Source organism: Bradyrhizobium sp. CCBAU 25360 (genome assembly GCF_028128695.1).
In the GTDB taxonomy this organism is placed as follows: domain Bacteria; phylum Pseudomonadota; class Alphaproteobacteria; order Rhizobiales; family Xanthobacteraceae; genus Bradyrhizobium; species Bradyrhizobium ottawaense.
In genome coordinates this window covers 1-55,710 of record NZ_LBJA01000033.1, presented here as the reverse complement: position 1 = coordinate 55,710, position 55,710 = coordinate 1, and the positions used below count along the sequence as shown (strand labels likewise).

56 protein-coding genes, 2 tRNA genes and 1 pseudogene (1 of these 59 only partly in view) are annotated in these 55,710 nt (G+C 59.1%); 33 read left to right on the top strand and 26 right to left on the bottom strand.

All coding sequences use genetic code 11. From position 1 onward, the window contains the following. Both XH81_RS10115 and XH81_RS10110 read right to left on the bottom strand, forming a co-directional pair. Positions 1-558: the start of an amidase family protein gene (locus XH81_RS10115; RefSeq protein ID WP_028141930.1), read on the bottom strand. It extends 1,014 nt beyond the left edge of the window; only the first 558 of its 1,572 coding nucleotides appear in the window; its start codon is at positions 556-558; its stop codon lies off the left edge, out of view. A 120-nt stretch (positions 559-678) separates the two neighbouring features. Further along, positions 679-1,860: an MFS transporter gene (locus XH81_RS10110; protein ID WP_028141931.1), complete on the bottom strand. Its 1,182-nt coding sequence runs from the start codon at positions 1,858-1,860 to the stop codon at positions 679-681. Positions 1,861-1,957: 97 nt separating this feature from the next. Here XH81_RS10110 and XH81_RS10105 point away from each other — a divergent pair, with 97 nt between their 5' ends. The 10 genes from XH81_RS10105 (at position 1,958) to XH81_RS10060 (ending at position 12,007) form a co-directional block, all read left to right on the top strand. Beyond that, positions 1,958-2,911 (top strand): LysR family transcriptional regulator, encoded by a 954-nt coding sequence (locus XH81_RS10105; protein ID WP_028141932.1) that lies wholly within the window; start codon positions 1,958-1,960, stop codon positions 2,909-2,911. A gap of 155 nt (positions 2,912-3,066) precedes the next feature. Continuing rightward, entirely contained in the window at positions 3,067-3,744 is a 678-nt protein-coding gene (locus XH81_RS10100) for a nitroreductase (protein ID WP_028141933.1), read from the top strand. Between the two features lie 33 nt (positions 3,745-3,777). After that, positions 3,778-4,893, top strand: coding sequence for a L,D-transpeptidase family protein (locus XH81_RS10095; RefSeq protein ID WP_028141934.1), 1,116 nt, complete (start codon positions 3,778-3,780; stop codon positions 4,891-4,893). Positions 4,894-5,244: 351 nt separating this feature from the next. Further along, positions 5,245-6,435, top strand: a complete 1,191-nt coding sequence (locus XH81_RS10090) for a tyrosine-type recombinase/integrase (protein ID WP_271596161.1) — start codon at positions 5,245-5,247, stop codon at positions 6,433-6,435. Beyond that, the gene (locus XH81_RS10085; protein WP_271596160.1) at positions 6,432-7,196 is read left to right on the top strand and encodes a hypothetical protein; all 765 of its coding nucleotides are present in this window, start codon (positions 6,432-6,434) and stop codon (positions 7,194-7,196) included. Before XH81_RS10090 ends, XH81_RS10085 begins: the two co-directional genes overlap by 4 nt. A gap of 141 nt (positions 7,197-7,337) precedes the next feature. Further along, complete coding sequence (locus tag XH81_RS10080) at positions 7,338-7,574, top strand: helix-turn-helix transcriptional regulator (protein WP_271596159.1); 237 nt, start codon at positions 7,338-7,340, stop codon at positions 7,572-7,574. After that, positions 7,571-8,596, top strand: a complete 1,026-nt coding sequence (locus tag XH81_RS10075; protein ID WP_271596158.1) for a hypothetical protein — start codon at positions 7,571-7,573, stop codon at positions 8,594-8,596. The genes XH81_RS10080 and XH81_RS10075 overlap by 4 nt, the downstream gene beginning before the upstream one ends. Then, a complete protein-coding gene (dcm, locus tag XH81_RS10070; RefSeq protein WP_271596157.1) occupies positions 8,593-10,668 on the top strand; it encodes a DNA (cytosine-5-)-methyltransferase in 2,076 nt (691 codons plus the stop codon). Before XH81_RS10075 ends, dcm begins: the two co-directional genes overlap by 4 nt. Continuing rightward, the gene (locus tag XH81_RS10065) at positions 10,665-11,357 is read left to right on the top strand and encodes a methyltransferase domain-containing protein (RefSeq protein WP_271596156.1); all 693 of its coding nucleotides are present in this window, start codon (positions 10,665-10,667) and stop codon (positions 11,355-11,357) included. Before dcm ends, XH81_RS10065 begins: the two co-directional genes overlap by 4 nt. Positions 11,358-11,605: 248 nt before the next feature. Next, positions 11,606-12,007 carry a hypothetical protein gene (locus XH81_RS10060; protein WP_271596155.1) on the top strand — a complete coding sequence of 134 codons (402 nt, stop codon included), beginning with the start codon at positions 11,606-11,608 and terminating at the stop codon, positions 12,005-12,007. A gap of 96 nt (positions 12,008-12,103) precedes the next feature. Here XH81_RS10060 and XH81_RS10055 read toward each other — a convergent pair whose 3' ends face one another. After that, the gene (locus XH81_RS10055; RefSeq protein WP_271596154.1) at positions 12,104-12,802 is read right to left on the bottom strand and encodes a hypothetical protein; all 699 of its coding nucleotides are present in this window, start codon (positions 12,800-12,802) and stop codon (positions 12,104-12,106) included. A 431-nt stretch (positions 12,803-13,233) separates the two neighbouring features. Between XH81_RS10055 and XH81_RS10050 the strand changes: the two genes are divergently transcribed. Then, a complete protein-coding gene (locus XH81_RS10050; RefSeq protein WP_271596153.1) occupies positions 13,234-14,916 on the top strand; it encodes a hypothetical protein in 1,683 nt (560 codons plus the stop codon). Between the two features lie 52 nt (positions 14,917-14,968). On the opposite strand, the gene XH81_RS10045 is transcribed toward XH81_RS10050, so the two are convergent. Both XH81_RS10045 and ku read right to left on the bottom strand, forming a co-directional pair. Continuing rightward, entirely contained in the window at positions 14,969-15,553 is a 585-nt protein-coding gene (locus tag XH81_RS10045; protein ID WP_271596152.1) for a tyrosine-type recombinase/integrase, read from the bottom strand. 191 nt (positions 15,554-15,744) lie between these two features. Next, on the bottom strand, positions 15,745-16,665 hold the full coding sequence (gene ku, locus XH81_RS10040) for a non-homologous end joining protein Ku (RefSeq protein ID WP_271596151.1): 921 nt from the start codon (positions 16,663-16,665) through the stop codon (positions 15,745-15,747). 166 nt (positions 16,666-16,831) lie between these two features. On the opposite strand from ku, the gene XH81_RS10035 reads away from it, so the two are divergent. The 4 genes from XH81_RS10035 (at position 16,832) to XH81_RS10020 (ending at position 18,780) form a co-directional block, all read left to right on the top strand. Next, positions 16,832-17,197: a hypothetical protein gene (locus XH81_RS10035; protein ID WP_271596150.1), complete on the top strand. Its 366-nt coding sequence runs from the start codon at positions 16,832-16,834 to the stop codon at positions 17,195-17,197. An 8-nt stretch (positions 17,198-17,205) separates the two neighbouring features. Beyond that, the gene (locus XH81_RS10030) at positions 17,206-17,655 is read left to right on the top strand and encodes a hypothetical protein (RefSeq protein ID WP_271596149.1); all 450 of its coding nucleotides are present in this window, start codon (positions 17,206-17,208) and stop codon (positions 17,653-17,655) included. Between the two features lie 2 nt (positions 17,656-17,657). After that, the gene (locus tag XH81_RS10025) at positions 17,658-18,386 is read left to right on the top strand and encodes an SOS response-associated peptidase (RefSeq protein WP_271596148.1); all 729 of its coding nucleotides are present in this window, start codon (positions 17,658-17,660) and stop codon (positions 18,384-18,386) included. 121 nt (positions 18,387-18,507) lie between these two features. Then, positions 18,508-18,780, top strand: a complete 273-nt coding sequence (locus tag XH81_RS10020; RefSeq protein WP_271596147.1) for a hypothetical protein — start codon at positions 18,508-18,510, stop codon at positions 18,778-18,780. 17 nt (positions 18,781-18,797) lie between these two features. Here the strand turns inward: XH81_RS10020 and XH81_RS10015 are convergent, their stop codons facing one another. Beyond that, positions 18,798-19,028, bottom strand: coding sequence for a hypothetical protein (locus tag XH81_RS10015; RefSeq protein ID WP_271596146.1), 231 nt, complete (start codon positions 19,026-19,028; stop codon positions 18,798-18,800). A 564-nt stretch (positions 19,029-19,592) separates the two neighbouring features. Between XH81_RS10015 and XH81_RS10010 the strand changes: the two genes are divergently transcribed. The 3 genes from XH81_RS10010 (at position 19,593) to XH81_RS10000 (ending at position 22,707) form a co-directional block, all read left to right on the top strand. Further along, on the top strand, positions 19,593-20,759 hold the full coding sequence (locus XH81_RS10010) for a hypothetical protein (protein ID WP_271596145.1): 1,167 nt from the start codon (positions 19,593-19,595) through the stop codon (positions 20,757-20,759). A 535-nt stretch (positions 20,760-21,294) separates the two neighbouring features. Then, entirely contained in the window at positions 21,295-21,522 is a 228-nt protein-coding gene (locus XH81_RS10005; RefSeq protein WP_271596144.1) for a hypothetical protein, read from the top strand. Positions 21,523-21,732: 210 nt separating this feature from the next. Continuing rightward, complete coding sequence (locus XH81_RS10000) at positions 21,733-22,707, top strand: ABC transporter substrate-binding protein (protein ID WP_271596143.1); 975 nt, start codon at positions 21,733-21,735, stop codon at positions 22,705-22,707. An 89-nt stretch (positions 22,708-22,796) separates the two neighbouring features. On the opposite strand, the gene XH81_RS09995 is transcribed toward XH81_RS10000, so the two are convergent. After that, positions 22,797-23,429: a tyrosine-type recombinase/integrase gene (locus XH81_RS09995; protein WP_271596142.1), complete on the bottom strand. Its 633-nt coding sequence runs from the start codon at positions 23,427-23,429 to the stop codon at positions 22,797-22,799. 152 nt (positions 23,430-23,581) lie between these two features. Between XH81_RS09995 and XH81_RS09990 the strand changes: the two are divergent. Next, positions 23,582-24,935, top strand: a pseudogene (locus tag XH81_RS09990) (transposase). 153 nt (positions 24,936-25,088) lie between these two features. On the opposite strand, the gene sigJ reads toward XH81_RS09990, so the two are convergent. Then, a complete protein-coding gene (gene sigJ, locus XH81_RS09985; RefSeq protein WP_271596178.1) occupies positions 25,089-25,991 on the bottom strand; it encodes an RNA polymerase sigma factor SigJ in 903 nt (300 codons plus the stop codon). Positions 25,992-26,200: 209 nt separating this feature from the next. Between sigJ and XH81_RS09980 the strand changes: the two genes are divergently transcribed. Together XH81_RS09980 and XH81_RS09975 are read left to right on the top strand one after the other, a co-directional pair. Further along, positions 26,201-26,656: a carboxymuconolactone decarboxylase family protein gene (locus tag XH81_RS09980; RefSeq protein WP_271596141.1), complete on the top strand. Its 456-nt coding sequence runs from the start codon at positions 26,201-26,203 to the stop codon at positions 26,654-26,656. A 379-nt stretch (positions 26,657-27,035) separates the two neighbouring features. Next, complete coding sequence (locus XH81_RS09975) at positions 27,036-27,776, top strand: SDR family oxidoreductase (RefSeq protein WP_271596140.1); 741 nt, start codon at positions 27,036-27,038, stop codon at positions 27,774-27,776. A gap of 51 nt (positions 27,777-27,827) precedes the next feature. Here XH81_RS09975 and XH81_RS09970 read toward each other — a convergent pair whose 3' ends face one another. Beyond that, the gene (locus XH81_RS09970; RefSeq protein ID WP_271596139.1) at positions 27,828-28,721 is read right to left on the bottom strand and encodes a LysR family transcriptional regulator; all 894 of its coding nucleotides are present in this window, start codon (positions 28,719-28,721) and stop codon (positions 27,828-27,830) included. Between the two features lie 75 nt (positions 28,722-28,796). Here XH81_RS09970 and XH81_RS09965 point away from each other — a divergent pair, with 75 nt between their 5' ends. From XH81_RS09965 to XH81_RS09955, 3 genes are all read left to right on the top strand, one after another. Beyond that, complete coding sequence (locus XH81_RS09965) at positions 28,797-29,570, top strand: MBL fold metallo-hydrolase (protein WP_442868200.1); 774 nt, start codon at positions 28,797-28,799, stop codon at positions 29,568-29,570. Between the two features lie 587 nt (positions 29,571-30,157). After that, a complete protein-coding gene (locus XH81_RS09960) occupies positions 30,158-30,409 on the top strand; it encodes a hypothetical protein (protein ID WP_271596137.1) in 252 nt (83 codons plus the stop codon). Between the two features lie 382 nt (positions 30,410-30,791). Beyond that, positions 30,792-32,762 carry a hybrid sensor histidine kinase/response regulator gene (locus tag XH81_RS09955; protein WP_271596136.1) on the top strand — a complete coding sequence of 657 codons (1,971 nt, stop codon included), beginning with the start codon at positions 30,792-30,794 and terminating at the stop codon, positions 32,760-32,762. Positions 32,763-33,157: 395 nt separating this feature from the next. Here XH81_RS09955 and XH81_RS09950 read toward each other — a convergent pair whose 3' ends face one another. Beyond that, complete coding sequence (locus XH81_RS09950; RefSeq protein ID WP_271596135.1) at positions 33,158-33,340, bottom strand: hypothetical protein; 183 nt, start codon at positions 33,338-33,340, stop codon at positions 33,158-33,160. 75 nt (positions 33,341-33,415) lie between these two features. Further along, complete coding sequence (locus tag XH81_RS09945; RefSeq protein WP_271596134.1) at positions 33,416-33,574, bottom strand: hypothetical protein; 159 nt, start codon at positions 33,572-33,574, stop codon at positions 33,416-33,418. A gap of 318 nt (positions 33,575-33,892) precedes the next feature. Between XH81_RS09945 and XH81_RS09940 the strand changes: the two genes are divergently transcribed. Together XH81_RS09940 and XH81_RS09935 are read left to right on the top strand one after the other, a co-directional pair. Further along, entirely contained in the window at positions 33,893-36,076 is a 2,184-nt protein-coding gene (locus XH81_RS09940; protein WP_271596133.1) for a PAS domain-containing sensor histidine kinase, read from the top strand. Further along, entirely contained in the window at positions 36,069-36,434 is a 366-nt protein-coding gene (locus XH81_RS09935; RefSeq protein ID WP_271596132.1) for a response regulator, read from the top strand. The genes XH81_RS09940 and XH81_RS09935 overlap by 8 nt, the downstream gene beginning before the upstream one ends. Positions 36,435-36,482: 48 nt before the next feature. On the opposite strand, the gene XH81_RS09930 is transcribed toward XH81_RS09935, so the two are convergent. From XH81_RS09930 to XH81_RS09905, 6 genes are all read right to left on the bottom strand, one after another. Continuing rightward, on the bottom strand, positions 36,483-36,713 hold the full coding sequence (locus XH81_RS09930) for a DUF6894 family protein (RefSeq protein WP_271596177.1): 231 nt from the start codon (positions 36,711-36,713) through the stop codon (positions 36,483-36,485). 61 nt (positions 36,714-36,774) lie between these two features. Next, entirely contained in the window at positions 36,775-37,125 is a 351-nt protein-coding gene (locus XH81_RS09925) for a response regulator (protein ID WP_271596131.1), read from the bottom strand. 19 nt (positions 37,126-37,144) lie between these two features. Further along, entirely contained in the window at positions 37,145-37,354 is a 210-nt protein-coding gene (locus tag XH81_RS09920; RefSeq protein WP_271596130.1) for a hypothetical protein, read from the bottom strand. A 661-nt stretch (positions 37,355-38,015) separates the two neighbouring features. Next, entirely contained in the window at positions 38,016-38,945 is a 930-nt protein-coding gene (locus XH81_RS09915) for a hypothetical protein (RefSeq protein WP_333913282.1), read from the bottom strand. 1,324 nt (positions 38,946-40,269) lie between these two features. Then, positions 40,270-40,968: a hypothetical protein gene (locus XH81_RS09910; protein WP_271596129.1), complete on the bottom strand. Its 699-nt coding sequence runs from the start codon at positions 40,966-40,968 to the stop codon at positions 40,270-40,272. A gap of 74 nt (positions 40,969-41,042) precedes the next feature. Next, positions 41,043-42,599, bottom strand: a complete 1,557-nt coding sequence (locus XH81_RS09905; RefSeq protein WP_271596128.1) for a hypothetical protein — start codon at positions 42,597-42,599, stop codon at positions 41,043-41,045. Positions 42,600-42,942: 343 nt separating this feature from the next. On the opposite strand from XH81_RS09905, the gene XH81_RS09900 reads away from it, so the two are divergent. From XH81_RS09900 to XH81_RS09890, 3 genes are all read left to right on the top strand, one after another. Then, the gene (locus XH81_RS09900) at positions 42,943-43,209 is read left to right on the top strand and encodes a hypothetical protein (protein WP_271596127.1); all 267 of its coding nucleotides are present in this window, start codon (positions 42,943-42,945) and stop codon (positions 43,207-43,209) included. 34 nt (positions 43,210-43,243) lie between these two features. Continuing rightward, the gene (locus XH81_RS09895) at positions 43,244-43,570 is read left to right on the top strand and encodes a hypothetical protein (RefSeq protein WP_271596126.1); all 327 of its coding nucleotides are present in this window, start codon (positions 43,244-43,246) and stop codon (positions 43,568-43,570) included. Positions 43,571-43,741: 171 nt separating this feature from the next. After that, positions 43,742-44,797 carry a DUF3883 domain-containing protein gene (locus XH81_RS09890; RefSeq protein WP_271596125.1) on the top strand — a complete coding sequence of 352 codons (1,056 nt, stop codon included), beginning with the start codon at positions 43,742-43,744 and terminating at the stop codon, positions 44,795-44,797. A gap of 637 nt (positions 44,798-45,434) precedes the next feature. Here XH81_RS09890 and XH81_RS38575 read toward each other — a convergent pair. From XH81_RS38575 to XH81_RS09875, 3 genes are all read right to left on the bottom strand, one after another. Further along, entirely contained in the window at positions 45,435-45,860 is a 426-nt protein-coding gene (locus tag XH81_RS38575) for a toll/interleukin-1 receptor domain-containing protein (protein ID WP_333913279.1), read from the bottom strand. A gap of 329 nt (positions 45,861-46,189) precedes the next feature. Then, entirely contained in the window at positions 46,190-46,696 is a 507-nt protein-coding gene (locus tag XH81_RS09880; protein WP_271596123.1) for a hypothetical protein, read from the bottom strand. After that, entirely contained in the window at positions 46,693-47,589 is an 897-nt protein-coding gene (locus tag XH81_RS09875) for an SMODS domain-containing nucleotidyltransferase (protein ID WP_271596122.1), read from the bottom strand. Before XH81_RS09875 ends, XH81_RS09880 begins: the two co-directional genes overlap by 4 nt. 250 nt (positions 47,590-47,839) lie before the next feature. Between XH81_RS09875 and XH81_RS09870 the strand changes: the two genes are divergently transcribed. Continuing rightward, positions 47,840-48,322, top strand: a complete 483-nt coding sequence (locus XH81_RS09870; protein ID WP_271596121.1) for a hypothetical protein — start codon at positions 47,840-47,842, stop codon at positions 48,320-48,322. Positions 48,323-48,399: 77 nt separating this feature from the next. On the opposite strand, the gene XH81_RS09865 is transcribed toward XH81_RS09870, so the two are convergent. Next, a tRNA-Arg gene (locus XH81_RS09865) sits at positions 48,400-48,496 on the bottom strand. Positions 48,497-48,723: 227 nt separating this feature from the next. On the opposite strand from XH81_RS09865, the gene XH81_RS09860 reads away from it, so the two are divergent. After that, positions 48,724-49,152 carry a DUF6641 family protein gene (locus XH81_RS09860; protein WP_271596120.1) on the top strand — a complete coding sequence of 143 codons (429 nt, stop codon included), beginning with the start codon at positions 48,724-48,726 and terminating at the stop codon, positions 49,150-49,152. A gap of 494 nt (positions 49,153-49,646) precedes the next feature. Here the strand turns inward: XH81_RS09860 and XH81_RS09855 are convergent, their stop codons facing one another. Next, positions 49,647-49,886, bottom strand: a complete 240-nt coding sequence (locus XH81_RS09855; protein ID WP_271596119.1) for a helix-turn-helix domain-containing protein — start codon at positions 49,884-49,886, stop codon at positions 49,647-49,649. 84 nt (positions 49,887-49,970) lie between these two features. Here XH81_RS09855 and XH81_RS09850 point away from each other — a divergent pair, with 84 nt between their 5' ends. Beyond that, a complete protein-coding gene (locus XH81_RS09850) occupies positions 49,971-50,438 on the top strand; it encodes a hypothetical protein (RefSeq protein ID WP_271596118.1) in 468 nt (155 codons plus the stop codon). Between the two features lie 137 nt (positions 50,439-50,575). On the opposite strand, the gene XH81_RS09845 is transcribed toward XH81_RS09850, so the two are convergent. Then, positions 50,576-50,665, bottom strand: a tRNA-Ser gene (locus XH81_RS09845). A gap of 194 nt (positions 50,666-50,859) precedes the next feature. On the opposite strand from XH81_RS09845, the gene XH81_RS09840 reads away from it, so the two are divergent. Further along, entirely contained in the window at positions 50,860-51,201 is a 342-nt protein-coding gene (locus tag XH81_RS09840) for a hypothetical protein (protein ID WP_028142001.1), read from the top strand. Positions 51,202-51,310: 109 nt separating this feature from the next. Here XH81_RS09840 and XH81_RS09835 read toward each other — a convergent pair whose 3' ends face one another. The 3 genes from XH81_RS09835 to XH81_RS09825 form a co-directional block, all read right to left on the bottom strand. Further along, positions 51,311-52,774, bottom strand: coding sequence for a trehalose-6-phosphate synthase (locus XH81_RS09835; RefSeq protein ID WP_028142002.1), 1,464 nt, complete (start codon positions 52,772-52,774; stop codon positions 51,311-51,313). Between the two features lie 240 nt (positions 52,775-53,014). Next, positions 53,015-53,833, bottom strand: a complete 819-nt coding sequence (gene otsB / locus XH81_RS09830) for a trehalose-phosphatase (protein WP_028142003.1) — start codon at positions 53,831-53,833, stop codon at positions 53,015-53,017. A 4-nt stretch (positions 53,834-53,837) separates the two neighbouring features. Continuing rightward, complete coding sequence (locus XH81_RS09825; RefSeq protein ID WP_028142004.1) at positions 53,838-55,322, bottom strand: MFS transporter; 1,485 nt, start codon at positions 55,320-55,322, stop codon at positions 53,838-53,840. Positions 55,323-55,710 lie beyond the last annotated feature (388 nt).

Genomic DNA, 55,710 nt, shown 5'->3' with positions numbered 1-55,710 from the left:
GGTAAAGCCGCGAAAGGAGAATTCCGGCGTGTTGGTGAGCCCGATGACGATCGCGCCTGATTTCTTCAGGTTGCGAACAACTGGCGCATCCGACGGCGCGACCAGGTCCTTGTTGGCGGGCACGCCGTTGAAATTCGGCCGCCCCTCGTAATCGACGTTTTCCTTGATGGTGATGGGCACGCCGTGCAGGAGGCCGAGCTCGCCGCCCTTGGCGCGCTGCTTGTCCGCGGCATGCGCCGCCTTCAACGCCTCTTCCGAGAGATCGACGACGACGGCGTTCAGCTTCGGATTGACGGCGCGCATCCGTTCGAGATGGGCTTCGACGGTTTCGACTGCGGAGATTGCGCCGGAGCGGATTGCAGCCGCGGTCTCCACCGCCGACCATTGCCAGGCCGGTCCCTTGGGACGGCGCGATGAAGCCGGCTTGAGCTGCGCGGCCTTCTTCGCCTTCTTTGCAACGACGGCCTTGCGGCTTGCGCTGGTCCTGCTGGAGGTATTCGCCGGTTTCTTCGAAGCTGTCTTCTTCTCGGCAGTCTTCTTGGCCGTCTTCTTCGCCACGTCGCACCTCCTGAAATTGCGCCGAGGAAGTTACGGATGGCGAAAGGATGTGTACAGGTGCGTTTTCTGCATGGGCCAACGGCGCGACGCGGCGAATTGTCCGCGATCGCGCCGCTTGCGCTATTCCGCGGGGCAGGCCGCGACGGCCGCCGGCGCGCGGTCGAGCCGCAGGCTCCACAGCGCCAGCACCAGACCGACAGCGGTGATGCCGGCTGCGACCAGAGGCAGCGCCGAGAGGCCGAGCCCGCGGTCGATGGTGACGCCACCGGCCCAGGCGCCGAGAGCGTTACCGAGATTGAACGCGGCGATGTTGAGGCTTGAGGCGAGCGTCCGGCCGCTGGGGCCGGCCGCTTCCAGCACGCGAAGCTGGAGCGGGGCGACGGTCGCAAAGGCCGCGATACCCAGCAGCAGGATCAGCACGATCGCCGCGATCTTGACCGACAGCACGGCGGCAAGCCCAAGCAGCACGATGGCGAGCGCGGCAAGCGTTCCGATCAGCGCGCCGGCGAGGCCCCGGTCGGCGAGCTTGCCGCCGGCAACGTTGCCGATCGCGAGGCCGACGCCGAACACCAGCAGGATCGGCGACACCGCGCCTTCCGAAAAGCCGGTGAAGCGCGTCAGGATCGGCTGGATGTAGGTGAAGACGACGAACAGGCCGGCAAAGCCGAACACGGTCATGGCAAGGCCGAGCAACACTTGCGGGCGGCCGAGCACCGATACTTCCTCGGCAAGCGAGACCGGCTTGTCGCCGTTGCCGACATGGCCGGGCACGAGGGCCGCAACCACGGCAAAGGCGATCACGCCGATGACCGTCACGGCCCAGAACGCCGCGCGCCAGCCGAGCATCAGACCGAACCAGGCGCCGAAGGGCACGCCCAGCAACGTCGCGACGGTGAGACCGATGAACATGGTGGAAATCGCGGAGGCCCGCTTGTCCTCGGCGACGAGGCTCGTCGCCACCACCGACCCGACACCGAAGAAAGTACCGTGGGCAAGCGAGGTCAGCACCCGCGCGGCCATCAGCAATTCGTAGTTCGGCGCCAGCGCACAGGCCGCATTGCCGAGCGTGAAGATCGCCATCAGCGCGAGCAGCACGGTTTTGCGCGGCATCCGCCGCGTCGCCAGCGTCAGGACGGGCGCACCGACGAACACGCCGAGCGCATAACCGGAGATGAGCAGGCCCGCGACCGGTACCGAGACATGCATGTCGGCGGCGACCTGGAGCAAGAGGCCCATGATGATGAATTCAGTGGTGCCGATGCCGAAGGCACCGGCGGTGAGCGCGAGGACGGCGGGAGGCATGCGTGGGCTCCGATGGATGAGACGAGCCACAGATAGCCGTGCCCGTGCAAAACCATTAGAATGTCCTCAATCCAATCATTTGTGACGTGAATTCAACATGGCCCGCTTCGACACCAACCGCTCCGCCGAGATGGAGGTCTTCGTCCGCGTCGTCGATCTCGGCGGGTTCACCCAGGCCGCGCGAAAGCTGCGGCTGACGCCGTCGGGCGTGAGCAAGCTGATGTCGCGACTGGAGGCCCGCCTCGGCTCGCGCCTCGTCAACCGCACCACGCGCAAGCTGACCCTGACCGAGGAAGGCCAGGCGTTCTATCAGCGGGCCGTGCGGATCCTCGCGGAGATGGAGGAAGCCGAGCGCGAGGCGGCGTCAGGCGCGGCGCCGCGCGGCCGCCTCACGGTCAACTGCAATATCCCGTTCGGCATGCTGCATATGATGCCGCTGATCCCCCGCTTCCTGGAACAGCATCCCGAGGTCACGCTCGATCTCGTGCTGACCGACACGCTGGTCGACTTGATGCAGGAGCATGCCGACGTTGCGATCCGTGTGGGACCTCTGAAAGCGTCCCGCCTGATCGCGCGCAAGCTCGGCAGCAGCCGCATGGTGGTCGTCGGCACCCCAAACTATCTGGCGCGCTTTGGCACGCCCAGGACGCCGGCGGATCTCACTGAGCACCGCGGCATCGGCTGGACCTTTCCGCGCATCCGCGGCGGATGGCCATTCCGGCGCGGCGATCGCACCGAGGAAGCCGTGCCGCCGCCGGTCGCACGCGCCAGCGACGGCGAAGTCGCCCGCCGGCTGGCGCTGGGCGGCGTCGGCCTCGCCCGCCTCGCGCTCTTCCATATCGGCCCCGACATCGAATCCGGCCGCCTCGTGCCGGTGCTGCAGAACTACAATCCCGGCGACCGCGAAGACATCCACGCCGTCTATGTCGGCCACACCGCCCCCCTGCCCGCACGCGTCCGCGCGTTCATCGATTTCCTTGCCGAGCATGTGCGAGTGAGCGATCCCGCGCTGAAGCGGGCGGGGGATGGGAGGTGGAAACTGGCGGGATGAGGCTGATGGCGGAGAGAGCGTCAGTCAATCCAGACTGATGCGATCGTGTTCCGCGTGGCTGGACCGTTGAGGACGCACCGCCGACGCTTGCGCGAGGGTGCCGAAACCGCGAAAGTCCTAACTGTTTCAGAGCTTGTCAGGGGAATTCCACACAAATGCAGTTCGATGACGTCATCCTCGGTCGCCGGAGTATCCGCGGCTACAAACCCGATCCGGTACCCAAGGAGCTGATTGCGGAAATCATTGGTTTGGCGATGCGCGCTCCCTCGTCGATGAACACCCAGCCCTGGAATTTCTATGTCATCACCGGCGAACCGCTGGATCGGATCCGCGCCGGCAACACCGAACGGATGGTGGCGGGCATCCCGCAGTCGCGCGAGTTCCGCACGGGCCAGGCCTTTGCAGGCAAGCACCGTGACAGGCAGGTCGGCGTCGCCAAACAATTATTCTCCGCGATGGGAATCGAGCGCGACAACACGGAAAAGCGCCAGGACTGGGTGCTGCGCGGCTTCCGCCAGTTCGACGCGCCCGTCTGCGTGATCATCACCTATGATCGCGTGCTTGACGGTAGCGACGATACGCCCTTCGACTGCGGCGCCGTGGCGACCGCCCTGGTCAATGCCGCGTGGTCGCGCGGGCTCGGCGCCGTGATCAACAGCCAGGGCATCATGCAGTCCCCCGTGGTGCGCGAGCACGCGGGCATAGCCGACGATCAAGTCATCATGAAAAGCATCGCGCTGGGCTGGCCGGATGAAACCTTTCCGGCGAATGCCGTGGTGTCGGAGCGGAAGTCCGTCGAGGAAGCGACGGTGTTCGTCGGTTTCGAGAAGTAGCGGCGTGCGGTCGGAAGGGCTGGAGGCACAGCATTGATCCGCGCCATGGTCCGACGTGTACTTGTGCTGGCGGCGGCTTTTGCCACTGCCTTGACGCCGGTCATTTGTCTTGGCGAAAGCAGCAAGCCGTTGCCAGCCAAGGCAACGAGGGAACTACCCGCTGAGCTGCTCTCGCTGCTCGAACAGAAGAAGATGCCGAAATATTCACCTATCGTCGTGCGCCTGTTCAAGGAGGAGGCCGAGCTCGAGGTCTGGAAGCAGGACGCGACCGGCCATTTCCAGATCCTCAAAACCTATCCGATCTGTCGGTGGTCGGGCGATCTCGGGCCGAAATTGTACGAGGGCGACCGACAGGCTCCGGAAGGGTTCTATACGATTACACCCGAGCTGATGAATCCCAACTCCAACTTCCATCTTTCGATCAACCTCGGCTTTCCCAACACGTTCGACAAGGCGAACAAGCGCAACGGCAGCTTCCTCATGATCCACGGCGACTGCTGGTCGAGCGGTTGCTATGCCATGACCGACGAACAGATCAGCGAAATCTATTCGCTGGCACGCGACTCATTCCTCGGCGGCCGGCCGTCGTTCCAGGTCCAGGCCTATCCGTTCCGCCTGACGCCGGCAAACCTGGCGCGGCATCGAAATAGCCCCAACCTGGCCTTCTGGAAAATGCTCAAGATCGGCAACGATCATTTCGAGACGACGCGACTCGAACCAAGGGTGGATGTGTGCGACCGCCGCTATGTGTTCGATGCGCGACCTCCCCCGAATTCGCCGTCGCCTCCAGTGTTCAACCCTACCGAAAAATGTCCCCCCTTCGTCGTCAATCCGGAAATCGCGCGGCGGGCGCTGGAGAAGAGGCGCTCCGACGAGCTCGAATACGCGCGATTGCTTGAAGACAACGTTCCGGCTGCCCCGATATACAGCGGACTGGACGGCGGAATGAACAAGGCATTCCTCACACAATTTCCGGGCAGAGTGACGCTTGCGAAAGTCATGCCGTATGCATCCTACCTGCCGCAATTGCCACCGATCCCCTGGATCGACAATGATGGCTCGTTGGCGAGTAGATGGTTCGGCAGCTCGTTGGACAAGCTGCCGGAGTGTAATCCGACGCGTGTCGGCTTCCCGTCAGGTCGGTGCTGAACGCTCGTGCGGCGTCCGCGGTGGATCATCAGAAGAGGATGGCATCGGCATTCCGTCCAGGGAATGCTGGCGGCGTCGGAGCGGAGACCTTGAAAAAAAATTCGTCCCGGCTTGCTGAACCAAAGCAAACGGCAACGACTCCGCCTCCGCCCCGCGGGCTTCGGCGCGACAGCCTTGCGCAAACTTTGTTTGCGAAGGCTGGCGGAGAGAGTGTCCTTATTGTTAGTGTCCATGAGCGTCCATTGAAGTTCAACTAGGCCAATCGACTCAATCTCTTAAGTCAACCTGACGTCCAGCAAGGTCCAAGAAAAGCCGTCCCAATCCGAAATTTTTTGTGGTATGGATTGTGGTATGGAAACCCGGCGCAAGCATCCTCAAAAGGCCCTTACCCCCGTTCGGATCAATAGCCTTTCCCAACCCGGCCGATATGCTGACGGGAACGGCCTTTACCTCGTCGTCGATGAGTCCGGCGCAAAACGATGGGTGCTGCGGACGGTCGTCCATGGCAAGAGGAGGGACATGGGTCTCGGCAGCCTGCGGCTCGTCACGCTAGCAGAAGCTCGAAACAAAGCGATCGATTATCGGAAGCTGGCGCGTGAAGGCGGTGACCCGATCGCCGCCAAGCGTTCAGCGCAAGCGACCGTACCCACGTTTGCGGAAGCCGCTCGGACCACGCTGGAGCAGCGACGAGCGGGTTGGAAGGATGGGAAGAGCGCTTCGCAGTGGCTGAAGAGCTTGTCCACCTATGCTTTCCCCGACATGGGTGACAAGCGGGTCGACCGGATCGAGACCTCAGACGTGCTTCGCGCCCTTTCGCCGATATGGCTCTCCAAACCTGAGACTGCCCGCCGCGTCCGCCAGCGGATATCAGTCGTTTTGGATTGGGCCAAGGCTGCAGGTCATCGAAGTGGTGACAACCCGGTCGAAGGCGTTGGCAAGGGCCTACCTCGCCAGAATGAAAAGCGCGGTCATTTCAGCGCAATCCCTTACGCCGAAGTACCGCAATTCGTGCGGGGACTGCCGGAAGTCCCCACAAACGAAATTGCTCGGCTCGCTTTCGAGTTCTTGATCTTGACGGCGGCTCGCACGAATGAAGTTTTGCGTGCCGGATGGTCCGAGGTCGACTCCGAGACAACAGTATGGACCATTCCGGCAGAGAGGATGAAAGCGGGCCGGGAACATCGTGTGCCACTGGGGCCGCGAGCTGCGTCACTACTTCGATCCGCTCGCGAGATAAGCGACGGTTCATTATTGATCTTTCCGGGCCGCGCCCCTGGCAAACCCATGTCGAATATGGTGTTTTTGATGATGCTCCGAAGAATGGAGGCTAACTTCACCGCTCACGGCTTTCGCTCAGCCTTTAGAGACTGGGCAGCTGAATGCACGAATTTCCCTAGAGAGGTATGCGAGATGGCGCTGGCCCACTCGATCAAAGACAAGACCGAAGCCGCCTATCGCCGAGGTGACCTATTCTCTAAGCGACTTGAACTGATGATCGCTTGGGAAGAATACATTCAGGCTCAGGCGATCAATTGTCGATGAGCATCAAGAGATCGAAGCGACCAAAAGCTCCCCCCCGTGAGCCTGAAGCGATGTCGGAGGACGACTTAGTCAAGGCTCAAATAACGAGCGGCGTCGCCTCTGGCCGGAAGCTGAACGCTAGGCTCGAGCAAGCGCTAGGCATTCCCTACGCATACCTCACCGAGCACCAGTGGAATGAGATTCAGTCAAAGACAAAGTTTCGAACAAGCGCTCGATTCGAACTCAATATCGCGCTGAGGAGATATTGGACCGAAAGGCTAGATAAATCGGCTGCGCCTAACGCGAAGAAAGAGATCACTGAATCCCGAAGCAAGTTGGAAGCTGCAAGGCAGTCACTGTTGAAGCTCATCATTCAAGAGGACGTCTTCAAAGGCCGAGTCGCGCATTGCCAGATAAGTCCCCTTGAACAACGAAAGGAGCTTGAAGCTTTCTGTGAACGCATTTCAGGAGCCGACATCATTTTGGCTTCGTTGGAGAAGCGCCACACTCGCGGAAGGGGTCAACCATCATACGGTCCCGTATATGATCTGATCCACCATCTCGATTATATCTTTTACGCTCAGCACGGCCAAAGGATTACGCGGTCAGAGAAGCGAATGATACGTGACGACCCCGCAACGGTCACATCGAAGCATTACGTCTGGATGATGATGCAGATTGCGGATCGGCAGATTGCTGAAGCAACGGTAGATACCGTTTTAAGGGATTACATCATGGATCGCGACAAGCACGATCGTCCATTTCCTAAGAGGATGATCTAGCCCGTTACCGAAAGAGTTGTGGGCTTTAATCGAGGGATTATGCGAACTTAATTCCCACACTGAGGTGTTGCTCCGCTCGAAGGTGTGCGTAAATTTCCGAACCGTTCCGAGCCACTGCGCTCAGCCCCTTAAGGAACGGCAATGGAATCTTCATTCTCCGGGCGCGGTCTTTGCCGGCTCAAATCGATCATCAAGCCTCTAGGCCCCCTCCAAATTAGCCGCTCGACATGGTGGGCCGGTGTAAAATCCGGCCGCTTTCCGCCTCCCGTTCGGCTGGGCGGAAGGCTTGTTCTCTGGAAGGAGCAAGATATTTGCAGGCTCATCGAGGAAGGCATTCCCCGAGCTAACGCTGGCTCACGGACTTCGGACAAGCCATGAGCCTCGCGGAAAGCGGTTCAGAGGACCGGGCGCGGCGTCTTGCCGGAAGGGTCCTCGCCAGCTCCAGCGACAATGCTTCGCCTCACGGGCCAGCTCTCGCCGGAATGGATGCAGAAGTTGCCGCTGACACGGTCGCCCAGTACTGGGCCGACGCTGCCCAATCGCTCGTAATCGCTTGCTTTCATTTGAACGCCGGGCTGAACTCTTTTGCCGAACAGCCCGAAATGCTCAATGCGTTTCTGACACGCCTCGTTGCCAGGCGGGTACTCTCGGACAACGACGTCCTTGCGCGGCTCAAGGCCAACGGTAAGTTGGCCATGTTGGCTAAGATCGGCCGCCATGCCGAAACACTTCTGCAGCAGTCGCTCCTGCCTCTCCTGCCAGCTCACTACTCTATCATCTATCAGATCTGCCTGTTGATCGAAGAGGTGGGTTCCGACCGAGCAGTCGACGAGTTGGCGAAGCGGACGGAAGTGACCCGAGATGACGTGATCAAGGTGCGAGCTGCCGCAAAGCCGCCGCAGGGTACTGCACATGAGTCGCAGCCGGCCCCGCAGATCGACGGCTCGGCTGAGCTGTTCGCGCTTCGTTTGACGACACAGGACGCGCGTTTCTTCGCGAACGAATATGCGCGCTCGGACGCATTGGACGAGTGCCTGCGCCGTCCGCCTCCGGCTGACGATGCCGGCTTCGTCGCGATCATCCCTATCCTCATGATGGGGACCATCGAGCGGACACTGATGCCTTTGATGGGATTCGGCGCACCTCAGGGGCTCTTCTTCGAGAGCCCGGTGCAACAGCCCGAAATCACGAACCGCGAAGTTATTGTGGTCGCTAAGCGGGGGAGTTTCCGGCCCCGCCCCCTGTTAGGCTTTACGCCCTGCAATAGCGTCTTGGTGCTCGCCGAATCCTTCTTTCCGAACTGTGCCGTCAAGGTTCAGTTGTTCGCGCAAACGCGGGCGGACGGCTGGTCGACCCTCATCGGAGACGAGAACTGGACAGAAAGGCCGACCGTCCGATGAGTGAAGATCTTCGCTTTATCTTCCGCCACGAAATTCTTGCGCGGAGTTCCTGCAGTCGCGTCGCCCTCCTGCTGTCTGGCGGCGCTGACAGCTTGATCGTCGGCTATAGCTGTGAGGAGGTTGGCAAAGAAGTAGTCGCCTACACCTATGAACTAGACGGTATTCCTTCGGTTGAGCGGCCAGCGGCAGAAGCGATAGCCCGCCACATGGGCTGGCCGCTTCGGATCGTTCGAGTGCCGACCGCGGGATTGAGAGCGGCCTTCCTGCGGCTAGCGATCCAACACGGTTGCTCGAAGAAGACCCAGTTCGAAGTCACATACCCGATCGCTCACGTGATCCCCGAAATTGCAGAAGCCGAAGTTTTGACAGGCTGGAACTTCGACGATCACTTAGGCAATACGCGGGAAGACAATCTGGAGATGGCCCGGCTCAAGCGGGCCGGGCTCTCGCGCGCCGAACTGCAAGTGCACTTCGACGGCTTGCGTGACGCAAAGTATGCGAGGTCGGACGCGGCCGACTCGCCCGACACATTTTGGTTCGCTACCCGGATCGCTGAGGCACTCGGAAAACGGCTGATCGACCCTTCGGCCGCCGAATCGGTACGCCGCTTCCTTCGCCAGTTCTCCCATGACGAGCTGTCACCGATGGACAAGCCCGTCATCAGGAAGATCTTTGCCGACGTGTTTCGTCGCCTCCCCTCAGGTCTGGTCGCGAAAGGCGTCAAGTTGCAAAAGGGCGGAGGTGTCCACGAGTTGTTTAAGACATTGGTGGACGATCCCATCATCAATCGGTTTGAGACGAAGTACACGAGCGTGAGCGCGCTCTGCAAGCGATGGGCAGCGGAAGTGCTGGCAAACCCTGATCAATACCTCGAAGAACTCGCTGCGGCTTCACCGCTTCGCAAAGCGATAGTTATCGAAGCTCAGGGTGTAAGCGTCCGTCGTCCGACGATGGCCGAGGTGCACGAAGCGTCCTTGCGCAAGCGCTTCACGGTCGTGTCGCTATTCGCGGGAGGTGGCGGATCCTCGATGGGGTACAGGCTCGCCGGGGGAGACGTTCGGGCCATCAACGAATTCGTTGCGGAAGCTGCTCGCACCTACTTCCGTAATTTTCCGGGGACATTCATCGATAAGAGGGACATCCGCGACATCGTTCGCGATCCGGCGAACATCATCGCCTTCCTGATGACGGTCGGCCTAATGGTGGGTGAGCTGGACCTGCTCGACGGATCTCCGCCGTGCTCCGAGTTCAGCACGGCCGGAAACGGACCAACGGAGCCGGGCGTGCTGAAAGCGTACTCGGACCGGACCCAAAAGGATATCTCGATGCTGCCCTTCGAGTTCGCGAGGTTCGCGCTGATCGCGCGCCCGAAGGTCGTCGTGATGGAGAACGTGCCTGCGCTCGCCTCCCGCGGAGAAGCGATATTCAATGCCTTGCTCAAGATGCTGACCGCAGAATACGTCGTGACATGGCGCGTCTTGTCCGCGAACGACTTCGGCGTTCCGCAGACCCGACGCCGGCTTTTCGTCCTGGCAATTCGCAAGGACGTCGCCGAAGCCGTCGGGATCACGAGCGAGTTCGCGGCGTCGTTGCTGTTTCCCAACCCGACACATACCGGCACCACCGTTCGAGATGCGTTCACTGATCTGAACCAGTCACGCGAAGACGTGCGCCCGTGGATCGTTTCTGCGCGGACGACCACGATCGCGACGGCCGCCGCCAGGCTGCCGAAGAACCCGCCCCGGCTGTTGCGGCCCAACCACGTGGGCCTTGAGGTCACCGGCAACTACACGCTCACGCGGTGCTCTTACGACTTGCCCGCGCCGACGCTGACGGTCACGGGGCAGCAACCGAGCGGATTGGCCGGCGCGATCCATCCGGAGCACGACCGCAAGTTCACTATCCCCGAACTGAAGCGCCTAACCGGCCTTCCCGATGATTACGCGCTCACCGGCACGCTTGGGCAAGCGGCGGAAAGAATATGCCGCATGGTCACTCCCTTCGTGGCCGAAGCAATTGCCGAGAGCATCTACCGAAAGATCTTGAAGCCCTACAAAGAGACCATGAAATGACTAAGCGCCGGCCCAAGAAAGACTTCTCCTTCGGAGACTACGCCGAAACCTTCGATGCGCATATCCGCGCGTCGATACCCGGCTTCCAGCAGCTGGTCGATTACACCGTCGACCGATCCGTCACGTACGTCCAGCGGGGGACTACCGTAGTCGACGTCGGCTGCTCGACAGGGCGGACTCTGGCGGCGATCCGGCGGGTGAACCACGCGGCGCGTCCGGACGTGGACTACCTCGGCATCGACGTTGAGCCGCGGTTCCGTCCCTGCTGGGAGAAGCATTCGTTCATGAACTTCCGCTGCGAGGTCGGCAACGCGCTGACGCACCCGTTCGACAACGTCTCGCTCGCGTGCTGCATCATGACGCTGATGTTCCTGCGTCCCGCTTGCAAGCTGCCCCTGCTGAAGCGCATCCGGGGTTCGATGGTGGAAGGGGGCGCGCTCCTCATCGCGGAGAAGACGTTGGCCGAGACGTCGCGTCAGGAAAGCGACGCGGAGGCCGCTTACATGGACTTCAAGCGCAGGCAGGGCTTCACCGCGGACGAGATCCTGGCAAAGCAGAGCAGACTCCGCGGCCAGATGACTAGGATGACCGAGCGCGAGCTGCGGAGGTCTCTTGAGTTGGCGGGCTTCCGTGACGTGGAGCCGTATTGGCGAGGGCATATGTTCGTGGCTCTCGTGGCCCTCATATAGCAACACGCAGGGTCAATGTTTTTACCGAGTAAAACCGCTTCGTCGAGGGCCAGTCACCACCGCAAGAATGATTAGCCGTTAGCGAAGCAGTCGTGGGCTTTAATCGAGGGATTCTGCTTGCTTAATTCCCACACTGAGGTGTTGCTCCGCCTGAAGGTGTGCGTAAAGTTCCGAACGTTCCGAGCCACTCCGCTCGGCCCTAGGATTTTTTGCTCACACGACTGTCTTGATAGGAAGGAGAGACTCGGATGAAACGGAAATCAGCATTCAGCTACTACGGCACCCCGCTCAGTAACCCGATGACTCAGTGGTCCGGCGTGTCGGTCGACCGCAAGATGGTCGCCGTCAGCCTGTGGAGGGACGGGTTTCGTGGACCTGGTGGACGCATGGTCTATGAGAAATCGGACACGAGCGATTGGGCCGACGGCGGGGCCAAGCGGCTCTTCTTTCTTCATCTCCAGCATGCCGTCGATCACTGCGAGGGCCTCGTCAGGGTGGTCATGGTCGTCCGCGATCCGTCCAACCCCTCCCGGACGATCGACTGCTACCCGGCGCGGAATGTCATCATGCGCGTCGTTGCCTTGGACACCAAAAGGTGCACCTTTCGGCTCGAGCAGGTCGATTCTGAAGCCCTGAAATCGGCCGCCTAGACGGGCACCACCGGAGAACGCTGAATACTGCGCAGTTTAAGGTCGTTTACATGCGGCCCGTTCAAGACGAGCGAGAGGTCATGCGAGCCAGCTGGCTCATTGGACCTCGCCGCTCGCACGCGGCAGGACCAGCACGGCATTGTCATAGGAAATTCGCCCGCGGAGAACCGTCTTGAACACGTAGTCGACCACGTATTCCGGCGTGCTGGTTATCGGGCGGACGTGGATGCGAGCTACCAGCTTCTTAAGCCCGGCATACAAGTCCGCCTGGTCGTTGAAGTGCTGAGCTACGGGCTCCTTCAACCGGGTGATCGGTGGCACCAACAGGACCGCATGGAAATGCAGGCCGCCATTGCAGGAGGTCGGCTCATTTGAGCGGACGGACTTAGCAACGGGTAGGTCCGCGACCGCGATCATAAGGGGAAGCTGGTGGGTGGGGACGGTCTTCGGCTTGCGGTGTGTCCTAGTCAGAAATGTCGAGTAAACTCGTAGGACTTCATCTAGCATTTGACCAAGGACGGATGCACGTGGACCGCGGAGATGATCAAATACGAAGGTCACGAGATATGCCGACCACCCGTCTTTCATCCGGTCGGATACCAGCCACGAGTACCCGCCGATCATCAATTGCAGGGATCGGTGGGCGGGGAAACGTTGCTTGAAGGGGACGGGAGAAGGATGAAGGGATTGGATGAGATCAATGTCTCGTTCAGGCTCCGTTTGATGAATTGGATATTCGAGCTCGGTCTGTAATTTGGTAATAGAAGACCATATGCCCTCCGTGATCGGTGGCATCTGTACACTCCGGGTCGCAGGTATGCTCAGGTGGCCATCCAACAAGACGCAAATGCCTGCGAGGTATTTATCTTCCCGAGGCCCCGAAAACGTAGGCCCGCGCTATCTTTTTTGCTAACTCAATTAGCAACAGAGCTACTCATCTACGCGGATCAACGCTTCAAACTCGTCGCTTAGGAGAATGGTTGTGAAAGGATTGTCCAGGAGGCGTCTCGGTGGACGCTAAAATCTTGTTGCCCCATTCAAGATGGACAGCCTCGGATCGCGCGCAAATGCGATAGAAGCTCAACGAGCGTTTGAGGTATACGCCGGCAACAATGCTTAGCGGAGATACTTTGCCGTGGTCTAACGTAGGCCTCTGCACTAATTGAGGATCCGTTGATCGCGATGGTACGCTTCGAATCACTTTCTAGCACCCGTGGCTCACTGATATGTCTACTCCGGATGACCTGCTGTTTAAGTTCGAAACGACGGCTGACGTGCAAGCCAGTCAACTGCGGCTATGGAAGCAGCCTTTGCGTTCGATACTCTCCGCGATATTTCTCGCAGCAGATCGAGACTTCAGCGGGGGCCGATTTAGCGGACACGGTCAGCCAAACATAGAGCGTGGGGCTACGATTCTCAGCCGCCTGTCGTACTTGATGCCGTTCATGCGGTCGAGCAGCTCGGAAATTGGCGAGAGTCTGGCAGACGCTTTGGGCGCGCTAGACGAGCAGAGCATCAGCGAAATTCAATCCGCGCTCGGCTATGCTCATTTCTGTGAGATTATGCCTATGGTGCGCAACGGATATCTAAGAGTCGAACACGCGGAACGAGGGTTTGAACTTGTTCATCCGAGCCCCCAATTCTCTCACCACGAACAATGCGACGTGATCGCGTCTGAAATGGCTCTTCCGTTTCTCGAGAGACCATTTCCATTTCGCGTTTCCACACTTCTAAAGATGTCGAGCGATTGGCCGCGGCTCGTCGCGGAGGACTTTCTCCCACTACTCATGGATAGCTATCGCCATCACTTCGCAAGCATTTACGAACGGGAGCTGCTTTCTTCGGCCGATTACCTCAAAGCCTTTGACTTTGAACGTGATGATTACCTAAGAGTCCGGGCAGCACTTATGTCGCTCGCTTCTTGGTGCATTGGTATGGCTGCAGCGGCGGAGTCGAAGGCGATTGGGGCAGCGAATGACGCCGAGCATTGGCAAAAGGAATGTATGGAGTGGGCGTCGCCATTGTTGAAAGTGAGTTTTGTACGGTCCTTGATCGGCGAATTGGCTGGGGTGAGCGATAGCAGGGTAGATCGCATTCTAAGTGTCTTCACAGACACCCCCTTTGGAACCGGCCAATGCATCTCCGGCGACGGATATCTCGCTCCTATCGTCCAAATAGGAGATGCATTTCTTTTTAGCCCCCGCGGACTGCTTATAATGTTAGGCGAGCGCAACATCGTCTATGTAGCGAACAAGACGAACAAGCGACACTTCGACGAGTATGTATCATCGTCGCTTGAAGTAGCGCTGCTTGATCGCGCTGGGAAGGCACTCTCGTGCATAGGAGGATTAGTAGTCCGGAAAAATGTGGTGTGGAAACACGGCGAGATTGATTTGCTCGCTTATAGTCCTAAGACCAATACCGCCCTTCACGTTCAGGCCAAAGCGCCTATACCACCTCAGGGCGCACGGATGACACGACAGGTTGAGACGAATTCGCTTCACGCGATAAGGCAGCTAGCAGCTTTCGACAGTCAAACAATTTCAGAAAAAGATGCCATACTTTGCAACACATTTGGTTTGGACATCGCGAACGCGAAGTGGGCGTCCGCCGTTTTAGCCAGCTCTTCATTTGGAACGTCCTCGGCATGGTCAGCTCTTCAAGGTATCGCAGCACTCAACCCTCCACTGCTGACTCATGTGTCGAGGCGAATGATCCAAGAGAGCAACGCGAACTTGTTGGATGTGCCTTCGCTCGCGGCCAAGAGTTTGGACGAGATCGTGGCTCGCACGTCTCGCGGTTGGACTCGGCAGACCATCTCGGTTTTCGGGACAGACGTATCATTTCCCGGTCTGCTTCTCGACTACGAAGCTATCGGAAAGGTTCAGCTTGAATGCTCGGAGCGTTGATCCGCCGATCGAGCTTGCCTTCAAACTGTATCGCCTGTCCATGACTGCGGCTTCACAACTGCTGGATTACCTTCCGCTGGGCATCGACATCCTGCTCAATATATTGCTGGGTGGTTCGCAGATTGGAGTGTCCAGCTAGAGCCTGGACGTCCCTGAGAGATCCGCCCACAGTGGAAATCTTTCGCGCCGCTCCGGTGATGAAGGTCCTTCGGCCGCTGTGGCTGGAGCAGCCGACGAAGCCCAGATGCTGATACCATCGTTGGAACATGTTCACGATGGCCTGCGGCGACGTCGAAGACATTCGCTCGGTGCCGATCACGTAGTCACCGGGTGTCCTGGTCATGGTCTGTCGGTAAGCAATGAGCGCCGCCCTAACTTCCGGATGCATGGGAATCACGCGGCCGGACGTACCTTTGCTCGCATCATTGGTCAGGTGGACGGCATGGCCGACCTGGCCTGCAGCATCATAGACCATCCGCCAAGTCAGCCGAGCTATCTCCTTGGCCCTGAGTCCGGCCTTTGCCGAGAGCAGGAAGATCAGCCTGTTTCGCTCTGGGTATCTGGTGGTCGAAAGATAAGCGAGCGTGGCTTCGGCTTGCCCCTTACTCAGCGTCTTCGCTTGCTTCCCCAAACCCATTTTCGTCCTCCAGACGCCGGATCGACGGCTAACAGGACGCTGGACTGTAATCGGTCCAGATCATTCGTACATGCTGATGGCTTCGGGTCCACTGCCACGCAGAAGTCCAGTCTCGAAACGTTGTTTCGCGAGCTGTGCTACCCTTTCAGGGGACCCAATTTCGGCTACCCCCCGGGCCCCGAGGGCAGTCTTCAAGCGGACTTACGTTGTGACCTTCCTGTCGGCTTCTTCGCTGTGGCTTCTTTCACCGGCTTTTTGCCTTCGATCGGCATCAGCATTTCCTTCTGGCCGGCCGCCCTCTTCTTCGCTTTCTTGGCCGGCTTCTCAGCCCTGGTTTCCGCCGCAGCGCCACCAACGCTCTTGCGCAGCGCGTCCATCAGATCAACGACGTTCTCACCGCGGGGACGCTCCTTTGGTGTGATCGTCTTGCCGGCCCGCTTTTGATTGATGAGTTCGATCAGCGCGCTTTCGTACTGATCTTCGAACTTTTCCGGTTCGAAGCGGCCGGCCTTTTGATTGACGATATGCCGCGCGAGATCGAGCATGTCTTTGGTGACTTTGACGTCCTGGATCTCGTCAAAGTACTCCTGCTCCACCTCGTATGGATACCGAAGCAGCGTGCCGACGAGACCCTTGTCCATCGGCTCAAGCGCGATGATGTGTTCGCGACTGGTCAGCACGACCCGCCCGATCGCGACCTTATTCATCTCTCGGATGGTCTCGCGAATCACGGCAAAGGCGTCGTGACCGACCTTGCCGTCGGGGCGAAGGTAATAGGGCCGGATAAGGTAACGCGGATCGATGTCGGACTTGTCCACGAACTCATCGATCTCAATCGTGCGCGTGGATTCCAGCGCGACCTCCTCCAGTTCTTCTTTGGTGACCTCGATGAACTGGTCCTTCTCGATCTGGTAGCCCTTGACGATGTCCTCGTTAGGCACTTCGTCGCCTGTGTCCGCATCCACCTTCAGGTACTTGATGCGGTGGCCGGTCTGCCGGTTGAGCTGATTGAACGAGATTTTTTCGCTTTCGGACGTGGCCGGGTAGAGCGCCACCGGGCAGGTCACCAGAGACAATCGCAGGAAGCCTTTCCAGTTGGCGCGCGGTGCCATGTACGCGGAACTCCAGTTGCGGGACTTCAGATTCAAGACGAACCAAGGCACCGAGTTCCGACGCGCCCGGGCCCCCCAGTAGGATCATTTTTTCTGATGAGGGATCGACTCTTATGTTCTTGTTATGTTCTAATTGGACATGACTGACCGACCCGCGAGCTGGCGCATGCCGACCATGAAGCAAATGGAAAAGATGGCCGCCGTCCGCCGAAACGTGCCGGCGGAGCATGGATTGGCTCCAGAGGCCGATTTGCCGCCAGAATATTGGCAAGCTCTTCTGGATGACGGTCGTGTGGAGACGAAGCCCGGACACTCCGCAGGGGCGTTGCGGCTGTGCCAGATCTCGCACCACGTATTGCGGGTTGGCTGCAGCCGATGCGGCAGGCTGGTCGAGATCCAGAAGGTCGACGCCACCCGCCTTTACGGCGCGGACGCGCTCTGGAAGGAGGTCGGCCAACGACTATTGGACAACACCTGCACCCAGCGGACGGGCCGTTACGAAGAGGATGGCTGCTGGCCAACGTTCGACTAGGCCGGCCGATGGCGCCCAAGCATCATCCGACACCCCTCTCCGGCGGCGATCGAAAGGCACTCGGCAAAGAGCTGAGCAAGGCCCGCGCGATGACCACGATCCTCGGGTCGCAGTCGGCTGAAGCCCGCGCTAAGGGCGAAGCGCTCATCCGCCAGGCTGACAAGCTGCTGTGCGAATCTTGGAACGAGAAGATGTGGGCTGATGGCGGGCCGATCGATCCGTCCCCCACGATCGACCAAGCGATCAACGGCGGCTACTCATCGCTTGAGATTCAATGCTCGCGCTGCAAGACCAAGCGGGATGTCGACCTTGCCGCTCTGCGGCATCCGCCAACCACATCAATCCACGACCTTGCGAGCCGGCTTCGCTGCAGTAACTGTGCTATGGCCGGGCGACGTCCGGCTGCCACACTCCTGCAACTGAGACCCAGTCCTCGCCGGGCAGCTCCGGAGACCTGAACGTGTGCAATCTCTATTCGATGACAAAGAACGTGGACGCGATCCGTCAGCTGTTCGGCGCGCTCAACAACAACGTCGGAAACTTGCCCAGCATGCCGGGCATCTTTCCGGACTACCCAGCGCCGATAGTGCGCAATGCACCGGATGGACGAGAGATCGTCATGGCTCGTTGGGGCATGCCATCGTCGCAGAAGGCGCTCATGGACGCGACCAAGAAGCGAGCTGAAAAGCTGGAAGCCAAGGGCAAAACGGTCGACTTCAAGGAGCTGCTCCGGATGGAGCCGGATAGCGGCACAACCAACATTCGGAATGTGAGTAGCGCACACTGGAAGCGATGGCTCGGTCCGGACAATCGCTGCCTCGTTCCGCTGACGTCGTTTTCCGAATACGACACGATCGAAGGTAAGAAGGTGCCGGTCTGGTTCGCCCTCGAGGAGTCTCGGCCCCTCGTCGCCTTCGCGGGCATCTGGACGAACTGGACGTCCGTTCGAAAGGCAAAGGAAGGCGAAGTGACCGCCGATGTATTCGGTTTTCTCACTTGCGAACCGAATGCGGAGGTGAAACGCGTCCACCCAAAAGCGATGCCGGTGATCCTGACGACAGCCGAAGAATACGACGTCTGGCTATGTGCCCCCTGGGAGGAGGCCAAGGCGTTGCAGCGACCTCTTCCGCGCGGCGCGCTCAAGATCGTCGCCACTGGCGAGAAAGAAGATCCAGCGGCCCCTGCGTAGTTCCGCAGGCCCGCGGAACAGGTGGACAAGCCGGAGTCTCAGCGATTCGGAATCCCTGACCCGTGCTAAGCGCGCGGAACGACCGAGGGATGAAGGGATTCGTCCGCAGGAGCCATCTCTTATGCTGATGACACGAGAAAAACGGCCAACGATCCGGAGCCTGCGTGGATGGGCAATCTCGGTGCTGCAAGACGCCGGGGCAATTCGTGAGTGCGAGGAGCACGGCTGGATGCGGGAACGTGCCGACCCGCACGCTCGCGACAAAGCCTTAGAAATCGCGGAGCAGTATCCGCCGGCGGGACTGTCTCCGGATGAAGCCGTGGTCGCGGTTCGGGACGTGCTGGAGTCGATTGGCGACACTTGCCCCGAGTGTCCTCCCGAGGGTGGTGGCTGAAGCCGAGCGTCGCCCATTCACGGGACTCCGCCGAATAGCCATGACAAGCCATTTTTCCCCAGCCAGGTCATCGCGGCCGAGAAAACGATTGAAACCAGACCGGCCCAAAACCAAGAACGTCCGCGTGCGGCGCTGATCGAGCGCAGATACAGGAAGGCTCCAAGCAGTGTTCCGTAATTCCTCCTGAAGTCTCCATTGAGCTTGGCTATCTTCGATAGCTCTGAAGACGTTTCCTGTTCATCGGCCACGATGCTGGCTCCCATGTCGACTACCAGCACCCTATCAACCACTGTTTTGCCCGACGGAGCAAGCGATACTTCGGTTTATCATAACATCAAAAAATGGTCGGCTGCGTTCTGACGAGCGAACCAGCCTAACCACCAAGTCGACCTTTAAGCGTCGCTCCGGACGTCAGAACCACCTTGCGATTTCGCGTTGATGCCGAGTAGTCTGCCAGTTCTACAACCGTGCGGACCCAACTCAACGTAATGACCCACTCCAATTGCAAGCTAAAACTACGACTTCTAGTGATTCTGATTGGGAGCTTCCTTTTTGCTCGGCCGGTTGCCGCTTGGGAAAGCGATGTTCATTACGGACTCACTCTTTGGCTCGCAAAACAGGCTGGGTTTTCGCGTGCGCAAGCATTGTGGATTGCCCAGGGAAACCAAGGGGTCGACGACAGTTCAGCCACGGAGCCCGTTAAAAGCACCTTCTTGTCAGCGTGCTCAGGCTCGGATCCCACCGGCTCAAGCGAGGTACACGATCATCATTTCCCATCTCTGAGGGGGGTCCCTGGCGATCCGCAAATCCGAATGGTTGTGCCGGGCCAAGTACAAAGAGGCGGCAACCTTCACCCAGCGCCGTCGCTTGCCGATGACGAATCAAGCTTTCGCGATCTTGGAAAATACCTTCATGCTTTGCAGGACAGCTGGTCCCATCAGGGCGTTCCGGACTTCCCAGATCCCCCATGCGATCGCAAACTAGGGTGGGGACATTCTTTCTCGCGTGGTGGTTGGCCGTGCCATCTGGCTGATCTCACCTACATGTGGCGCGATACTGATGCTCGAGAAACTGCAAAAGCGACCTATGAGATCTTTTTAGCCCAGGCCAAGGGAAAGCCGCGAACTTGGGATGAGATTCTCACCCAGCTACACGACTTCATGGACGGCCGCAGCAAGTGGGAAAAGCACGCGTGGTTTCTCAAGCAAGGCTTCAACGAGAGTGAGCTGGACTTCCTTCAAGAGATAAGTTTGCCCGATTGCCGTCCGGATACCACCTCGTGTCCTGGTCCTTACCCTTTTCAACGATTGATACAAAAGTGGGCGGACACCGTCCGCGCGAGCTTTAGGCCTTCAGATGACCTCGTTCAGCGGGAGCCCCCGGGGTGGAAACTTAGCATTAAACGACAGTTGGCAATCCCCATAGCATATACGCGGGCGTTCCGTGAACTCGCCGCCGCCTTGGCAGCTCAGTCTACAAGCGTAAAGAATGATCTGGTGGATCATGCCCTCTCGCGTGTAGCGTTAGCGAAATTGACTCGAGTTAGAAACGGTTGTCCGCAAGTACTAGATGCGTTGGGTGAGTTGATGCTCAGCCAGGACGTGATGCAAGGAAAGCTCCCTCCGCAACCAATTGAAATTTGTATTGCGGCCCATCAGGCCTCCTTGGCAGGCTTGGAAGAGATTTCGTGTGATGCCGCTTCAAGCGCTATTCGTAATTTGAGGCGCAATCGAAACGGCCCCAGCCTAAGCGAGATGTTGCCTGCAGTTCAGGCGGCGGGGCTGCCGTCTTATGTTTTCGGGCACCCCGTTGCATCCAGTCACGGACGCAATTTCGGACCCGTGTATGCATCAGATGAAGAAAGTTATTCGGTGCCGGTGCGCTTTGCTCATCTCCCGAAGGATGTACTCATTCTAACGGCTCGTTCGGTGATGGGAGCCGTGAAAGTCGTTAATGCGGTTTGGATGCCGTATGAGTAGTTGGCTGGGGCGTAATCAAAAGAAGATCGAGCGGTCCCATTCCCTCACAGCCTTGAACAAGGGCAGAGGTTCAAGGGCCTGGCAGCAAAGGATCCTTGCTTGCTGTGCTACCCCTTCCGGGGACCCAATTTCAGCTACCCCCAGGGGGGCTACCACCCAGTCGGCCACCTGTGATTTGTTTGCGCGGATCGTCAGTCCAAGTCTCCTCCCAGACTGCACCGTCGCGCTTGACTCTGAGTTCTTGTTTCGTTCTAGTGGAAAAAATCCCAGGTTGGACCATGCCCACTCTCGAATTCCTCCGCTCGGAGATCGAGCATATGCGCTCGCAGATCAGCAGGCAGCGCAAAGAGATCCTCCAGCTCCAGCGCGCCGGTATCTCGACTGCCTCGGCCGAAGCGCTCCTCTCCCGAATGCAGTCAAAGGTGGAAGGTCTTTGCGCTGAGCGGGATCGGCTCGCCAGCACGGAAAAGGCTAGTCGGCCAACCTACGCCTCGGGTAAACCGACGAAGGGCACTCCAGCGCATCGTCGCGTTTGATGGACAACCTCCGGCGCTTTCCCGCTCCCTGGGTGATGAAGGAGGACGGTGACGGCTTCCGCGTGTTCGACGCCAGCGGCTTCTTCATCTGCTCCGTCCCGCACCGCGAGGATCTGCACCAGCGGAGCTACCAATACGCAAACGACTTTCTCTCGCGCGAGGAGGCGAGGCGGATTGCAAACGCAATCTCTCGGCTGCCGGAGCTTCTGAAGCGGCCGCAATATTGAACGTGGAATTGCGGATCCGCCGTTCAGCCGAGCACGGTCTGATGTCTGCTTTGACAGGCAGAGCGGACATAAAGCGACGATCGCTCAAGTGCTGCTTGTGACCCTAAGCGGACCTGCGCCCATACCGCCTTATCGATCCCCTGCAAGTGCAACAACCATCGAGACGTGATACTCTGCGTCCCGTCGTCCTCAATCTGCGATGAGGATTGAATGAAGCGGCGAGAGTTCCTGGCGGGCACTGCGGCGCTGCTCGTTCAGCCGGAACATTTGCACGCGCAAGGGAAGCCTCGGCGGATGGGTTTCCTTGGCCTCTGGGCGGATGATCCGACTCGCGACCCCATTCACGCCGCATGGCTCAGCGGGTTGCGGGAGAAGGGTTGGATCGAGGGCAAGAACCTGCTTGTAGAATATCGTTACGCCCCGGATCGTTTGCCAGCTTTAGCCGCCGAGCTGGTCGGCTTAACTCCCGATGTGCTCGTCGCCCCTGGGCCGCTGGCAGTGCAAGTCCTGAAATCAGTAACCTCCACCATTCCGATTGTTTTCGTGGCTGTCGCCGATCCCCCGGGGCTGGGCCTCGTGCAAAGCCTTGCGCGACCAGGCGGCAACATCACGGGTGTTGCGACCATGGTTCCCGATGACTTCGGCGCGAAACGCCTCGAAATCCTCCGCGAGCTCGTCCCCAGTGCCTCGAAAATTGCTATCTTGATCAACCCGAACAACCCGATGCACAGACTTAACTTCGGAGAATTTTTGGCTCGCACCGCCCAGAGGCTCGGTGTCACTTTGCTGACAGTTGAGGCTACGGCGCCCGACGAACTTGACGTTGGATTTGCGTCGGCCGCCGCCCAACATGCCGACGCCGTGCTGGATATGGGTGACAGTCTGACCTTTTTCCAAGCTCCCCGAGTGGTCGCGCTCGCCGCGAAGTATCATCTGCCGACAAGCTACTTGTTCCGACGATGCGCCGACCTCGGGGGGTTGATCGTCTACGGCCCCGACTTTGTCGATCTGTACCGCCGTGCAACCGGATATGTCGATAAAATCCTCAGAGGCGCCAAGCCCGCCGATCTGCCGGTAGAACAGCCGACCAAATTCGCGCTGGTGATCAACTTGAAGACGGCAAAGGCGCTCGGCCTCACCGTGCCGCCCTCGTTGCTCGTTCGCGCCGACCACGTCATCGAATAGAGATGCCGTTCGCTGCGGTGCATGAGTCTGCTCCTGGCCCGGAGCCGTCTGTGAGGGCAGCGCAGAGTACGTCTGCTCTGTCCCCGAAGTCAGACGTCAACTTGTTCTGCTATCGCGAGCGCGTCGTCGACCTCGATGCCGAGATATCGAACGGTGCTCTCGATCTTAGTATGTCCCAGAAGGAGCTGCACAGCTCGCAGGTTGCCGGTTCGGCGATAGATCAAGGTCGCCTTGGTCCGGCGAAGGGAATGCGTCCCGAACAGGTGCGGGTCCAGTCCGATGTCGGCGAGCCAGCGGGATAGGAGGCGAGCATACTGGCGCGTCGTCATGGGTCCACTCAGGCGTCGGCCGGTGAACAGATATTCTCCTGACTTCTTGCCGGTAAGCCGTAGGTACTCGTCGATTGCCTGCCGGGTCGATTCTGTCAGTTCAAATTTGACTGGCCGGCCGGTCTTCTTTTGTCGGACGGTCGCGCGGTCGGCCGAATATCCTCCTGGCGCAACGTCATCAACTTTCAAGGCTACGACGTCGCAGCCGCGGAGCTTGCTATCGATGGCGACGTTGAACATTGCCAGATCGCGCGTTCGGCCTTCGACCTGGAGCTTGGTCCGGATTGACCAGACATGCTTGGGACGGAGCGGCGGCTTTGCACCGACGATCTTGCCCTTGTTCCAAGGAACCTGCTTCGAGGCGGCGGCGGTGGTGCTTGGGGTAGCGGTCATGTTGACCTCCTCATCTAGTGAGGCTGGTCATTTTCCACCCGGAGCCCTTCCAATCCGGCGTCCGCTTATGGACGATTCTGTTGAAAAAGGGCAGCAGTTGCGACTCAGAGATAGCGGTGATTCAGTCTGTCTAATCGGCAGGACTGAAGATCATGATGGGACATCGGCAAGTCGAACAGGCTGCTTTGTTCTACGAGTTTTCGCTCGAGAGGCACGTGCCTTCGGACCACTTGCTTCGCTCGATCGATAGATTTGTCGATCTTGAACAGATTAGGCAGGACCTGGCGCCCTTCTACAGTACGATCGGCCGGCCTTCGATCGATCCCGAGCTGATGATACGGATGCTCCTGATCGGCTATTGCTTCGGTATCCGATCGGAGCGACGTCTGTGCGATGAGGTTCACCTCAATTTGGCTTACCGTTGGTTCTGCCGGCTCGGCTTGGACGGTGCGGTGCCAGATCACTCGACGTTCTCTAAGAATAGACATGGTCGCTTCCGAGAAAGCGATCTCTTCCGTCGCGTGTTCGAGAACGTCTTGCACCGTTGTATCGAGGAGCGGCTGGTCGGCGGTGAAGGATTTGCCGTCGATGCGAGCCTAATCAAGGCCGACGCCAATCGGCAAAAGGGGATTGAAGGCGACAAGGGACTCCCACCGGAGGCCGCAAGCCGAGCGATAAACGAGTACCTGGCCGTCCTCGATGATGCCGCTTTCGGAGCAGCGACCGAGGTCACCCCGAAGTTCGTGTCGCCTGCCGATCCAGCGGCCCGCTGGACGGGCGCGCATGGCGGCCAAGCCTTCTTCGCCTACTCGACAAACTACCTAGTAGACGTCGAGAACGCGGTCATTGTCGACGTCGAGGCAACCACGGCAATCCGGCAGGCGGAGGTGTTGGCTGCCAAGCGCATGATTGAGCGCTCGCTCGAACAGTTCGACCTTTATCCCGCCCGGCTCCTCGGCGACAGCGGCTATGGCTCGGCCGAGATGCTCGGCTGGCTGGTTTACGAGCGCGGGATCGAGCCGCACGTGACCGTGTTCGACAAGTCAGCCCGCGCGGACGGGACCTTTTCGCGCGAGGACTTCACCTACGACCAAACCAGCGACGTCTATACCTGCCCCGGTGGCAAGATGCTGACCACAACCGGAACACTGGTGAACGATGGCGCAACGATGCTCTACCGGGCGAGCAAGCACGATTGCACCGACTGCGGTTTGAAGGCTCGCTGCTGCCCCAAGGACTCGGTCCGCAAAGTGTCTCGCTCGATCTACGAAGGGCGCTCGCGACATGGCGCGCGAGATAGCACGATCATCGGAGGGGCGTACTTCACGTCGCTTGCGAAAGAAGATCGAGATGCTGTTCGCGCACCTCAAGCGCATTCTCAAGCTCGACCGTTTACGACTGCGAGGCCCAAATGGCGCACGTGACGAGTTCACTCGCGCAGCCACCGCGCAGAACCTTCGCAAGATGGCCAAGCTGATCCCGATGCCTATCGCAAGGCCAGCATAGGACCACTCGATCTCATCCCCAGCTCAACGATTACAAACGGAATACTGCCGGCGTTTTTCAACAGAATCGACCCGAAGCGGACATCGACCGTGGGCGAGCCTCATATTCAGCCCGTCGAACGATTCTCCACGTTGCCGCAGTCACTCGGGCAGTTCACGAAGCTGGCGGCATCGGCGAGATGCGTGATGGAAAGCCCATTTCTGTCGCTAAGTGAGACAGCTTGTCCGGGTTTTTGACAATGTAGATCGCGGTGATCCCGTCCTCGCGAATGTCGAGCGCGGTTGTCTGAAGCATGCCGCCTCCATCAAGGCTGACGTAGCCTGGCAGGCCGTCAATGGTGACGACACGTAGCAGCGTCGGCGGCACGCCATACTTGCGCCGCTGTCTCCCAAAAAGGCGCAGGGCCCGCTCGACGCCGCGAACGACATTGCGGAAGGCAAGGACCTTGCCGCCGCCATCGGTATGGATCTCGACATTCCTTGCCAGCAGCGCCGAAAGCGCCGCCACGTCCCCGTCGCGTGCCGCGACGAAGAAGGCACGGGTGATCCGATCTGCATCGGCGGGTTTGACTTCAAAGCGGGGACGGGCGGCCTGCACGTGCTTGCGGGCGCGCGCTGCAAGCTGACGAACCGCGGCCGGCTCGCGATTGAGGGTGATGGCCACTTCGGTCAGCGGCACGTCAAAGACGTCGTGGAGAAGGAAAGCGGCCCGCTCCAGAGGCGACAGACGCTCAAGAGCAAGCATCAACGTGACCGTGACGTCGTCGGCGACCGCCTCGTCCGGCTCCACGGAACTCACGAGAGGCTCTGGCAGCCAGGGTCCAACGTAGGTTTCCCGACGCGCTCGCGCGGAGCGGCGTCGGTCGAGGCACAGGCGTGTAACGATGCGAGTTAGATAGGCGGCAGGCGAATCGACGTCATCCTTCACCCCGACCCACCGCAGCCATGCGTCCTGGACGACGTCCTCCGCCTCGGTGAGCGAGCCCATCATCCGATAGGCCAGGCGTGTCAGCCGCCTGCGCTCCGCTTCGAACTCGGTGGTCCGCTGTTCGTTCATCGTCTCCATCCGCACCGTCTCCTCGCAGATCATTCCACTGTCACCGTCGCTCCCGCATCCCGTTCCCAAGAATAAGACGATCGAACGTGCCTGGATGTGACATCGGCCGCATCGAATGGAACTGCTGAGGGGCATGTCACACCCTGTCCGCTTGGCCCGTCATGGCTCCGAGCGTCGAATTTCCGGCGTTTCGAACATAGAGGCAGGTCATGAGCGAGAACAAACGGCTGGTCTGGAGCGAGGTGGCGCCGCAGGGTGCAAAGGCCCTCTTTGGCATCCACCACTACATCACCACGGCCACCAATCTGCCCCACGAATTGATCCATCTTGTCTTTTTGCGGGTTTCGCAGATCAACGGCTGCGCACATTGCATCGACCTGCACACCCGGGACCTTCTGGGCACGATGCCGTTTGAGAAGGTCGCGCTCGTTCCGGTCTGGGCCGAGGTGCCACAACTGTTTCCCGATAAATACCGCGCTGCCCTCGCGTGGGCGGAGGAAGTCACGCTCGTCAGCGAGACGCACGCCTCCGACGAGGCCTATGCGGCTGCAAGCGCGGCTTTCGGGCCAAAGGATCTCGTGGACCTCACGATCACGATTGCGGCCATGAACGCGTTCAACCGGCTGGGGGCGCCCTTTCGGCTCCCGGTCAAGGCCAAGGCCTGATCCGCTTCTTCGCATCGTCACGGAATGGCCACAGGGCCGTTCCGCTTCCACCATCAGAATCCAACCCCTAGGTGCGAGCGTCGGGCTGCAAGACATTGTCCAATCCCTCAGTCCACACGCGCTCCGGCTACGCAGACGTCACCAGTTTCCGCTGCGAGGCCGCATTGGCCCGATGCGAAGTTCGGTTTTGGCTCAGATATGGTCTGCTGATCGGAGCACACCGGAAGTGATACGGCGTCATTCAAGCGATCGCTTTTGACCCATTGCGACGATCGCAGCTTTTTGATCGATGCATTTGTTCGCAGCGGCAGTTGAAAAATGCGCATTCAAGTTCATTCCGTCGCAGACTACGTTTCGCTTGTTGTGAGAGGAACAGCGAATGAGCGGGATTAAAGACAAGGTAGCCCTAATCCTTGGAGGAGCCGGTGGCATCGGGTCAGCAGCGGCTCAGGACCTGGCGGCTAAAGGAGCAAAGGTTGCGATCGCCGATATCAATCGGCCGCAGGCTGACATTGTCGCCAAAAGAATCCAAGACCGGGGCGGGGTTGCTCGCGCCTATCCAGTCGACATTACGAACAAAGACCAAGTGAAGGCTCTTGTTGAGCACGTCGTGCGCGATTACGGCGCGCTGGACGCGCTGATCAATTGCGCCGGAATAATGTTCGTCCGTCCCTTGAGCGAGATCAACACGGAGGAATGGGAGACGACGATTGATCTGAATGTCAAGGGAGCACTATGGGCCATCGCCGCGAGTCTTCCCCTATTCCTCGAACAGCAGCGAGGGCATATCATCAACTTGAGTTCGGTTCACGGGCTGAAGGTGTTTTCGCCTGGCGGGGCTGTGCATTCGGCCTCGAAGTTTGCTCTTCGAGCGCTGTGCGAAGGGGTGAGAGCCGAACTCGCGAACACGCCAATACGGTCCAGCCTGATCACGCCAGGTGCCGTCGATACCGGCATGCAATACAAGACGACTGGCCCCGACAGCGCCCGCATGCTCGCGATCTACAAGAATGCGATACCCGCTGAAGCCGTGGCTCGTGCCATCACGTTTGCAATGGAGCAGCCCCCCAATGTCGACGTGAATGAGATAGTCATCCGTCCGACAGCTCAAGCAATCTGAACGTCAGCGCCAAGTGAAGCTGAAGCGAGAGTTGCAGCTGGCCGACGCTGCCTATCGCTTCTTCTCAAAGAAAACAGGTTCATTGGCGAAGACGAAAGCAATATGCTCTGCAACGGCTCTGATGTGGAGACTGTCCCGGTTCTGTCGCCTGATGATCAGCCATAGCTCGCGTGGTGGCGGTTCGGGCTCCAGCTCGCAGACCACGAGTTTATCATCCATTTTGCCGACGAAATGCGGGAGAAGCGCGATGCCTGCGCCCGCTCTGGCTGCGACAGATTGATTGGACTGACTGTTTGTCCGAAATGACATGCGGTTACCGGCGAAGTGTCTGGACAGCCAAAGGGCTTCGGGCAAATGGGCGTTCGCCTCGTCAAATCCGACGAAAGTTGGATCGGCTCCTGCCTTAACGCGGCGCCTGTATTCCGCAGTAGCGTAGAACCCGAATGGGATCGATCGCAGCCGCTTGGCAAGAACGTCCCCATCCTGGGGTCGCCCAAAGCGGAGGGCGATGTCTGCTTCATGGCGCTCTAGGCTCACCGCCCGAAAGTCGGTGGCCAGATTGATGTCGATCCCCGGATACTTTCCACAAAGGCCCGCGAGACGGGAAGTGAGAAAAAGCTGCGAGATACTCGGTGGCGCATTCACCCGCACAAGCCCGACAGGCTGATCGCCGCGGCCCCCACGACTCAGATTGGCCGCCGCCGTCTCCATCTCGTTTCCTGGACCGACCAAGCGCGTGCCTGCTGGAGTGAGCACGTAACCATCCGCTCGTCGTTCGACCAATCGCTCGCCTAAAGATCGTTCCAGTGATTGCACGCGGCGGGCGACGGTCGCATGGTTGACCGACAGCACGCGCGCGGCGGCTGACAAACTGCCGTGGCGAGCAAGCGCGAGAAAAACCCGCACATCCTCCCAATCCAGCGCTGTGCGTTTTTTATCAGTCATTGAGAGAGGATAATGGATTTCTCTCAGAGCGTCAGCAGCTTATTTACGATCGGCATCAACAACAAAGAATACGCTATGCCCCGTTCGATCACCCTCACCTTGATAGGTGGCCCAACCGTGCTCATCGAGTACGGCGGCTATCGCCTGCTCACTGATCCCACCTTCGATCCCCCGGGCCAATATCAAGGCTCGCACAGCCCTGTAAGGCACATCAAAACTGATGGGCCGAGCATCTCGATAGCCGAGATTGGCAAGCTGGATTCGGTCTTGCTGAGTCACGATCATCATTTCGACAATCTCGACAACTCGGGTCGGTCACTGCTGCCGACGGTCGAGGCGGTTTATACGACCAGGGCGGGAGCGCAGCGACTTGGTCAAAATGCAATTGGGCTCAATCCCTTCGAAACTCGATATCTCGAACGAGAGGGGCGCGAACGGCTGATCGTGACTGCCACCCCCGCACGCCATGGCCCTATCGGCATCGACGTTGGAGATGTCGTGGGCTTCGCTCTCGGAACAGAGACATCCGGCGACTTGGTCTATATCACGGGTGATACTCTCTGGTTCGATGGCACGGCTGAGGTGGCGCGGAAGTTTTCCCCGAGGGTTGTCATCCTGCATACTGGTGCGGCCGAACCCCGGGGCCGGTTTCACATGACTATGGGGAGCGAAGATGCGTTGGAGGCTGCACACGCTTTTCCAGATGCAACTCTGGTTTCTGTGCACAACGAGGGTTGGGGCCACTTGCGAGAAAGCCAGGATCAACTCGCCGACGTTTTCGCTGCGTTCAATCTGTCCAACCGGCTAAGCCGGTTTGAGAAAGGCAAACCCTTGACGATTTCGTGGTAAGTTTTCACCTTCCCGGGTCTGCTGTTGGCCCACGGCTGCCCGAGTGGAATGATCGTGGGGGCGTCGGCTATCGGGTGGGGAGCGGAAACTGATTGGGGCGGTCTGGAGCTCTGATTTTGACTCAAAGCCGACTTCGGCTCGCTTAGTCTCTTGTGGGTGCGTAGACGGTGAAGACAACCTCAAAACTAAGGCTGCCATGGCTTCAGGCGTCCTTACTGAGGGCCCTGGCTCATAGTTCACTTAGATCTCTTTCACCCGGACTATTTGTGAGAATACGAGGCCGCGGCAGTCCCTGCAGTGGCCTCATTTCGTTGATCATTTCGATGAGAGACTTGCATCAGAGGGCAGCACGGCTGCCGGGTGCGCGGTCGAAAATCTCGATGTCAAGGCCGTCAACGCGGGCGCGTCGCCTCGACGATGGCAGCTTCGTCGTTGTCGCCAATGACGCTTGCCGGCGCGCCTTGAACGTTTTCTTCTGCGTCCACCCACTGCAATTGGTCGACAGTGGGCTTAAGCTCGATGCAAACTGCTGGCCCAAGTATGGGCCCACACAATATTTGCCACACTCGCAACACTGAAAGGGGAAGTTGCTCGACGAGGCGGCGGAACGATCAGCTCGCGGCGGCATATTGGAGTATGTTGCGAGCGTGCATATGATGGAAATGGAAGCCCATAGGTTCCGCGAAGAAGCGGAGCAGTGCAGAGTTCTGGCTGCGCAAGCGGTTAGTCCCATTGACCGCGAGGCTTGGCTTCGGCTTGCCGAGGACTGGGAAAAGCTCGCCGACAAGGCTGCGAAGGGTCGCGGTTTTTTGGCCGCGCGAAACCGTCCGTCGAATTGACTCGGATTTTAGATCGCCTCTAAACTCGTTCCAGCCTCGGAACGTAGCAGTTTGGGTGGGATCAATGCCGAACTTTCGGGTTTACATCATCGACGCTGAGGGGCATATCCAGCGTCGAGTGGACCTTGAGGTCTCGAACGAATCCGCAGCAAGGGCTAAGGCGAGGCAGCTCGTTGATGGGCATGCCGTAGAGCTCTGGGATGGTGCAACCAAGCTCGCCCGGTTCGAGCCGATCCGCCGGCATTGAGCCTTCTATAGCAACCACATAGCCTTGAGGCAGCTCGTACCAGCAAGGCAGGGGCGGACCTTAAGGTATTAAGGTACGGAACTATTTGGCTAAATCGTCGTTCTATATTCCCGCTGTTCCGCCGCCTCAGGAAAAATGAGCAAATCATCATTCGAACGCATGGGGGATGCGCGCCGGTTCGAGCTGCTTGTAAATGCTATTGTCGATTACGCCATCTTTATGCTGGACACGGAGGGCCTCGTTCGAACGTGGAACGCGGGCGCAGAGAGGCTCAAGGGTTATTCCGCTGATGAGATTATCGGAAAGCCTTTCTCGACCTTCTATACGCCTGAGGAACGGGACAAAGAAGCGCCGCAAGCAGCATTAGCTGCTGCACGCGAGACTGGCCGTTTCCATTCCGAAGGATGGCGAGTACGCAAGAACGGCACCAGATTCTGGGCGCTTGTCGTGATCGACACCATCCGTGATGAATCGGGCGAACTGATCGGCTTCGCGAAGGTCACCCGCGACATCACCGAACGTCATCAGGCTCAGCTCGATTTCTTGGAGAGTGAGCGCCGCTATCGCCGGCTGGTGGAGGCGGTGGTCGACTATGCGATTTTCCAGCTCGACCCGGCAGGCAATGTAAGCACCTGGAATCCCGGTGCGGAGCGGATCAAAGGCTATGCCCCATCCGAGATCATCGGGCATCACTTCAGTCAGTTCTACACGCCGGAGGATCTTGAGCTTGAAATTCCAAAACGAGCTCTCGCACAAGCCGCCGAGACGGGCCGCTTCGAGGCCGAGGGCTGGCGAATGCGAAAGGACGGCACCCGTTTTTGGGCATCGGTGGTCATCGACCGCATCGTAGACGATGCCGGCGCGCTGGCGGGTTTTGCGAAAGTAACCCGCGATCTGACCGAACGAAAGAAAGCTCAAGACGAGCTGCGAAGCGTCCAAGACCAGTTAGCTGCGTCGCAGAAGCTCGAAGCCGTTGGCCAGTTGAGCGGCGGCATCGCGCACGACTTCAACAACCTTCTCATGATTGTGCTTGGCAACATCGAAACAGCTGAGCGCCATACTCGCCATCTTCCCGGCAGCGTGAATATCCAACGCGCACTCACAAACGCCAAGCGAGGCGCACAAAGAGCGGCGGCACTGACCAGTCGCCTGCTGGCCTTCTCTAGACGACAGGCGCTCGATCCCAAGCCCATCAATCTCAACACTTTCCTGAGTAGCTTGCAGGATTTCCTCCAACGCACACTTGGAGAAGGCATCGAGGTTCAGACTGTCGGAAGCGCGGGACTCTGGCAGATCGAAGCCGACACAAACCACTTGGAGTCGGCAATCATCAACCTCTGCATCAACGCTCGGGATGCGATGCCTAGCGGCGGCAAGCTGACCGTGGAAGCCGTGAACGTCTCGGCTGATGAGGACTACTGTCGAGTGAATCCAGAGCTTTCGCCTGGCCAATACGTCGTGTTGTGCGTGACGGACACTGGCAGCGGCATGTCGAGTGACGTCTTAGAGCACGCGTTTGAGCCCTTTTTTACCACCAAGGAGCCCGGACAAGGGACTGGCCTCGGCCTCAGCCAGGTCTATGGCTTCGTCAAGCAGTCAGGTGGGCACGTCAAGATCTATAGCGAAGTCGGTCAGGGCACCAGCATCAGGATGTACTTTCCCCGGCACTACGGGAGCAGCGTTCCGGTCGAGGCCGAAGGCGAGGAGATAGTGCCCGAAGCCGAGAAGCTTGAAACTATTCTCGTCGTAGAGGATGACGCAGACCTCCGCGCCTATGTGGCGGACGCATTAAAGGATCTCAATTACCGCGTCATTTCTGCGCCTAGTGCACAGGCCGCGCTGACTACCTTGTTGCAGGACGTTCCCAGGGTCGATCTTCTTCTCACCGATGTAGTGATGCCGGGGATCAATGGACGCGAGCTTGGAAGACGCGCTCAGCAGATCCGTCCCGGGCTGAAAATCCTGTATATGACCGGTTACTCGCGTAACGCAGTGGTCCACCAGGGCCGCTTGGAAGAGGGAGTGGACTTACTGGAGAAGCCCATCTCCCTGGCAAAACTAGCCCTTCGCGTGCGAGAGATGCTAGATCGTAAGGGTGCTGAATAGCGGACGCTTTCTCTGAATTGCAACTTCTGTTTATGGCTCACGGCGACTTGCCGGCCCCCTCTTTTGGAGCCCGGCGAGTAGCCCATGCCGGCCTCCCGATCAGCCAGAAAATCTGGGTTAGGACGCGCTTAGGCAGGCGGCGGTCGCTCCCGTCCAGCCACTCGACATACGCACGATATTGCCGTCCGACTCGCTCTGATCCCATCTAACGGGAGGGCGAATCACATGCGAGAGCAGCAGCTTGTCTTTCAGACGACGTTTGTTGACTTGCGTCCGAAGTGCGACGACTGCCAGATTGCCACTGACCTAAGATCGATGATTCTCGACCCCCGGGATGGCCGCCAGATTGCTGTCTATCAGTGCTCTATTGTGCTCGGCTCGCCTGGAAAGACTGATCACCGAACTATTTCAGGCGGACTTGGAGGAGGCAGGCCGTATTCCCTGGCCCGCTTTGCAGCAAGCTTTCGATATGAGGCCGCCTGCTCGAGCAATTGCGATTTAAAGGCGGAATCGAATTCACTGGCCGCAAGCCCTTCAAGCTGCACCGCACGCTCGAGATACTCTGTCAGCAGCTTCATGGGATTTCGCGCGTCGTTTTCGCCGTGAGTTGCTCAAGTGCAGAGGGTGGCGCTGCGCCGGGCGTGGCCAGCCAGTCATTGATTTTGCCATGCGGCTTCAGCCTGCCTCACCCGCTTCATCAGCAGCTCTCGCGCGGTGCCGGGCGGCAACTCTTCAGCGGCTTTGCGGAATTTTGCGGCTTCATCCGCGAGCCGCTGACTGAAGGAGATGGACTGCTTGATCCGGCGCCGCATACCAGAACCTCCCCGAACGCGCCCCACTCTCATCACGCGGGAGGTTCAACTTAGGTTCCGTACGAGGAACATGTCAGTTGTCGCAGCGGGGTTGGGAACTTCATCCAAAACAGCACTGGGCTAGCCCGTTGAGAGATAGTTTGACGACCAAACTTGCGTCTGTGCGCCTATCAATGGCTGAGCCGGTGCGGTGTAGGGAACCATCGACTTTCTGAGGCGTTCTGGCTTGTTGGGCGGCCCAACGGGGGGAGTCCGCCAATCTCTTCCCGAACAGAATGGCCCCGGCGTGGGCCTCCTCTCGCCCCGAGAGACCCTTTTATGTCCAACGTCGAGGAATTTCCGCTCTCCGCCCGTCGCCAGCCGACGGAGTTCGAGGCGCTGGTGGCAGCCGGCCAAGCCGCGCTGGATGCCATTCCTGGGGCGGTTTACCTTTGCGATGCTGAGGGCTGGCTGGTCGCTTATAATACCGAGGCGGTCAAATTATGGGGCCGGACCCCCGACCCCGCCCAGAAGGAACGTTTCTGCGGTTCGCACCAGTTGTACCTCCTCGACGGAAGTCCGCTCGCCCATAACGACTGCCCCATGGCCACGGCGGTTAGGGCTGGAACGCCCACGCGCAATGCCGAAGTCATCATGGCGCGGCCGGACGGCACTCGCTTTACGGCCCTGGTCAATATCCGAGCGTTGCGCGACCACTCCGGGGCCATCCAAGGCGCCATCAACTGCTTTCAAGACATCACTGAACGCAAGCAGATCGAAGAGGAAGTCCGACAGAAGACGCAGGACCTGGAGGACTTCTTCGAGAACAGCGCGGTCGGCCTTCATATCGTCAGCGGTGAAGGCATTATCCTTCGCGCCAACAGAGCCGAGTTGGCTCTGCTTGGGTATAGCCCGGAGGAGTACATTGGCCGCCACATCGCGGAGTTTCATGCCGACGCTCCGGTAATCGGCGACATCCTCCAGCGCCTGTCCTGCGGCCAGCCGCTCGAACGCTATCCCGCGCGGTTGCGGGCGCGCGACGGCTCGGTGAAGCATGTGCTGATTACGTCAAACAGCCGATTTGTGGACGGCAAGTTCGTCAACACGCGCTGTTTCACCGTCGACGTCACGGACTTGCGAGCCGCCAATGAGGCGCGTCAGGCCAGTGACGCACGACTCGCGGCAACGTACGAGGCTGCCATCGTCGGGATATCCGAGGCGGACGAGAGCGGCCGCTTCTTGCGAGTGAATGATTCTCTTTGTCGGATCACTGGGCGTTCGCGCGACGAACTGCTCGCAATGACATTCTACGACTACACCGATCCGGATGACCGGGCAAAGGACGCCGAACTCTATGCAGCTCAGGTGCGCGGCGAGGTCGAGAACTACACGATCCGCAAGCGTGCGCTTCGGCCCGACGGCTCTGTGCGCCATCTCGACATCTCCAGTTCGTCGGTGCGCGATTCGAATGGACGCTTTCTCTACGGCGTGCGTGTGGCCCAGGACGTCACCGCCACCAAACAGCTGGAGGATCGTCTGCGGGAAGGCGAGCAACGCATGCGCGATCTCCTTGAGGCTCTGCCCGCAGCGATCTACACCACTGATGCCGAGGGCCGTATCAATTTCTTCAATCGGGCCGCGGTCGAGATGGCGGGCAGAACCCCCCAGCCCAGCGATGAATGGTGCGTAACCTGGAAACTTTATTGGCCGGACGGTTCGCCTCTGCCCCACAATGAATGTCCGATGGCAGTTGCGCTACGTGAAAACCGCGCGGTTCGCGGTGCCGAGGCAGTTGCCGAGCGTCCAGATGGCAGACGCGTGCCGTTCATTCCTTATCCGACGCCGCTGCGCGATTCCGAGGGGAACCTGGTCGGCGCCATCAACATGCTCGTCGACATCACTGAGCGCAAGCAGGCAGAGAATGCTCAGAAGGTGCTTATCGACGAACTGAATCATCGTGTGAAAAATACGCTTGCCACGGTGCAGTCACTCGCGAGTCAGACCGCTCGTCATGCTGCCGATCTGAAAGAGTTTCTGCCCACGTTCACAGGACGGCTGTTGGCCCTTGCCCGTGCGCATGACCTTCTCACGACGCGCAATTGGCAAGATGCCCCTTTCGAGCAGCTGGTTCACGATATCGTCGCTCCGATCTCTGGCGGACGGGTTGTCACGGGCGGGCCGAACGTCAACCTAGACGCGCGTACTGCACTGAGTGTCACCATGGTGCTCAACGAGCTTCTGACCAATGCGGCAAAATACGGCTCACTGTTCGTACCGGGCGGATCCGTGTCGTTCGTCTGGAGGGTCGTCGAAGGTGAACGGACTCAAAGCACGTTAATATGCGAATGGATCGAACGAGGTGGTCCCCCCGTGGCGCCACCGAAGCGGCGAGGATTCGGCACGCGGCTGATGGAGCGTTGCGTCGAGCATGATCTCGCCGGCGAATTCGACCTGGTGTTCGAGCCGGAGGGTACTCGCTGCCGGATAGAGTTTCCCATTAGGGTCACGCCCACCGATGCTTGAGGTAGCCGGCGCCAGGGTCCTCCTCGTTGAGGATGAAGGGCTGGTCGCCCTTATGATCGAAGACATGCTGGAGGAATTGGGCCTCAAGGTTGTCGCCTCTGCGGCCCATCTGAAAACGGCATGCGAATTGGCGACCACCGGCTCCTTCGATCTGGCGTTGCTGGATGTCAACTTGGCTGGAGAATTTGTTTTCCCGGTCGCACGCGTTTTACGTGACCGAAGAATTCCCTTCCTGTTCAGCACAGGCTACGGCGCACAGCCCTTGGAGGAGGAGTTCAGAGAAGTGCCCGCGATCGGCAAGCCCTTTTCGGTAGACCAATTGAGAGAAAAATTGCGAACGCTTCTTTCGCGTTCCTAAGCTCGCCACGGATCAGGACCTCCGTTCTTCCAGTGGGCAATCAATCGGTCATTCAGGTCGCTCGGCATTAATGTGCAGGATGAAGAGAGTGTTTTGAAACTCGTCTTTAACTTCCATCCGCCATTCCCGGCCGGGCACCAGCTTTCCATCAATACCCTGCAGCGTCTGCCCCGCCATCACAGTCGCTTCTTTCCAGGCGGCGTGCTTATCCGGCAACTCCTCGCCGACGCGATCAATCTCGGTGTGTTCGTGAGTAACATTGAAGTAATAGCGCGGCATCACGAAAGACCTCAACTTCAAAGGTACTTCGTAACGTCCTGGTTTGGTAGCCGTTCCGCATTCACCTTCGATCCATCAGCTTGGCTATACAGCGTTCGAGCTGGTCTATCTGAAAAGGTTTGGTGAGAAGCGGGCGATCCTGAAATCCGTCCGGTATTCCGTCTGCCTCGTAGCCACTCGCAAAGGCGAACGGGATGTTGCGCTCTGCGAGGACCACCGCGACCGGCTCACTACTGGTGTGGCCAAGCAAAACGTCCACCACCGCGAAATCAAATTCGGCTTGGTTGGCGTGCTGCAGGGCAGAGGCCAGATCACTAGCTTCGGCCACAACGGTGTGGCCCAGCTCCGCCAGCATGTCGGCTATCATCATCTGGATGAGTGCTTCATCCTCTATAAGCAGCACCGAAGCCACAAGCCGTCCCCGATGCCTTCTATTGCCGCTTCATCTTTGCTGGGTTCGGGAATGCACGCAGAGCAGCAGCCCGCAGCTCATCCAAGGTGGTGTTCCCGGCTTCGGCAGCTGCAAGAAGCTGTTCGGCAATGAGCTTTCGGCTCTGATGGTCACCGCCGTTCGGAAGCTCCTGGCACGTCTCTTCCAGTACGATTTCCATATTCGACTTCACGCGATCGGACAGGGTCATTCATCTCTCTCAAGGCTCGGCGGGCGATTTCGCCAAATATGGAACTGACGAGCCGGCACCGTCAACGGAGGCGATTGGTTCTAGCTAGGCCTCCCAATTGGCCCTAGGATGCTCGCCTCGGAAGGTAACGGCCCACTGTCCGGATCGCCGCCACCGGGATGGAGCGGGAGCCTGCTATCGTGCGGACTGCACGGCTTCCGCTCCTCTTGGGCACGAGCTTGTGCTGTTTATTTTGGTTTCCTAACAGTTCACCGCCGTGAGTACCCCGTTGCACAGCCGCTTATCCGCTTGTGGCCCTCGCTGACAACGAAGGGGCCGCGGCTACGCTGGCAGTTTGCGGGAAACCGGATGTTTTACGATGGTCCCGTGACGTGCTCCTAACTCGCAGCGGACATGCTGACCGTTCGCCATTTAGCGTGCTCAGGGCAAGGCCGGGACCTTGGGTTTGGTTCAGGAACTAAAGAGGCCCCCGGCGGACCGGGAGCCTCGCACGCCATCAGGGGTACATCCGCCCTGATGGAGTTTTACTTTTCAAGTGCGTTCATCGAGAAACTCGATGTAACTCCTAGCGCAGCAACATGATCAGGATGATTAGGGGGATGGGGATTCCTATCAGCCAAAGCAGAATGGGCATGGTATCTTCCTTTGTATCTTCCTTTTTCTATCGACGCCGCGAATTCCAGGTACCATCGCGGAGGCCTCCGCCTTCAGTGGCCGCGAGGCTGGCGCAGAAAGCTCCAAGGAGCATTGCTGCAGTCAGCCAAAAGGCGAGGGACGCAGTTGCCTTGCGGGCGGCATCGGCATCGGCTTTCACTTGCGTTACGACGTCATTGACGCGCTTGTCCGCATCGGCCTGGCTCATTCCTGTGCGGGATGCGACGACTTTCGCTGCGTATTCGCGATCAGAACCCTTTAGGTCACCGCCATTGCGAAAGCTCCGCGTGAAGAGGCGCACCATCTCGCCGCGCGAGTCGGTTGCGTTGGTCGTCCCGCCCGGGGCCGCCCCGGTGGGGCCTGTCGCTGCCGGGTCCGACCGTAGAAGCGTATCTACATAACCATCCATTGGGCCATTGGTCTGCGCAGCGTTAGCGGCGCCCTGGGATGCACCGACGGCGCTGCCTCCAATCAGACTGGTCGCCGGAATGGCGAGAGCGGTGGCCCCGAGAACGGTGGCCAAAGCCCAGGCGATGAAGCCGTGAGCGGTGTCCCGAAAATAAACCTCATCGCGATGTACATCGGTCCAGCTTGAACGTAGCCGACCTGCAATATAGCCGCCGATCGACGACGCAAGCATAGCGATGACAATGAGATAGAGCCCGGTTGTAATCTTGAAAGTTGTTGCTGAAACGCCAGAGCCGGACCAGGGAGAGACCATGGTAAGGCCGAGGCCGGTCCCAAAGACCAGCAAGACGAGGGTGAGCGCGCAAGCCACTACCGCGCCTGCCACGATGGATGGCCACGATAATCCCGCAAGCGTTGACGTAGACGTTCCTCCCGGAGTGGGAGCAACCACGACAGTATCGATCATTAAAGTCTCCTCAGCATGCCCCTTCAGTGGCGCGATAATGGGCAGCTCGCCCGAAAGTTCCATCAAGGTTCCGCGGGGAAGCATGATAAGATATGGATGCCTTCAAGGTCGAAGGTCGAAGGGCGAGGCCGCCCAATTAGGAAGCCGACTTTTTCGAGCGCCCGGAACAGATGAGAGGCTGAGTGTCGTTGCGACTGAACGACTTCGATGCTGACGAACGAACGACGCCGCCCCATCCGGACTTGCGGGGTGGGTCATCTCAGTTGCGGAAGCTGGTGCGGGTAGCCCCGGCTCTTGGGATTTGTTTGCGAAACGCAATACCTGGATCGTCACTTCCTATTCGCGATGTCGCCTCTTGGCCCATCGCATCCGTTGGCGCAGTGCAGCGGTAGGTCTGTAGTCGGGGGCATAGCGGAAGTCATCGCCTCCGGCGCGGACCGCCGCCTTTGACCCAAGGCGGATCGTAAAAAATCCGGGGCGTGCCATTAAAGGTTCCGCAACCACCGGGCGAGATGCTTTTCGGCATTATGGCCAAGGTTCTCTTTGCAATCCTGATTGGAATCTGCGGGCTTGTAGCCGCTGACCGGCACTATGCGTATGGAGTCTATACCGACGCCACCTTACGTATGCTGTACCACATCCGCCATTCGTTCGGTTTGTAATGCGCTCTGCGAAGACAGCCTTTGTCACGCCACCGATGCGTCGCGCAATGATCGCGATCAACGACCAGAAAGTCTTTCGCGTTTATGGGCCGAACGGTAGAGTCTGGATATGCGAGCGCGACGGCGTGTCACCACGCACACTATGGTGGTTGCTCGCAAACAATCTGATAGAGGACGAGCCCCAAACGAGCGTCGCCAGGGATGCAGTCACAACCATCAGAATGCGCTTAAGTACGGCCGGTTTTGATGCTCTCAGAGGGACCAGAACGCAACCACTGAGTTGATCCACACAGATACAGTTTCCGGTGCTGTAGCTGTCAGACTGCACTTCCGCTAATGGGCCCTTAGGCGACATGGCGGACTACGGCATCGTCGTCCGCTACCTGGTCGAAAGCAGACGTTCGTCTTACAAGTGCAGAAGCTGGACAGCCGGGAAATGGCTTGAAGGGTCTCGCAACGAAGGATCTTTGTTGCTGTGCTACCCTTTCCGGGGACCCATTTTCGGCTACCCCCGGGCCCCCGTTAGGTCCATAGCTCAAGTGACGAACCGAGCCTTGCACCTCGCCAGCTCGGCGACCTGTTATGAAGCGCCCGGTCAATGCTGGATTGTAACCGGTCCGAGAAGGGGCCGCCTCCCCGCAGTCTTCAAAACGCCGGCCGGTCAGGGACTTGTAGAGACTGATGATAGAAGGGTTATTGTATAATCAGATGGGATAGCACTTCCTTCAAAGGAGGCCCTCAGCCTCCAACGCGCTTCTTAGGCCTTTGCGTCGATCACAAAGCGAACGGACAAGTCTTCGGGCTGCGTCGGCACTCATCCCGGACGCTCTACAGCGCCGAGCTATTTGGCTTCTTTTGAGTCCCTCAATCCTGCGAACAACACCTTCAAGGCGCCGGCGATTGGAGTGCAATCGAAGTAGTGGCGACGGTGGGATTTCGATGCCAATGCTGCTCAGATCCCCGCCAAAGGCGTTCTCAAAATCAATCGCGACAACCTTCAATCCATCCCGAGCAGGATTGACGATCAAATTGGTGTCGTCCGCATGATCCGTTGCGCCAATCCAAGCCAAGTACGCCAGCAAGCTGCTTGCTCGTTCAAGGGCGGCCTGCTCCTCGACAGAAAGATCGCGATGAACGACAAGCTCTTTTTCGCGCACAGCGTAACTCGCGGGACTAATGCGATAGGAGATCGCTGCTCGCTCCCGCTTAGCACCAACGCGAATAAGACCATATTCGACTCGAGCCACGGCAGCCCCCACAAGTACCGCTAAATGGTACCCTAGCCACTCGTACTCCTGACTATCGAGCTTCGCAAATCCCAACTGCTGACCATCTCGAACGGGGAGGGCCGCGCCTTTTCTAGACCGACGTGAATCGTGCTGCCAGAAGCGCGGCGAGCCGGAACGACATTTCTTTCTCGCCATGTTTTGTCGCAAGCCCAGGCTTGCCCCCATTTGCTCATAGATATTGACAAGGTCAGGCCGTGGATGTGCATCCATCACACCTGACTTGGTCGAACGGCACCTGTTTCGCGCGCTACCTGCGCCGCGATCTTGGCGAGCGGATGATGAAAATAGTGCTCGCTCATGGCGCGGCGGATGGCAGCCGAAGACGCCTGCTCAACATATGGCTTCAAAGCGTCGCCATCCTTCCATCCGACGCTGTAATCCTTTGTTGCTGGATAAGCTTCGAGCCACGCCAGGGCATCGGCTCCGATCGGGCCGTTCGTCCACAGCTCGAAAGTCACGTGCCTGCCGGACAAGCGCCCGTCCGTCCTGAATATCTTGTGCAGCAGCGGCACCCGGTCTTCGCGCCACTTCTGCACTTCCTCTAAGTTTACGCGCCCGCCGGGGATTTTCGCCTTGCATTCGATCACAAGCGGACCTTTGTCGTGCGGCCGGTCGAGGAGCACGTCGGTCTCTGCTGTCCGGCCCGTCTCGTAGTCTTTCCACTTTTCGCCCGACCTCAGATATCCGCCTTCGACGTCCTTGGCGAGGGAGCCCACGATGATCTCGAAGAGCGCACCACGAAGATTGTTCGCCGCCCCTTCGATACGGGTTAGGCTTTTCAGGACACGCTCGATGTGATCCGGATTGACCGAAGCTGTTGCCCCTGTATCGGTGAGAAGCGCGATCAAGTCACGGAGCGCCTTCGCGACTTCCTCGCCGAACAAATGCGATGTCGTCGTCGCAAGAATTCCTCTTGAACGAGCGAGCCCGAACGCCTTACCGGCGAAGCCGTCAGCAACAAGGAACGGCATGATCGGGGCAACGTTTGCCGGTGCTGATGCAAGATCATGCTTGCGAACGAAGGCCGCAACCGCATCTTCGCTGAGCACATCGCGCAAATTGACATCGCAAACGATGAAGCCTGGCTTAAGCCCATTGCCTGCGGAACTCACCAGCGGCCGAGCGTAAGACGGCGCGCTGAGATCCCACGTGATGCTCGATACCATAGGGGCATCGCCTTCACCGCGAACCCTGACCTTATCGAAACTTCCGAAACCTGTGCGTCGGAACCATTCTTTCATGCCATGCAACACGACATTCTCGGCAACAAGCCGGGCTCTGATCCGCGTTATGGTGTCGCCGCTATATTCCAAGGGCCGAAACTTCACGTAAGTTTCGTTGGTCGCGTCGTCATAAATCTCTTCAAGCAAGTTGATCGCCGATAGGCGGTCGAAAACACGTTGCGGAGAAAGCTGCCGGGACCGCGCAGCAGGGGTGCCGCATACTCCTTCGAAGAACCGGCGCGGGAAGATGCCGCCGCGCGCCTTCAGGCCTGAGATTGCACCCCAATATGACTTGCCGTGATTCCGGAAAACGCGCTCCAACGCTTTCCAATATTTCTTGTCGCCGAACTGATCATCGAGATAGAGGAAGCGCGCGTTGTGCGGGAAGCGAAGGCCAGCCAGCCGCTTGATTGTGAAGTCGTCTGCACGCGCGATGCGTTGGCGCGCGGCAGCCGCCGACAGGCCGTCCTTCGCCATTTCGGCGATGAGCTCGGTGGTGAGCGCAGGGCCAATTCGCCGGAAAACGTCTTCAAGACTGGGCATGGGCCCAGTATGTCATACTGCTCTATTTATAACAGCTTCTCTATGCTGAGGCCGTCTTTTTCGGATTGAACGAGCATCAAAAATCCCTGAACAATATCAATGCCTTATTGTTATGTTTATCATCACCCAAAAAGCACCTGTCACACCGTAAATGTCGCAAGTGGGATTCAGGGAGGCGCTTTCTCTCGCGTAAGCGGCGTGATCGAACTTCAGAGAGGACCCGCGTTCTTCTAGCAGTTCACCCCAATTCACGAAATAGTGAGCAAAGCGGCTCCTTTTTTATCGAGTATCAATGAATTCAATGATACTAGTATCCTACTCAATCACACAGGAGATGTCACCTATGAAAGGCTTAGGCCCTGCCGAGCTAGAGAAGGTCGTCGAGCATCTGCAAGCCGCTCTCGCCATCCTTCAACCAGATAAAGATAATCAAGATGAGCGCAACCCGAACTGGTTTCGGGATACGGGTCATCTGACCGACGCAGGCATTGCTCATCTTTTCTCTCTCTTTGAGCGTGGCGTTTCGATCTATGCCGCAGCCAAGGAAATGAAAATTTCGTATCGAGCGACGGCACTTAGACATGCCGACTGGAAGAAAAAGAAAGTCTGAACGTCAAAGCGATACTGATATTGACGAGATTGATATGTCCAAAAAGTACTCAAAAACTGTAGCCGATTTTCGCGAAACCAAGATTGGAAAGTTGTTGCAGCCGATCTTGGAGAGCCCCGAAGTCCTTGAAGAATGCCAGCAGCTTTCTCGTGACGGCGTCCCGGCCTTGCAAGCCGTCGGTCGCGAAGCTGTCCGTAAAGGATTGGATCGCATGCTCGACCATCAAGCGCTCCGCATCATTGGACGCTGGCTGAAACAAGAGCTGTTGTCGTTGGGCATGCGTCAAATTGGTAGCGGAGCTCGCGTAGCGCGAGACCATTGCTGGAAGACAGGTGCCATGTATGGTTGGCACACCACCTGAATTTTCCAGTCGGGACTTTGAAGAAGCCCCCCTGCGTTCGAACGCAGGGGGCTTCGTCGCCGAACCGCGAGGGCGTTGCCGACATGCCCTCCACTATGGCGGCAGCAACTACACAGAGCCGCGCGCGCACGAGATGATCGAACCTTTCGGAAGATTTCGTTAGAGAAATTCATGGCTCACGACAGCCCAGCGCGCACCTTAAACAAGCTGACAAGCCCAACGGCGGTGAAAGCTGCCATCGCCGAATGCGATCGATTAGGGCGGGAGGCTTTTCGTCGCCTGTATCACTTTAAGCCCGCGCGTGCGTATGCCCTTCGTTACTCAGGTGGCGTTTATGATTCAAAAGCCATAGCGGCGGTCGCGTTTGGATATCAGTTTGGAACTGAGCCGCTTGCTTGGGATGAATGTAGTGGCGGAAAGGTCAAGGGAAATGCTGCTTGGGCTTTAGATCGATTGGGCTTTCACGTCACCGGCGTCAGGCACGTGGGGTGGTGGATCGAAGAAGCAGAGGCCGCAGTTGACGCCTATCTTGAGATGCTCGCGCTTCATCAAGCTGGCTTGCCTTTCAAGAAGAAGGATTACCATAGCAAATTACACTCGCAAGGACCCTCTCGCACTGCCAAGGCTTACGAATGGAAGTTACAAAACGTAAGCGCGGTGCTTCAAGAGATGGGGAGGGAATGGCTTCCAGGATACGCACCAGCGCCGGGCTTCCAAACTCTTCTGCGGTACGTCTTGGAGGATCGCATTGGTCGAGAATTCGATAGCTCGGAAGCAGAGGCGATTCGTACTGAGTCTGCGAGCAAGCCCCGTCTCGTCAGAATCGACTGGGCGCTAAGAGATGCCGAAAATCGAGAACTCGGCAAGGGCGGCGAACGCTACGTCTTCGAGCGAGAGCGGCAAACGCTGAAGGAGGCCAACAGGGCCGATCTGGCCGCGAAGGTGAAATGGGAGGCAAGCGAGGCGGACGGCCACGGCTACGACATATCCTCGTTCGATCTCGATGGAAAGCCCATCCACATCGAAGTTAAGACGACAGCACATGGCGAGGCCACGCCGTTTTTCGTGTCTAGCAATGAACTTAGCACATCGTCTCGGCTGGACGAGTCGTATCGGCTCTATCGGGTGTACAATTTCCCGGCTTCTCCTGAGATTACCGTCTATCGAGGAGCGCTTGAGAAATGCCTTGTGCTGAATCCGACGTCCTATCGCGCACAGCGAAAATAAAGCTTTAGCCCACACGTCCCAGCGAGGCTTTTCCGTACGCTCGCTGTGCATGGGGCAGAAAATCGATCCCATGCGGACTTCGAGAAGCGCCGAGATCAATGGCTTTAAGAGTCCCGCAACTAACGATCCTTGCTTGCTGTGCTACCCTTTCCGAGGACCCAATTTCAGCTACCCCCCGGGGACCTGTTTCGGATAACCCCCCGGCCCTAGCCAGAGGCCACAGCTGATCACAGGGTGGGGCGTGGCGACTATCGGTTCTTCGACCCGCTATAAAACGCGAGGACGATGCCGAATCGTATTGGGTCGGAGAGGAGGTCGCGTCCTACCGAGTACAGAAATACCCGGGGTCAGGGACACTTAGGAGGACTGATGGTAGAAGAATAAATGTGTCATCAGTTATATGCGGGCTAAAGAACAGATGATCTTACGACTTCGCGACTAGACTAGGGAAGTCGTTTCCCAAAAGTGGGATGACGTTCTGCACCTCGATCAGGTGCGATTGCAATTAGCGAGCACCGTTGCCTATATAAAGGCGCCAAGCAGCGTTCGCCATTTCTCTCTCGTCAATTTGCCGACGACAAGGTACTTCAAGCCAAGGCTTGAGCTCAGCCCAATTATCCAAGTAACTCGAACGGCTTCATGCAGCGATAGGGACGGCGACCAGCTCGGCGAGCTTAGCCGCGACGTCGGCCATCGGCATTTCTGCCGTGTCCAGGCCGTTTCGCGAGGCGAGCATAGGGCTGACGTCGCGAAGAGCATCGTACGACGTGTTGTGTATTATTGGTACGATTTGGTCACGCTGGAGAAGTACCGAAAGCTCTTTGTCTGCGACGCCCCCTGCTGGAAGGCGCTTCAGCATCGAAGGAGTCACCAGCACGATCCCGATCCGCGACTTCGCCAAGCCCTTGTCGATAGCCCGGAGAAACGGCTCACCGAGGCCAATGTCGTTTTCGCTGAACCAGACCGAGACGCCCCGTGCTACGAGCAGATCGTACAGCTCCTTCGCTGCCCCCAGCCGGTCGTCCCACGCGTGGCACAAGAAAATCTGCCGAAGGTCCGGCATTGCCGCTCGCTTTTCGACGGTCTCACGGATTGGCGTAAGCGCACGCACTTCTTCGGGCGTGTAAAGCTGAGACGAGCCGGCTCCCGACCAGCGTGGCTTTGTGTTGCGACTTGACCTGCCGCCCCCACTGCTGCTGCGGCTGCCACCGCTGCTCCACGACGCGGATGGGGACGGGGAAGGGTAGGACGGGGTATAAGACGGAGTGTAAGACGACCTAAAGCCGCGATAGCGCGGCCCGCACACTGGGCAGTCCTCTCCGCCGCCCCGTATATGCCCTCTTACTGGTGCCGTGCATCTAGACATGTCGGTCTCTCTTCAAGGGAGTTGCATTATCTCGGCGGATCCTCGCCGAAGGTGTAGTGCCCGGCACGGATTTTCTTCCGTGCTCGCTTAAAGCACCATTCCGGCGGCGTATAGGCGTCGCTGTTCGCGTTTTCCAAACGAGTTCGGGCTTCTTTGTATTCAGCCTCGAATGCATCGAACGGCTTGTGGGGACCGATCGCGGCAAGGTCGCCGAAAACGATCTCCAGATTTTTGTATTCGCCTGCTAGCCGAGTTGCCGTCGGTAAGTGCTCATCAAGCTTCAACGCCGCGTAAACCGCCGGGATAAGCCCGGCGACGAGCGCCATGGTAGCCGTGAGGTATTCGTACCGATTGTCGCCCTTCAGAATTTCCCAGCTCGCCAGCGCACCGAAGATGATGGGCAACACCACGAACACGATGCGCGTCACGCGCAACGCGCGAAGCCAGACCATAAGCGTATTCGATGTGTAGAGGCAGCGTTCCCACTGTTCCCTGCACTGCGCTTTCAGAGCCGCCGCCGCTGCATCGCTCATATCAGGGGCATGTCGTTGCCGAAGATTTTCTGCCACTCAATGCCTGCCATTACCGAGTCATTATTGGACTCGTATTCGCAAGCTTTCACGGCGCGGGCATACGCGCTGTCAGTACGTGACTTCCAGGCATCGCCGATCCAGATCAGTTCATATGTACCGGGCACCCAGATATAGCTGTTCACTTTGCCGACCAGGTATTTCAGAAAATCTCGGACCATCCAGTCATAGTAGGTACGGCTTTTGCCCGCATTCTCCCACGACGAGAGAAAATCGACCGCCATTATTTCGATCCAGAAGGACTTGAGTGGCACCGAGCAGTAACCCTGCCAGCACTTCATCATGCGGATGAGTTCGCGGGTGTTTTCGTTCGTCGTCTTGTTCGAGTCCGCAACAGCTTTGTATTCAGCGTCCGGATCGAATTCCTTGTAGCTGCCGCCATTCGTCGTGAGCGGGATGTAGTACTTGCCGGTCGTCAAAGGGAACGCCGGCACCAGCTCGACGGCGTATGATGCGAATGGCACCTTGATCACCGGACCGTCGCCGCGAACGTCGGTTTTGGGAAAACTGGCTTTCAGCGCGTCCTTCACTTCCTGGAGAAGCTGGGACTGCTTGTTGCCGGTGCGCAACTGGAAACGGTCATAGACCGACTTCGGGAGCTTGAATAAGACATCGACATCGCGTGGCGGTCGGATGCGGGTGTATTTTCCCCAAGAGCCGACGTAAAAACTGTTGTCCGTTTCGGAGGAGGACGACCAGTACTTGATGTTGAGCACCTTGCAGACGCTGGCGCGCTTGGTCTTGCCGTCGTCGATCTGCGCCGTGCTCAGCGTGATGTTGTCAAGGAACTGCTTGAACCGTTCTGAAACACTCAAGGAAGACACTCCCACAGTCATTATGACCTCCTAGTCATGATGTGGGCTACATGCAGTGCCCCCCCACCCTCTGACACCATCATGTGGGGTTCCATTTGAGTCGCCGCAACCCCTGATTCTCCTGCCGTTAACTTACACCCGTTATTCACCGGTTGATTTATGTTCTTTATATGTTCTCAATGCAGACTGACCCAAGACCGACGTTTTCTCCCCGTGGACCGTCGATCGGCCGCACGAGGATTCGTTCATCGCGAAGGACGCCAATGGCATCGTGCTGGCGACAGTGCATTGCCGGGACGATCTACAAAAATGGTCGTTCGGTCACAGCAAGCTTTCGTCGGATGGAGCAAGGAAGATCGCCAAGGCAATCACCCGCATCCCAGCGTTCATGATGCAGCGGCGCGGGTTCTACTTGCGGGGTCAGGGCAACTATCGCTGGAAGCCGGCGCAGCCGTACCATGTTGCTTTCGAGGATGGATACATTCGCGCGCACTGGCATGTCTTCAGCGAGATGTCCCGCCTCAACGGCATCCCCTTCGACTCGACCGGCGAGAAAATCCAGCGCGGCGGCTTGTGGTGCGTCTACGAGTTCGGGCAGCAGTTCGATGCAATGATGATGTGGAATCGCTTTGAGGGTCGATGGTTGCGCGACGAAGAGTTTTCATACCCAGAGCGCCCAGAGAACATACCGACGATGAAGGAAGTAGCCCCCGTGAAATCGTGGAATACTAAGCCGCCTGACCTTCGGCGATAGAGCAAAATGACTGCGGAGCAAAACGGAGCAAAATTTCCGCTCCGCTCAATGCGCTCGCGGCTAAGTCGTTGAAGTTTTGGCGATCCCGGCATGACTCGAACATGTGACCTACGGTTTAGGAAACCGACGATCTGGCGACGTCCCGGTCGTCCGTAGCGATCTCCATGGAACTTCTTGGTCCACTTTTGCTCCAATCACCAAAGTCTTTCACCCCAGCGGATCAGTGCTCAAGCAAAACTGAATTGGCCTTACCGGACAACTAGCGGCGGTTCAGCTGGCAGGAACTTGGCGGCTCATCGTCATCAAAAAACTCTAGCGCGCGGACGGGTTGGCTAACGGCATGTACAGTCCCCTACACCCGATTAGGGTCGGGCGGGTTTATCCAACAACGGAGAACCCAAATGCCGATCCTCAAGTCCCTCTCGTTCACCGCACTGCCCAAGGTCGCCAGCGATCCGGTGCACATGCGCCGGACCAAGTTCATTACCAAGCTGGAGGAGCAGAAGCTGCTCCTCAACGACCCTAACCACGTCAGGACCGTCCAGCGTTGGACCAAGGTCAACGGCGAGCGTCAGGCCACGACCAAACAGCAGGCGGTCCGGCCCTGGTGGAAGACAGACGCGAGCGGACAGGTGGTCATGTCGATCAAGTTCGGTGCCAAGCCGATCGAGTTTGAGAAAGGCAAGGCCGGCATCGTCGTCGGCTCCAAGGACAAGCTGCCGGCCGTCATCGACGCCCTGATCGGAGCTGTGCGGGCTGGCGAGTTGGACGACCACTTCAGCCAGGCGGCCAAGACTGGCGGTATCGGTAAGTCCCGCAAGGCTGCCTGACCATACAGAGCGGGCTGGGTAACAGTAGTGCTCCCAGCCCGTCTCGCCTCAGTTGGGTCGGGTATTCGCCCGCAGGGCCACGCCGGAGCCCTCCGATCTGGACGGACTTTCCACCGGACACGCGTTGCTCCCGCGACGGTTCGATCTCCCAAGCTCAGTAGCACACACGTCCAGCCACCTGCGGCATTGAAGTAAGCCGGAGATGCTGGACGCGACTTGCTGCCGCAAATGAGCTACTGGACGTCTTGTCATATACCGGTCGGCCGCCTCGGCTGAGGTTGCTCGTCCGCGCCCAAACCCCGGCCAGCTCGCGACGCTACGGATACGTCCGACCGATTTTGGCAGTGATCAGCTTGGACGTGCAGCTAAAGTTCGGCTTAACGGCTTGGATCGGCTGGACGTCATCCCCTACTTGGCCAGGGTGAGCCGGGACGGGACGGGATTGGTCCGATCTCAATCCAAAGTCGGGTGAGCTGGAAGGGACCGGAAAGGGCTCAGCTAACCTTCCGGCGGGGACCGGCCCGGCTCGGCTTCCGAAAGAACTCGGCTGGGTCCACGTCCAGGATCTTTGCCAGCTTCTCGACGATCTCCAGGCCAACGTAGGTCACGGCCCGTTCGACCCTGCTTAGGTAGGCCCGGTCCACCCCAGCATCATTAGCCAGTCGCTCCTGGGACAGCTTCCGGTCATGCCGGATGCGCCTGAGGTTGGTCGCGAAAACTTGGCGGAGGTCCATGTACGGACCAGACCAACCTGTGGTTTATTCGCCCACGGCTTTAAAGCCTCAAACGATCAGCATCACCAATAACGAGGGGCTAAAGTGAAAAAGATTAGCGCGACAGTGACCTTGCTCCTACTCTTGGGTATTCCGCTGGCCGTCGCAAACATTCAAACGCTGTACTCGTGGTTTCCGGCGCTAAAGCCCGCTCTCGCAGCTGCGATCGATGTGGCTACCGGCTACGTCCCACCAGCAGGGCCGTCACTACGGGTGACACATGAATGCAGGTATCTGGATCGAAAGGCTACGCAGTGTTGGGATCATTTGAAGATCGTCTCGATCACCGAGCAGCCCGTCACTATCGAAAAGGTTGTCGTAAACGGCAGGCCAGAGTGCGTCCCGGACGACGGTGTCGCCAATTTCGCCATGCTGTTGGCAGCTCAGTTTATCAATGTGACCAACAGGACGATTAAGACGGGAGATGCGTATGGCATCGGGCTGAGGTGCGAACCAGTGTCGGTGAAGATCGTCACCGACAAGGGGACCTGGACCGGAGGGGCCGGTGGCTGATCAAGCCGTTTTTTGGTGGCAGTGGACAGGCCTACCATGGGCTAGGCTAAGTCAAAAAATTATGTGGGGTGGAATGTGGTACCCTACTGTCAGCAATACCGAAAAACTAAACTTGTCATGGGCTTGATGACTAATCGTGGCGGAGAGAGTGGGATTCGAACCCACGGTACGGTTTCCCGCACACACGCTTTCCAAGCGTGCGCCTTAAGCCACTCGGCCATCTCTCCGGAGCGCCCTCTCTTGAAGGGGCGCCGATGATTTTGCAAGGGATCGCGGGGAAATCGGGTGAATTTTCCGTAAGATATTGTATTTACGGGATAATATCTGGCGTGGCAGATGCCCTGACCGGCTTGCCGGCTGAACCGGTGACGGGTTTGGCGCGACGATTCACCTGAGAACAGCAGACACGACCGGGGACGCCATGACCATCCGCAGCACCATCGTCGCCCTTGGCCTGATTTCGGCCCTTGGCTCCGCCTTCGCCGTGCCCGCCGCCGCCCAGGTCTGCACCCGGCAAGGGGTCGATGTCAGCTGCAACGACGGCCGGCGCGGGGTGCTGTCGGGCGATGCCATCATCTGGCCGGACGGCACGCGCTCGAGCTCGGCGCCGCATCCGAGCGTGATCATCGGCAACAAGAGCTCGGTGCATGTCGGGCCCGGCGTGTTCGTCGGCAAGGGCAAGGGCATGGCGCCGATGGACGATCCCAACGCGCCGAACAAGCGGCAATGCGCCATTCTGGATGGGGTGTCGTATTGCTATTGAGGCCGCAGTCGTACGCCGTCATGCCCGGGCTTGTCCCGGGCATCCACGTTCTTAAGGACTTGGGGTGAGACGTGGATGGCCGGGACAAGCCCGGCCATGACGCGGAATCCTATATCAGCCTTACGCCTGAGATCGCCGACTTCAGCCAGCGCAGAGCCTGCGGCGGCTGCGTGGCGAGCGGGGTGACAGCGGCCTTCTCCGTCCGGCACTTCTCGAGCTCGGCGACGAAATCGGCCGACCATTGCTGGATGGTGTGGCCGCGCAGCTTCTTCATCATCGCGTCCCAGCGCATCTTGCGCTCGGTGAGCGGCATCGCGGCGGCGATCGCGATCGCGCGGGCCATGCCGTCGATGTCGTGCGGATTGACGACCAGCGCGGCATCGAGCTCGTTGGCCGCGCCTGCGAATTTCGACAGCACCAGCACGCCGGGATCGGCCGGGTTTTGCGCGGCGACATATTCCTTGGCGACGAGGTTCATGCCGTCATGCAGCGGCGTCACCACGCCGATCTGCGCGGTCCGGTAGAGCCCTGCGAGCACCGCCTGGCTGAAGCCCTTGTTCAAATAGCGGATCGGCGTCCAGTCGACCTCGCCGTGGCGGCCGTTGACGTCGGTGACGAGGCGCGCGACATCGTTCTGCAGATTGCCATAGGCTTCGATGCCGCCGCGCGAGGGGTTGGCGATCTGCAGCAGCGAGATGCTGCGCAAGAATTGCGGCTGTTCGGTCCAGAGCCGGTCGAACGCGCTGATGCGGTTGACGAGGCCCTTCGAATAGTCGAGCCGGTCGACACCGATCGCGAGGCGCTCGCCATTGAGGCTGCGCCGCAGCCGCGACACGTCGGGATGCGAGGCCGATTTCGCCGCGTATTGCGCAAACTTCTCCGCATCGATTCCGATCGGGAAGACCTCGCAGCGGGTGCGGCCATGCTGCGAAATCGCAACGCCGTCCTCGACGGCGAGGCCAAGCTCGCTCGCGACGTAGCCGAGAAAATTCTGGCAATCCTCCTCGGTCTGGAAGCCGAGCAGATCGTAGGCCAGCATTGCCGTGATCAGCTCGCGATGATTGGGCACGCCCTGCATCACCGCGGCGACCGGCCACGGCGTATGCAGGAAGAAGCCGATCGGATCGTCGACGCCGAGATCACGCAGTTCGGCGCCGAGCGCGAGGAAATGATAATCCTGCACCCAGAACGCGGTCTTGGCTTTTCGGAAGCGCATCAAGGCGCGCGCCATGAAGGCGTTGACCTCGCGATAGCTGACGTAATCGTCGCGCGAGACGCGGATCAGATCGCTGCGCGAATGCAGCGCGGGCCACAGCGCCGAATTGGCAAAGCCTTCGTAATAGCCGCCGTAATGCGCCGCCGGCAGGTCCAACGTCGCAATCGCGCCCGATCCGAGCGCTTCGATCTCCGCGAACGGCTCCTTCTGATGGCCGTCACGCACACGGCCCGAAGAACCCACCCAGATCGCGCCCGAATGTTCCACCACCGGCAACAAGGCCGCCGCGAGGCCGCCCGTCATGGGCTCGTTAGGCTTGCCGCGCGCGACGCGATTCGAAACGACGACTAAGTTCACAGGTCGTCCCCTCCTGTTTCATTCCACCCCGTTTAACTGCCGTTCATCAATATGGTTCCTGTCATCGTTTCAACCAATTGAAACCAAAATCGGGCACGCGCGTTGGAACTGGTTTCGCTTCGGGAACCCGAGATTTCGTTGCAAAGTCAGCTTATGCGGCCATGTTGCGCAGCACGCTTAGCGGCGCGCGACGGCGCCGTTCCCAAAGCATCATGTCTGCGACGCGGCCTTGCCTTTATTTCACCTCGGGTCGAGCAGGCGGGCAAGGAACGCACGCACATCGTTCGGCGCGTCGAAATGGCCATTCACGCCCATGGCACGGCGACCGACGGAGAAGGCAAGCCCATCCATGTCGGGCATGATCGCGAACACGGTTTCATCGGTGACGTCGTCACCGATGAAGATCGGACGCCGTCCTTTGAACGGCTCCCGCTTCATCAGTTCGCGCACGCCGGTCGCCTTGGTGAATCCGGAATGCTTGATCTCGCAGACGAACTTGCCGGGCAGCACTTCGATCGGCGCATTGGGCAGGTCGGCGCGGATCACCGAGACCGATTCGTAGATCGCTTTCTCCGCGTGCGGCGCGAGGCGGTAATGCAGCGCGAGTGAATACCCCTTGTCCTCGAGCAGAATGCCGGGCGAAAGCTTGGCGATGGCGGCCAGGCGCCGCTTCAGCTCCTTGTCCAGCGGCGGGGCGTGCACGTCATCGGCCTCATTGTCGATCGACAGCCGCATCTCCGCGCCGTGGCCGGCGACGGCGCGGAACACATCGGGTGCGAAGATCAGGTCGATGTCGTTGAGCGAGCGGCCGCTGACCAGCGCCAGCGCGCCGGAGGTGCGCTCGGTCAGCCGATTCAGCGTGTCCGACAGGCCCGGCGGCACCCACACTTCGCGCGGCGTCGGCATCAGGTCGAGCAGCGTGCCGTCGATGTCGAGCAGAATCGCGATCTCGTCGAGATGCGGCACCAGCGCATGCGGCACCGGCACCGCATCGGGTGCTTCGTCGTCCGGCATGGTGCGCTTCTGGTCCAACGTCATTTCTGCAAATTCCGATTTCATCAGTCTACTCCATAAAGGCGAGCGGCCGCGCGATTTGTTCGAGCGATTTGCGCTCCGCAGGGACGGCATAGCGCCACGCCACGATCGCGGCCGCGATCATCAGGGCTGACCCCAGCAGATAGCCGGCGAACACGCTGGTGCGCGATCCCGTGTCGATCAGCACGCCGAACAGCGCCGGCCCGATCACGCCGCCGATGCCGGTGCCGACCGCGTAGAACACCGCGATCGCCAGCGCGCGAACTTCGAGCGGAAAGGTCTCGCTGACGGTGAGATAGGCCGCGCTCGCGGCCGGCGAGGCGAAGAAGAAGATCACCATCCAGGCGATGGTCTGCCCCTGCGCCGAGAGGACGCCGATGGAGAACAGATAGCCCGAGATCGCCAGCAACAGGCCCGACACGCCATAGGTGAACATGATCATGATGCGGCGCCCGAGCGTATCGAACAGCCGGCCGAGCAGCAGGGGCCCAAGGAAATTGCCGGCGGCGAAGGGGAGCAGGTACCAGCCGACATGATCGGCGCTGATGCCGTAGAAATCGGTCAGCACCAGCGCGAAAGTGAAGAAGATGGCATTGTAGAAGAAGGCCTGCGCACTCATCAGCACGAGGCCGACCAGCGCGCGCTGGCGATATGCCGAGAACAGCGTGTGCACGACCTCGCGGATCGGCGTGTGATCGCGCATCTTCAGCCGGATCTTTGTGAAGCGTCCGTCGCTCGTATCCTGGTCGTGTCCGATCACCGAGCGTTCGATCTCGTCGACGATTGCGTGGGCCTGATCGGGGCGGCCATGGATCATCAGCCAGCGCGGACTCTCCGGAATCCACATCCGCATCAAGAGCACGACGAGGCCGACGGTCGCGCCGATGAGATAAGCCAGGCGCCAGCCGAGATCGGGGTTGATCACGGCAGGATCCAGCAGCACGATCGACGCCACCGCGCCCATTGCGGCCCCGATCCAGAAACTGCCGTTGATGACGAGATCGGTCCAGCCGCGATAGCGCGCCGGCACCAGCTCCTGGATGGTCGAGTTGATCGCGGTGTATTCGCCGCCGATGCCGGCACCGGTGAGGAAACGAAACAGCGCGTAGCTCGCGACATTCCATGACAGAGCGGTCGCGGCCGTCGCCGAGAGATAGAGTGCCAGCGTGATGAAGAACAGCTTCTTGCGGCCGATGCGGTCGGTCAGCCAGCCGAAGCCGAGCGCACCGAGCACGGCGCCGGCGAGATAGGCGGAATTGGCAATGCCGAGATCGAGATTGGTGAATTGCAGCGACGGGCTCTGCTTCAGCGCACCGGAGAGCGCACCGGCCAGCGTCACCTCGAGTCCGTCGAGGATCCAGGTGATGCCGAGCGCCAGCACGACGCGAGTGTGAAAGCCGCTCCAGGGCAGCGCGTCGAGCCGCGCGGGGATACTGGTCTCGACGATGCGATCGGCCGCGGCTGCCGCGACCACAGGAGCATAGTTCGGCGCTGGGCTTTGCTGCAATTCCATCGGGTTGTTGTGTCTGATCAATGGAAGCGCCCCCGGCTCACATGACGTGGACGGGGTTGATCCGATCATCGGGGTGCGGCATTCCGCCTGCCACCTGCGACAACGTCTGCGGCGAGGCCGGGTTCCCACGGGAACGCCCTTCGTACCGCTCGTTTCCGATGGAGCCGCAAGGAGTTGACGCATGGCTCATGTCAGAAAGACGACACAATCCCGCAAAACAGCCTTGCGCAGGACGACGAGCGCCAAGCGCGGCGCCGTGCGGACGAGTGCGAAGCGCGCTGTCGATGCTGACCTTCTACATCAACCGCGCAAACTCCGTTGTCGTCCCGGACAAGCGGAGCTCTTGGCAACGCGTAGCGTTGCCGGGAGCGGAGCGCTGATCCGGGAC

Excerpts from the sequence above, each read along its gene's own strand:
- XH81_RS10110 (WP_028141931.1), bottom strand. The coding sequence starts at position 1,860 with ATGCCTCCCGCCGTCCTCGCGCTCACCGCCGGTGCCTTCGGCATCGGC.
- XH81_RS10105 (WP_028141932.1), top strand. The coding sequence starts at position 1,958 with ATGGCCCGCTTCGACACCAACCGCTCCGCCGAGATGGAGGTCTTCGTC.
- XH81_RS10100 (WP_028141933.1), top strand. The coding sequence starts at position 3,067 with ATGCAGTTCGATGACGTCATCCTCGGTCGCCGGAGTATCCGCGGCTAC.
- XH81_RS10090 (WP_271596161.1), top strand. The coding sequence starts at position 5,245 with ATGGAAACCCGGCGCAAGCATCCTCAAAAGGCCCTTACCCCCGTTCGG.
- XH81_RS10085 (WP_271596160.1), top strand. The coding sequence starts at position 6,432 with ATGAGCATCAAGAGATCGAAGCGACCAAAAGCTCCCCCCCGTGAGCCT.
- XH81_RS10080 (WP_271596159.1), top strand. The coding sequence starts at position 7,338 with ATGGAATCTTCATTCTCCGGGCGCGGTCTTTGCCGGCTCAAATCGATC.
- XH81_RS10075 (WP_271596158.1), top strand. The coding sequence starts at position 7,571 with ATGAGCCTCGCGGAAAGCGGTTCAGAGGACCGGGCGCGGCGTCTTGCC.
- dcm (WP_271596157.1), top strand. The coding sequence starts at position 8,593 with ATGAGTGAAGATCTTCGCTTTATCTTCCGCCACGAAATTCTTGCGCGG.
- XH81_RS10065 (WP_271596156.1), top strand. The coding sequence starts at position 10,665 with ATGACTAAGCGCCGGCCCAAGAAAGACTTCTCCTTCGGAGACTACGCC.
- XH81_RS10060 (WP_271596155.1), top strand. The coding sequence starts at position 11,606 with ATGAAACGGAAATCAGCATTCAGCTACTACGGCACCCCGCTCAGTAAC.
- XH81_RS10055 (WP_271596154.1), bottom strand. The coding sequence starts at position 12,802 with ATGCCACCGATCACGGAGGGCATATGGTCTTCTATTACCAAATTACAG.
- XH81_RS10050 (WP_271596153.1), top strand. The coding sequence starts at position 13,234 with ATGTCTACTCCGGATGACCTGCTGTTTAAGTTCGAAACGACGGCTGAC.
- XH81_RS10045 (WP_271596152.1), bottom strand. The coding sequence starts at position 15,553 with ATGGGTTTGGGGAAGCAAGCGAAGACGCTGAGTAAGGGGCAAGCCGAA.
- ku (WP_271596151.1), bottom strand. The coding sequence starts at position 16,665 with ATGGCACCGCGCGCCAACTGGAAAGGCTTCCTGCGATTGTCTCTGGTG.
- XH81_RS10035 (WP_271596150.1), top strand. The coding sequence starts at position 16,832 with ATGCCGACCATGAAGCAAATGGAAAAGATGGCCGCCGTCCGCCGAAAC.
- XH81_RS10030 (WP_271596149.1), top strand. The coding sequence starts at position 17,206 with ATGGCGCCCAAGCATCATCCGACACCCCTCTCCGGCGGCGATCGAAAG.
- XH81_RS10020 (WP_271596147.1), top strand. The coding sequence starts at position 18,508 with ATGCTGATGACACGAGAAAAACGGCCAACGATCCGGAGCCTGCGTGGA.
- XH81_RS10010 (WP_271596145.1), top strand. The coding sequence starts at position 19,593 with ATGGTTGTGCCGGGCCAAGTACAAAGAGGCGGCAACCTTCACCCAGCG.
- XH81_RS10005 (WP_271596144.1), top strand. The coding sequence starts at position 21,295 with ATGGACAACCTCCGGCGCTTTCCCGCTCCCTGGGTGATGAAGGAGGAC.
- XH81_RS10000 (WP_271596143.1), top strand. The coding sequence starts at position 21,733 with ATGAAGCGGCGAGAGTTCCTGGCGGGCACTGCGGCGCTGCTCGTTCAG.
- XH81_RS09995 (WP_271596142.1), bottom strand. The coding sequence starts at position 23,429 with ATGACCGCTACCCCAAGCACCACCGCCGCCGCCTCGAAGCAGGTTCCT.
- sigJ (WP_271596178.1), bottom strand. The coding sequence starts at position 25,991 with ATGAACGAACAGCGGACCACCGAGTTCGAAGCGGAGCGCAGGCGGCTG.
- XH81_RS09980 (WP_271596141.1), top strand. The coding sequence starts at position 26,201 with ATGAGCGAGAACAAACGGCTGGTCTGGAGCGAGGTGGCGCCGCAGGGT.
- XH81_RS09975 (WP_271596140.1), top strand. The coding sequence starts at position 27,036 with ATGAGCGGGATTAAAGACAAGGTAGCCCTAATCCTTGGAGGAGCCGGT.
- XH81_RS09970 (WP_271596139.1), bottom strand. The coding sequence starts at position 28,721 with ATGACTGATAAAAAACGCACAGCGCTGGATTGGGAGGATGTGCGGGTT.
- XH81_RS09965 (WP_442868200.1), top strand. The coding sequence starts at position 28,797 with ATGCCCCGTTCGATCACCCTCACCTTGATAGGTGGCCCAACCGTGCTC.
- XH81_RS09955 (WP_271596136.1), top strand. The coding sequence starts at position 30,792 with ATGAGCAAATCATCATTCGAACGCATGGGGGATGCGCGCCGGTTCGAG.
- XH81_RS09950 (WP_271596135.1), bottom strand. The coding sequence starts at position 33,340 with ATGAAGCTGCTGACAGAGTATCTCGAGCGTGCGGTGCAGCTTGAAGGG.
- XH81_RS09945 (WP_271596134.1), bottom strand. The coding sequence starts at position 33,574 with ATGCGGCGCCGGATCAAGCAGTCCATCTCCTTCAGTCAGCGGCTCGCG.
- XH81_RS09940 (WP_271596133.1), top strand. The coding sequence starts at position 33,893 with ATGTCCAACGTCGAGGAATTTCCGCTCTCCGCCCGTCGCCAGCCGACG.
- XH81_RS09935 (WP_271596132.1), top strand. The coding sequence starts at position 36,069 with ATGCTTGAGGTAGCCGGCGCCAGGGTCCTCCTCGTTGAGGATGAAGGG.
- XH81_RS09930 (WP_271596177.1), bottom strand. The coding sequence starts at position 36,713 with ATGCCGCGCTATTACTTCAATGTTACTCACGAACACACCGAGATTGAT.
- XH81_RS09920 (WP_271596130.1), bottom strand. The coding sequence starts at position 37,354 with ATGACCCTGTCCGATCGCGTGAAGTCGAATATGGAAATCGTACTGGAA.
- XH81_RS09915 (WP_333913282.1), bottom strand. The coding sequence starts at position 38,945 with ATGGAACTTTCGGGCGAGCTGCCCATTATCGCGCCACTGAAGGGGCAT.
- XH81_RS09910 (WP_271596129.1), bottom strand. The coding sequence starts at position 40,968 with ATGGCGAGAAAGAAATGTCGTTCCGGCTCGCCGCGCTTCTGGCAGCAC.
- XH81_RS09905 (WP_271596128.1), bottom strand. The coding sequence starts at position 42,599 with ATGCCCAGTCTTGAAGACGTTTTCCGGCGAATTGGCCCTGCGCTCACC.
- XH81_RS09900 (WP_271596127.1), top strand. The coding sequence starts at position 42,943 with ATGAAAGGCTTAGGCCCTGCCGAGCTAGAGAAGGTCGTCGAGCATCTG.
- XH81_RS09895 (WP_271596126.1), top strand. The coding sequence starts at position 43,244 with ATGTCCAAAAAGTACTCAAAAACTGTAGCCGATTTTCGCGAAACCAAG.
- XH81_RS09890 (WP_271596125.1), top strand. The coding sequence starts at position 43,742 with ATGGCTCACGACAGCCCAGCGCGCACCTTAAACAAGCTGACAAGCCCA.
- XH81_RS38575 (WP_333913279.1), bottom strand. The coding sequence starts at position 45,860 with ATGCCGGACCTTCGGCAGATTTTCTTGTGCCACGCGTGGGACGACCGG.
- XH81_RS09880 (WP_271596123.1), bottom strand. The coding sequence starts at position 46,696 with ATGAGCGATGCAGCGGCGGCGGCTCTGAAAGCGCAGTGCAGGGAACAG.
- XH81_RS09875 (WP_271596122.1), bottom strand. The coding sequence starts at position 47,589 with ATGACTGTGGGAGTGTCTTCCTTGAGTGTTTCAGAACGGTTCAAGCAG.
- XH81_RS09860 (WP_271596120.1), top strand. The coding sequence starts at position 48,724 with ATGCCGATCCTCAAGTCCCTCTCGTTCACCGCACTGCCCAAGGTCGCC.
- XH81_RS09855 (WP_271596119.1), bottom strand. The coding sequence starts at position 49,886 with ATGGACCTCCGCCAAGTTTTCGCGACCAACCTCAGGCGCATCCGGCAT.
- XH81_RS09840 (WP_028142001.1), top strand. The coding sequence starts at position 50,860 with ATGACCATCCGCAGCACCATCGTCGCCCTTGGCCTGATTTCGGCCCTT.
- otsB (WP_028142003.1), bottom strand. The coding sequence starts at position 53,833 with ATGAAATCGGAATTTGCAGAAATGACGTTGGACCAGAAGCGCACCATG.
- XH81_RS09825 (WP_028142004.1), bottom strand. The coding sequence starts at position 55,322 with ATGGAATTGCAGCAAAGCCCAGCGCCGAACTATGCTCCTGTGGTCGCG.